Origin of the sequence: Varibaculum cambriense DSM 15806, from assembly GCF_000420065.1 — a bacterium.
GTDB lineage: Bacteria > Actinomycetota > Actinomycetes > Actinomycetales > Actinomycetaceae > Varibaculum > Varibaculum cambriense.
Genome location: NZ_ATUF01000002.1, coordinates 863223 through 920648, shown reverse-complemented (window position 1 = coordinate 920648; position 57426 = coordinate 863223). Strand labels below are relative to the sequence as shown.

At 54.6% G+C, this 57426-nt stretch carries 57 protein-coding genes and 3 tRNA genes (2 of these 60 running past the window's edge); 36 read left to right on the top strand and 24 right to left on the bottom strand.

The window, feature by feature from the left end:
- The 6 genes from F605_RS0104130 to F605_RS09820 form a co-directional block, all read right to left on the bottom strand.
- On the bottom strand, positions 1-326 hold the 5' portion of the coding sequence (locus F605_RS0104130; protein ID WP_081639143.1) for an NADH-quinone oxidoreductase subunit C. The gene continues 325 nt to the left of window position 1, outside the view; only the first 326 of its 651 coding nucleotides appear in the window; the start codon lies at positions 324-326; the stop codon falls past the left edge of the window.
- Between the two features lie 98 nt (positions 327-424).
- Complete coding sequence (locus tag F605_RS0104125; RefSeq protein ID WP_022864643.1) at positions 425-985, bottom strand: NADH-quinone oxidoreductase subunit B; 561 nt, start codon at positions 983-985, stop codon at positions 425-427.
- 21 nt (positions 986-1006) lie between these two features.
- A complete protein-coding gene (gene ndhC, locus F605_RS0104120) occupies positions 1007-1375 on the bottom strand; it encodes an NADH-quinone oxidoreductase subunit A (protein WP_022864642.1) in 369 nt (122 codons plus the stop codon).
- 103 nt (positions 1376-1478) lie between these two features.
- Positions 1479-2768 (bottom strand): geranylgeranyl reductase family protein, encoded by a 1290-nt coding sequence (locus F605_RS0104110; protein ID WP_022864640.1) that lies wholly within the window; start codon positions 2766-2768, stop codon positions 1479-1481.
- Between the two features lie 291 nt (positions 2769-3059).
- Positions 3060-3773 (bottom strand): class I SAM-dependent methyltransferase, encoded by a 714-nt coding sequence (locus tag F605_RS0104105; RefSeq protein WP_022864639.1) that lies wholly within the window; start codon positions 3771-3773, stop codon positions 3060-3062.
- Positions 3774-3808: 35 nt separating this feature from the next.
- Positions 3809-4564, bottom strand: coding sequence for an HAD family hydrolase (locus F605_RS09820; RefSeq protein WP_022864638.1), 756 nt, complete (start codon positions 4562-4564; stop codon positions 3809-3811).
- Positions 4565-4636: 72 nt separating this feature from the next.
- On the opposite strand from F605_RS09820, the gene F605_RS0104095 reads away from it, so the two are divergent.
- Positions 4637-5356 carry a histidine phosphatase family protein gene (locus F605_RS0104095; RefSeq protein ID WP_022864637.1) on the top strand — a complete coding sequence of 240 codons (720 nt, stop codon included), beginning with the start codon at positions 4637-4639 and terminating at the stop codon, positions 5354-5356.
- A gap of 81 nt (positions 5357-5437) precedes the next feature.
- Here F605_RS0104095 and F605_RS09815 read toward each other — a convergent pair whose 3' ends face one another.
- From F605_RS09815 to F605_RS0104075, 4 genes are all read right to left on the bottom strand, one after another.
- Complete coding sequence (locus F605_RS09815) at positions 5438-5956, bottom strand: PLD nuclease N-terminal domain-containing protein (protein ID WP_022864636.1); 519 nt, start codon at positions 5954-5956, stop codon at positions 5438-5440.
- 36 nt (positions 5957-5992) lie between these two features.
- On the bottom strand, positions 5993-6883 hold the full coding sequence (locus F605_RS0104085; RefSeq protein ID WP_022864635.1) for a 1,4-dihydroxy-2-naphthoate polyprenyltransferase: 891 nt from the start codon (positions 6881-6883) through the stop codon (positions 5993-5995).
- Between the two features lie 83 nt (positions 6884-6966).
- On the bottom strand, positions 6967-8694 hold the full coding sequence (locus F605_RS0104080; protein WP_022864634.1) for an AMP-binding enzyme: 1728 nt from the start codon (positions 8692-8694) through the stop codon (positions 6967-6969).
- Between the two features lie 474 nt (positions 8695-9168).
- Positions 9169-10014 (bottom strand): SIR2 family NAD-dependent protein deacylase, encoded by an 846-nt coding sequence (locus F605_RS0104075; protein WP_022864633.1) that lies wholly within the window; start codon positions 10012-10014, stop codon positions 9169-9171.
- A gap of 218 nt (positions 10015-10232) precedes the next feature.
- On the opposite strand from F605_RS0104075, the gene tatA reads away from it, so the two are divergent.
- From tatA to F605_RS0104050, 5 genes are all read left to right on the top strand, one after another.
- Entirely contained in the window at positions 10233-10523 is a 291-nt protein-coding gene (gene tatA / locus F605_RS0104070) for a Sec-independent protein translocase subunit TatA (protein WP_022864632.1), read from the top strand.
- A 47-nt stretch (positions 10524-10570) separates the two neighbouring features.
- Entirely contained in the window at positions 10571-11356 is a 786-nt protein-coding gene (gene tatC / locus F605_RS09810; RefSeq protein WP_081639142.1) for a twin-arginine translocase subunit TatC, read from the top strand.
- A 145-nt stretch (positions 11357-11501) separates the two neighbouring features.
- Positions 11502-11774: a DUF6457 domain-containing protein gene (locus F605_RS0104060; protein WP_022864630.1), complete on the top strand. Its 273-nt coding sequence runs from the start codon at positions 11502-11504 to the stop codon at positions 11772-11774.
- 35 nt (positions 11775-11809) lie between these two features.
- Complete coding sequence (gene moaA / locus F605_RS0104055; RefSeq protein WP_022864629.1) at positions 11810-12844, top strand: GTP 3',8-cyclase MoaA; 1035 nt, start codon at positions 11810-11812, stop codon at positions 12842-12844.
- 3 nt (positions 12845-12847) lie between these two features.
- Complete coding sequence (locus F605_RS0104050) at positions 12848-13093, top strand: ubiquitin family protein (RefSeq protein WP_022864628.1); 246 nt, start codon at positions 12848-12850, stop codon at positions 13091-13093.
- A 123-nt stretch (positions 13094-13216) separates the two neighbouring features.
- Here the strand turns inward: F605_RS0104050 and F605_RS0104045 are convergent, their stop codons facing one another.
- Positions 13217-13693: a molybdenum cofactor biosynthesis protein MoaE gene (locus tag F605_RS0104045; protein WP_022864627.1), complete on the bottom strand. Its 477-nt coding sequence runs from the start codon at positions 13691-13693 to the stop codon at positions 13217-13219.
- Positions 13694-13757: 64 nt separating this feature from the next.
- Here F605_RS0104045 and F605_RS09805 point away from each other — a divergent pair, with 64 nt between their 5' ends.
- The 4 genes from F605_RS09805 to mobA are packed head-to-tail and all read left to right on the top strand — an operon-like array spanning position 13758 to position 17059.
- Positions 13758-14495, top strand: coding sequence for a HesA/MoeB/ThiF family protein (locus tag F605_RS09805; RefSeq protein ID WP_022864626.1), 738 nt, complete (start codon positions 13758-13760; stop codon positions 14493-14495).
- Positions 14496-14497: 2 nt separating this feature from the next.
- The gene (locus tag F605_RS0104035) at positions 14498-15862 is read left to right on the top strand and encodes a molybdopterin molybdotransferase MoeA (RefSeq protein WP_022864625.1); all 1365 of its coding nucleotides are present in this window, start codon (positions 14498-14500) and stop codon (positions 15860-15862) included.
- Between the two features lie 56 nt (positions 15863-15918).
- Positions 15919-16446 carry a cyclic pyranopterin monophosphate synthase MoaC gene (gene moaC / locus F605_RS0104030; RefSeq protein ID WP_022864624.1) on the top strand — a complete coding sequence of 176 codons (528 nt, stop codon included), beginning with the start codon at positions 15919-15921 and terminating at the stop codon, positions 16444-16446.
- On the top strand, positions 16439-17059 hold the full coding sequence (gene mobA / locus F605_RS09800) for a molybdenum cofactor guanylyltransferase (protein ID WP_022864623.1): 621 nt from the start codon (positions 16439-16441) through the stop codon (positions 17057-17059). Before moaC ends, mobA begins: the two co-directional genes overlap by 8 nt.
- Here mobA and F605_RS0104020 read toward each other — a convergent pair whose 3' ends face one another.
- Entirely contained in the window at positions 17060-17539 is a 480-nt protein-coding gene (locus tag F605_RS0104020) for a MogA/MoaB family molybdenum cofactor biosynthesis protein (protein ID WP_399328640.1), read from the bottom strand.
- A gap of 267 nt (positions 17540-17806) precedes the next feature.
- Here F605_RS0104020 and F605_RS0104015 point away from each other — a divergent pair, with 267 nt between their 5' ends.
- The 9 genes from F605_RS0104015 (at position 17807) to thiL (ending at position 30190) form a co-directional block, all read left to right on the top strand.
- The gene (locus tag F605_RS0104015; RefSeq protein ID WP_022864621.1) at positions 17807-19126 is read left to right on the top strand and encodes a nitrate/nitrite transporter; all 1320 of its coding nucleotides are present in this window, start codon (positions 17807-17809) and stop codon (positions 19124-19126) included.
- Between the two features lie 76 nt (positions 19127-19202).
- A complete protein-coding gene (locus tag F605_RS0104010; protein WP_022864620.1) occupies positions 19203-22904 on the top strand; it encodes a nitrate reductase subunit alpha in 3702 nt (1233 codons plus the stop codon).
- A 41-nt stretch (positions 22905-22945) separates the two neighbouring features.
- The gene (gene narH, locus F605_RS09795) at positions 22946-24439 is read left to right on the top strand and encodes a nitrate reductase subunit beta (RefSeq protein WP_022864619.1); all 1494 of its coding nucleotides are present in this window, start codon (positions 22946-22948) and stop codon (positions 24437-24439) included.
- Positions 24436-25161 carry a nitrate reductase molybdenum cofactor assembly chaperone gene (gene narJ, locus F605_RS09790; RefSeq protein WP_022864618.1) on the top strand — a complete coding sequence of 242 codons (726 nt, stop codon included), beginning with the start codon at positions 24436-24438 and terminating at the stop codon, positions 25159-25161. Before narH ends, narJ begins: the two co-directional genes overlap by 4 nt.
- A gap of 4 nt (positions 25162-25165) precedes the next feature.
- On the top strand, positions 25166-25942 hold the full coding sequence (gene narI, locus F605_RS0103995; RefSeq protein WP_022864617.1) for a respiratory nitrate reductase subunit gamma: 777 nt from the start codon (positions 25166-25168) through the stop codon (positions 25940-25942).
- 211 nt (positions 25943-26153) lie between these two features.
- Positions 26154-26558, top strand: a complete 405-nt coding sequence (locus F605_RS0103990) for a TOBE domain-containing protein (protein WP_022864616.1) — start codon at positions 26154-26156, stop codon at positions 26556-26558.
- A complete protein-coding gene (gene modA / locus F605_RS0103985) occupies positions 26555-27352 on the top strand; it encodes a molybdate ABC transporter substrate-binding protein (protein ID WP_022864615.1) in 798 nt (265 codons plus the stop codon). Before F605_RS0103990 ends, modA begins: the two co-directional genes overlap by 4 nt.
- A gap of 8 nt (positions 27353-27360) precedes the next feature.
- Entirely contained in the window at positions 27361-28950 is a 1590-nt protein-coding gene (locus F605_RS09785) for an ABC transporter permease (RefSeq protein ID WP_022864614.1), read from the top strand.
- Positions 28951-29047: 97 nt separating this feature from the next.
- Positions 29048-30190, top strand: coding sequence for a thiamine-phosphate kinase (thiL, locus tag F605_RS09780; protein WP_022864613.1), 1143 nt, complete (start codon positions 29048-29050; stop codon positions 30188-30190).
- 37 nt (positions 30191-30227) lie between these two features.
- Here the strand turns inward: thiL and F605_RS0103970 are convergent.
- The 3 genes from F605_RS0103970 to F605_RS0103960 form a co-directional block, all read right to left on the bottom strand.
- Positions 30228-30303: transfer RNA gene (locus tag F605_RS0103970), tRNA-Phe, on the bottom strand.
- Positions 30304-30323: 20 nt separating this feature from the next.
- Positions 30324-30397 (bottom strand) — tRNA-Asp (locus F605_RS0103965).
- Positions 30398-30430: 33 nt separating this feature from the next.
- Positions 30431-30503, bottom strand: a tRNA-Glu gene (locus tag F605_RS0103960).
- Positions 30504-30669: 166 nt separating this feature from the next.
- Here F605_RS0103960 and F605_RS09775 point away from each other — a divergent pair.
- Genes F605_RS09775 through F605_RS0103935 form a run of 6 tightly spaced genes read left to right on the top strand, consistent with a single transcriptional unit; the run spans position 30670 to position 34273 of the window.
- Positions 30670-31854: a mechanosensitive ion channel family protein gene (locus F605_RS09775; protein ID WP_022864612.1), complete on the top strand. Its 1185-nt coding sequence runs from the start codon at positions 30670-30672 to the stop codon at positions 31852-31854.
- Between the two features lie 3 nt (positions 31855-31857).
- Entirely contained in the window at positions 31858-32259 is a 402-nt protein-coding gene (msrB, locus tag F605_RS0103950) for a peptide-methionine (R)-S-oxide reductase MsrB (protein ID WP_022864611.1), read from the top strand.
- A gap of 1 nt (position 32260) precedes the next feature.
- A complete protein-coding gene (locus tag F605_RS0103945) occupies positions 32261-33094 on the top strand; it encodes an endonuclease/exonuclease/phosphatase family protein (RefSeq protein ID WP_022864610.1) in 834 nt (277 codons plus the stop codon).
- Between the two features lie 12 nt (positions 33095-33106).
- Positions 33107-33652 carry an EamA family transporter gene (locus F605_RS10990; protein ID WP_051132087.1) on the top strand — a complete coding sequence of 182 codons (546 nt, stop codon included), beginning with the start codon at positions 33107-33109 and terminating at the stop codon, positions 33650-33652.
- Positions 33653-33684: 32 nt separating this feature from the next.
- The gene (locus tag F605_RS11600; RefSeq protein ID WP_419184826.1) at positions 33685-34002 is read left to right on the top strand and encodes an EamA family transporter; all 318 of its coding nucleotides are present in this window, start codon (positions 33685-33687) and stop codon (positions 34000-34002) included.
- Positions 34003-34021: 19 nt separating this feature from the next.
- Positions 34022-34273 carry a hypothetical protein gene (locus F605_RS0103935; protein ID WP_022864609.1) on the top strand — a complete coding sequence of 84 codons (252 nt, stop codon included), beginning with the start codon at positions 34022-34024 and terminating at the stop codon, positions 34271-34273.
- Positions 34274-34814: 541 nt separating this feature from the next.
- On the opposite strand, the gene F605_RS0103930 is transcribed toward F605_RS0103935, so the two are convergent.
- Positions 34815-35726, bottom strand: coding sequence for a phosphoribosylaminoimidazolesuccinocarboxamide synthase (locus F605_RS0103930; RefSeq protein ID WP_051132115.1), 912 nt, complete (start codon positions 35724-35726; stop codon positions 34815-34817).
- A 126-nt stretch (positions 35727-35852) separates the two neighbouring features.
- Here F605_RS0103930 and F605_RS0103925 point away from each other — a divergent pair, with 126 nt between their 5' ends.
- Positions 35853-36758: a cation diffusion facilitator family transporter gene (locus F605_RS0103925; protein WP_022864607.1), complete on the top strand. Its 906-nt coding sequence runs from the start codon at positions 35853-35855 to the stop codon at positions 36756-36758.
- A gap of 258 nt (positions 36759-37016) precedes the next feature.
- Here F605_RS0103925 and F605_RS0103920 read toward each other — a convergent pair whose 3' ends face one another.
- Positions 37017-38846: a phosphoenolpyruvate carboxykinase (GTP) gene (locus F605_RS0103920; RefSeq protein WP_022864606.1), complete on the bottom strand. Its 1830-nt coding sequence runs from the start codon at positions 38844-38846 to the stop codon at positions 37017-37019.
- A gap of 292 nt (positions 38847-39138) precedes the next feature.
- Between F605_RS0103920 and F605_RS0103915 the strand changes: the two genes are divergently transcribed.
- From F605_RS0103915 to F605_RS0103895, 5 genes are all read left to right on the top strand, one after another.
- Positions 39139-39903 carry an LppM family (lipo)protein gene (locus F605_RS0103915; RefSeq protein ID WP_022864605.1) on the top strand — a complete coding sequence of 255 codons (765 nt, stop codon included), beginning with the start codon at positions 39139-39141 and terminating at the stop codon, positions 39901-39903.
- 256 nt (positions 39904-40159) lie between these two features.
- A complete protein-coding gene (locus F605_RS0103910) occupies positions 40160-41197 on the top strand; it encodes a hypothetical protein (protein WP_156005250.1) in 1038 nt (345 codons plus the stop codon).
- Entirely contained in the window at positions 41194-42417 is a 1224-nt protein-coding gene (locus tag F605_RS0103905; protein ID WP_022864603.1) for a TadA family conjugal transfer-associated ATPase, read from the top strand. Before F605_RS0103910 ends, F605_RS0103905 begins: the two co-directional genes overlap by 4 nt.
- Before the next feature lie 20 nt (positions 42418-42437).
- A complete protein-coding gene (locus F605_RS0103900) occupies positions 42438-43088 on the top strand; it encodes a type II secretion system F family protein (RefSeq protein WP_022864602.1) in 651 nt (216 codons plus the stop codon).
- 2 nt (positions 43089-43090) lie between these two features.
- Positions 43091-43618 (top strand): hypothetical protein, encoded by a 528-nt coding sequence (locus F605_RS0103895; protein WP_040765060.1) that lies wholly within the window; start codon positions 43091-43093, stop codon positions 43616-43618.
- Here the strand turns inward: F605_RS0103895 and brnQ are convergent.
- Complete coding sequence (gene brnQ, locus F605_RS09765) at positions 43615-45057, bottom strand: branched-chain amino acid transport system II carrier protein (protein ID WP_022864600.1); 1443 nt, start codon at positions 45055-45057, stop codon at positions 43615-43617. The two genes, F605_RS0103895 and brnQ, sit on opposite strands and share 4 nt — an antisense overlap.
- Before the next feature lie 168 nt (positions 45058-45225).
- On the opposite strand from brnQ, the gene F605_RS0103885 reads away from it, so the two are divergent.
- On the top strand, positions 45226-45918 hold the full coding sequence (locus F605_RS0103885) for a hypothetical protein (RefSeq protein ID WP_022864599.1): 693 nt from the start codon (positions 45226-45228) through the stop codon (positions 45916-45918).
- Positions 45919-46029: 111 nt separating this feature from the next.
- On the opposite strand, the gene rlmB is transcribed toward F605_RS0103885, so the two are convergent.
- Positions 46030-47019: a 23S rRNA (guanosine(2251)-2'-O)-methyltransferase RlmB gene (gene rlmB, locus F605_RS0103880; RefSeq protein WP_022864598.1), complete on the bottom strand. Its 990-nt coding sequence runs from the start codon at positions 47017-47019 to the stop codon at positions 46030-46032.
- An 8-nt stretch (positions 47020-47027) separates the two neighbouring features.
- Positions 47028-48473, bottom strand: coding sequence for a cysteine--tRNA ligase (gene cysS, locus F605_RS0103875; RefSeq protein ID WP_022864597.1), 1446 nt, complete (start codon positions 48471-48473; stop codon positions 47028-47030).
- A gap of 215 nt (positions 48474-48688) precedes the next feature.
- On the opposite strand from cysS, the gene F605_RS0103865 reads away from it, so the two are divergent.
- Positions 48689-49975, top strand: coding sequence for an adenylosuccinate synthase (locus F605_RS0103865; protein ID WP_022864595.1), 1287 nt, complete (start codon positions 48689-48691; stop codon positions 49973-49975).
- Positions 49976-50107: 132 nt separating this feature from the next.
- Entirely contained in the window at positions 50108-51262 is a 1155-nt protein-coding gene (locus F605_RS10980) for a cytochrome b/b6 domain-containing protein (protein ID WP_022864594.1), read from the top strand.
- 216 nt (positions 51263-51478) lie between these two features.
- Here the strand turns inward: F605_RS10980 and F605_RS0103855 are convergent, their stop codons facing one another.
- The 4 genes from F605_RS0103855 to F605_RS0103840 form a co-directional block, all read right to left on the bottom strand.
- Complete coding sequence (locus F605_RS0103855; protein ID WP_081639108.1) at positions 51479-52096, bottom strand: Crp/Fnr family transcriptional regulator; 618 nt, start codon at positions 52094-52096, stop codon at positions 51479-51481.
- 250 nt (positions 52097-52346) lie between these two features.
- Positions 52347-53087, bottom strand: a complete 741-nt coding sequence (hemQ, locus tag F605_RS0103850) for a hydrogen peroxide-dependent heme synthase (RefSeq protein ID WP_022864592.1) — start codon at positions 53085-53087, stop codon at positions 52347-52349.
- 19 nt (positions 53088-53106) lie between these two features.
- Positions 53107-54222, bottom strand: a complete 1116-nt coding sequence (locus tag F605_RS09755; RefSeq protein ID WP_022864591.1) for a ferrochelatase — start codon at positions 54220-54222, stop codon at positions 53107-53109.
- Positions 54219-55658, bottom strand: a complete 1440-nt coding sequence (locus F605_RS0103840) for a glutamyl-tRNA reductase (protein ID WP_022864590.1) — start codon at positions 55656-55658, stop codon at positions 54219-54221. Before F605_RS0103840 ends, F605_RS09755 begins: the two co-directional genes overlap by 4 nt.
- Positions 55659-55811: 153 nt before the next feature.
- On the opposite strand from F605_RS0103840, the gene hemE reads away from it, so the two are divergent.
- Together hemE and F605_RS11575 are read left to right on the top strand one after the other, a co-directional pair.
- Positions 55812-56846 carry a uroporphyrinogen decarboxylase gene (gene hemE, locus F605_RS0103835; protein ID WP_022864589.1) on the top strand — a complete coding sequence of 345 codons (1035 nt, stop codon included), beginning with the start codon at positions 55812-55814 and terminating at the stop codon, positions 56844-56846.
- A 71-nt stretch (positions 56847-56917) separates the two neighbouring features.
- Positions 56918-57426: the beginning of an FAD-dependent oxidoreductase gene (locus F605_RS11575; protein ID WP_336433109.1), read on the top strand. Its footprint extends 2047 nt past the window's final position; the window shows 509 of its 2556 coding nt (coding positions 1-509); the start codon lies at positions 56918-56920; its stop codon lies beyond the right edge, outside the window.

The window sequence follows — 57426 nt, the reverse complement described above, 5'->3', positions numbered from 1 at the left end:
TGCGGGTAATGCACGCCGTTGACCCCGAAGCAGATCTCAAAACGTAGATCTTGATCATCGCGGAGCCACCTGGCCACCTGGGGCAGGTGCTCACGAGCAATGAAAATAGTTAGTTCATCATTATCGACCACTACCCGCTCGATTACCTGCGATATTTCCAGGTCAGACTGTTCAATTAGCTCTTCTAGGATATCCACGACTTCGTCGAACCAAGAGCCATAGGGACGTCCACTTTCGCCCGGCATCTGCCGATGCTGTTGCATCTGCGTAAAACCGGTGGTGTCACCATCATCATGTACCCCGAACAGCCCGTGGCGAGTACCCATATCTGATCCGCCCGTAAAACCGCGCGGAGCGGTTACCTCGACTGCTACAGGCCCGTCCTCTACATCGGAATGGAGGACTACCGTCTTGTCGTCTTCGCTCACGCCAACAGTCCTTTCATCTGGGAGGTAGGAGTCGCTTCCAAAGCCGCTTTTTCGGCTTTACGGGCGATCTCCAGCCGTTCTTTTTGAGTGATCGGAGTGCGGTAGTGGATTTGATCCCACAGCACCATAATCGCGTGGATCAGGGCTTCGGGCCGCGGGGGACATCCGGGCAGATACACATCTACCGGCACCACGTGGTCGCAGCCTTGCACCACCGCATAGTTATTAAATACCCCTCCGGAGGAAGCGCAGGCTCCCATGGAGATAACCCATTTTGGTTCCGGCATGGCGTCGTAGGCATTACGAATAATCGGCGCCATCTTCCAAGAAACCCTTCCGGATACGATCATCAGATCTGCGTGCCGCGGAGAGGCGCGGAAAACTTCCATCCCGAAACGGGAAATATCGAAGCGCGGGGTGCCGGTGGCCATCATTTCGATAGCGCAGCAGGCTAGCCCCATAGTCACCGGCCAGACACTAGCTTTACGGTTCAGCCCCATAAACTTATCTAGGCTGGTGAGGGCGACTCCTGCCGGCAGCTCATTATCAAAAGACATGCTGTACCTCCTGTACCTCTCTTAATAGTCCAGTCCGCCGCGGCGCCACTCATAAATATAGGGCACCAGCACCAACACAATGAACAGTAGGATGTCAATCAATACCGGAATGGCCATCACCTGACCAAAGTGCCCGATTGATACCGCAAACGGGTATAAGAACACCATTTCCACGTCGAAGACAATGAACGTCATCGCAATCAAGTAGTACTTAATCGGAAAACGCCCGCGCGCGTCCTCGTGAACATTGGGATCAAGCCCGCATTCATAAGTCCCCAGTTTGGTACGGGTCTTGCGACCCGGCCCGAGAACTGCGGACAGCACCAGACCGCCGACGGCCAGCACAATCGCGACCGCACCCATGATTAACAGTGATGCCGATGGACTCATTTGGCCTCCACATCCTTTTCATCCACTCCGCCAACGATGGCGAAGCTACTACTGTAGTTTCCGGTTAGATTCCGGTTCGGTTGTTCTTTCTGACCTATATTCTTCATGACGGTATTACCACCTTAGTCAGAATTCGCAGCACCCTATCGGAGGCTACTCCACCGCGGCGTTCATAACCATCAGAAAGCATTTTATGGACAAAGCGCATCAGCGCCGGCTTATCCAAGCCGTACTTGGTACAGGCGTGCATAATCTGGGGATTTTCGATTAGGCGCACAAACACGCGCCCCAAACTGTAGTAGCCCCCATATTGATCTTGCAGGTCACGAGGATACTCATGGAGGGCGAGTTCAGATTGTGCACGCGAGGTACGTCCCAGCGCTTGGATTAAAGCATCAGCGGCCCGCCGTCCGGCGAACATTCCCGGAGCTATTCCTTCCCCATTGAAAGGAGACACCATTCCGGCGGAGTCACCGACCAAAAGCAACCCATTTTCGTAAGCCGGTTTGCGATTAAATGCCATCGGCAAGGGGGCAGACCGGAGCGAACCCACCATATTTTCTTCAGTCAGTCCCCATTCTTCGGGCAGATTGGCCACCCAGCGGTGGAAGATTTCTTTATAGGGCAACTTAGTGGATTGGGCTCCGGAGGATACTGACCCTAGTCCCACATTGACCAATCCGTCACCCATCGGGAACAGCCAACCGTATCCGGGAAGCAGATTTGATTTGCCAGGCTTGCCATCCCACAGTTCCAAGTGAGATTCCATCATGGTTTCGTTGCCGCGGGGGGAACGGAAATAGGCTCGCGCCGCTACCGCCATCGGACGATTCTTGAGGGGGCTGCGCCCTTGCCGCGAAGCTAGGCGGGCATTCGCCCCGGAACAATCCACCACATATTGCGCACGGAAACTGACTTCCTGTTTTTTCCGCGTCTCGGGGTCACGCTTAATCGCGCTGACCCCGCTAGCATATCCGTCGCCATCGGTGAGTAAGTCCTGAACCACAGTATTTTCCACCAGCCGGGCACCCGCGGCTACTGCCTGGTCAATTAGCCGGTGATCTAGCTGGATGCGTTGACGGGTAAGTCCATAGGCGGGCAAGGAGCCAGTTTTCGGCCAGGGCAAAGTAATCCGATGCCCGCCCCCGATTACACTCAATCCGTAATTAGGCTGCCAACCTTCTGTCAGGGGATTAATCCCCATCGCCAAAATTTCTTTAACCGCTGCCGGGGTTAAGCCGTCACCACAAATTTTGTCACGCGGGAAATCAGATTTTTCTAGCACGAGCACGTCAATGCCCGCTTTAGCTAGGTGATAGGCGGTGGCAGCCCCGGCCGGGCCGGCACCCACAACCAGCACCTGACAGTGATCGCCTGCAAGCTGATCCGCCATGCCTGAACGTCCCTCCCATGCCATCTTTATCGTTCTTGCCTCTACCTTGGTGTAGTTAAGCAAACCGAGGATTCTAGGCAGCCTCCTCACGCCTGTCCTAGGCTAACCTGCTTTTTTATTTGCCTAAAGCCACAGAGGTTTACGCTGGCAAACCTAATTTCCCAGGGACCTTAGTCCACGACATATTCTAAGTGATTAAGTAAGGGATTTATTACTTAATTAGCTCCGACTTTCAGGAAATCTCCATATTTCCCGGTCATAGCCATTCACAGTTAGCCCCTCAATCAGCTATTAGCTCTCTTTGAAAGCACGATGAATCGCTACTGTTCCTAAGGTGAGGTTGCGATAGGAGACCTCACCCCAGCCATTTTCCTGGATTAGGTGCCCCAAAGTCTCTTGATCTGGCCAATCTAAAATGGAATCAAACAGGTAGGTGTAGGCATCCGAATCGGAGGAGACCAGACGACCGGCGGTGGGCAATACGTTGCGCATATATAGCTCATAGAGCCGGGCAATCAGCGGGGAGGGCGGAGTCGAAAACTCCATAATCGCCAACTTACCCCCCGGCTTAGTTACTCGCGCCAGCTCCCGCAACGCCTTCGCCGGATCGTGCATATTCCTAAACCCGAAGGAGCAGGTAACGGTATCGAAAGCCTCATCAGCGAACGGCAAATCATGAGCATCACCGACCACGAAGTTAAGTTCGTGATGCCGTTTTTTCCCTTCAGCAACCATGCCTGCCGAAAAATCACAACAGGTAACTTCGGCGCCCGCCCGGTGAAAACTCAGGGAAGAGGTACCGGTACCAGCGGCGATATCTAGAATCTTTTGTCCTGGTTGCGGCGCTACCACTTGCCGCAGACAGCGCCGCCAAATCCGGTGCTGCCCGAAAGTCATCACATCATTAGTCAGATCATAACGGGCCGCCACCTGGTCAAACATTCCCGAAACTTCTTCCGGTTGCTTATCTAAACCAGCGGCTGCCGGCGGATTTTTTTCGCTCAAAATGGCTCCTTCTAAGTAGGCATTTGCCAGGTTACTCAGAAACGGTGCCCCAATCCAACCAAGTTAAAACCGCGCCGCCTAGCCTTGGCTTTTTGTAGGGCTTTACTGATCCGGGAGCGACGCCGAAAATCAATCACCGGCCACCCGCGCTGCAAGGCGCGCACCCGCAACCAAATATCGGGATTGATCGCGGAAGGCTTACCCACCAGGGTCAGCAGCGGCATATCGTTATCAGAATCCGAATAGGCGAAACAGGAAGCAAGATCATAGCCCCGCGCGGCCGCCAGCGCCACTACCCGATCCCGCTTGCCTTGGGCGTGCATAAGTTCGGAGGCTAAACGCGCCTCATAAATCCCGTTTTTCACCGCCACTTCAGTGCCAATGCCGCCAGTTAACCCCAAGCGCTCCGCCAGCATTTGGGGAAGTTCTGAGGGCGCGGCGGAGATCAACCAAATATCATGCTCAGCTGCTTGATGGCGTTTTATCAGTCCTTGCGCCTGCGGGAAGAGTTTTTCCTCTAACAGGTCACACACTCGCTGCGAGATCGCCATAATCTCTTCGCAAGAATGCCCGGCCATCACCTGCAACGCCCGCATTTTTACCTGCTCGATGCGCTTTTGATCCTCTCCCAGCACCACGTAGAGGAAGGCATGCCGCGCCGCAAAGAACAGGTCGCGAATCCCAAAAAATCCGTGTCGAAAAAGCTCCCGCGTGAGTACCCAGGAACTAGCTCCCCGAATTACGGTTTCATCAAGATCGAAGAAGGCTGCTACCTTCGGTTCTCCGCTCACGCCTCTAGCCTAACGGTCTAGTTAGGTTTTACGCACGCCGGTTAGCAAAAACGGTTTGCTAGGGTGGAGACCATGCAGAATCTAACCACTATTCACCTGATGCGCCATGGGGAAGTTGATAACCCGGATGGGGTCTTATACGGGCGCCTCCCCGGCTATCACCTAACCGATCTCGGCCGGCAAATGGCGCAGATGAGCGCGGAATACCTTTTTGAAAAGGGTGCCCATTTAGAGGCCATCGTTTCTTCTCCGCTAGAGCGCGCAGTGGAGTCTGCAACTCCGGCCTCCGAGCTGTTCGATTTGCCGATTCACACTGACAAGCGGCTTTTAGAGTCGATGAATATGTTCGAGGGCGAAGTGGTTAATGGTAATCGCGCCGCCCTGTTCCACCCGCGCAATTGGCCGCGTTACCGCAATGTTTTCCGTCCTTCCTGGTGTGAACCTTATGCAGTGCAAGCCAGCCGGGTTACCGAGGCAGTGCGTTCTGCTCTCCACCTGCCGATCACTGATCCTTCCCGCCTGGGTCGCTCCGCCGATGGCGCTACGATTCGCGAGATTTTAGTGGTGTCTCACCAGCTGCCCATCTGGTCTTTCCGCCTGTTTGTGGAAGGTCGCCCGCTAGCGCATATTCCTACTCGGCGCCAATGCGCTTTAGCGTCGCTGACTTCTCTTACTTTCTTAGGTAACACCCTGATTAGCTTGGATTATTGCGAACCGGCAGCTCCGCTGCTAGCTCAGGCTTCCGATATGGTGCCGGGAACTTCCGCCGCCGCTTTAAATCAAGGACAATAAACGCGCCCCAGCGTAAAACACTCGGATTACTGACCTAAACAGGCTGCCTCCAGCGCGGTTACGTTGAACGGGCGTAGCGCGTTAATCTTCAGCGGAAGGTTTTTCCGGAGGGTTCGTGTCTGGATCGGCTTCGTCCTCACCACCGTCCTCTACTGCGGAATCTTTCCCACCACCAGTAGCGTCCGGACCGTTATCAGCGTGCTGCTGATTTTTTGCGGCTCGCCGCCGCGCCTCTTCTTCAGCTTCCCGCGCCAGCTTTTCCCGTCGCATCTTTGCCTCTAAAGAGAACAGGAAATCCGGGTTATCGTCGGGCGCCTCTGGTATCTCTACTTCCTGCGAGCGAGGACGCTCCCCGCTTCCTCGGAAAACCTCCAGCGGATTGCGGGGAATCTCTATCCTACCGTCAGCGCTTTCGGCTTTAGTCGCCCAAGAAATCACGATCCACGCCAGGGGGCCAAAAAGCGGTAACACAATGATGATCAACAACCAAAATGCCCGCGGAAGACGCCCGGGAAGATCCGATTTATCCGTGCGCAAGCAATCCACTAGCGCGTATACCGCTAGCAGAATCTGTACGAGGGCAATAACTACCGCAGCCATGTTCCCAGCCTAACAACTATAAATTTTTTGGCCTGCCTATAGACCTTGGAAAGCCCATCCAACTGCGATAGCCAGGCCATAAAACAACGTGATTTGTCCCACCTGTTTCAGAATTTTTATCAACTCTTTCCCGCGGGCGTCCTGCAGCACTTTCATCAGCGGATAACTCACCCAAATCGCCAGGGCAAGGCCAAATAGTAACGCCCCCCAACGGAAATTAAAGGAGAGTACTCCTAGCACCAACGCCGCATAAAGATAACAGGCAAACAGATAGCGCGAACCTTTATCCCCTAGCTTCACCGCTAGCGTATTTTTTCCGCTCTGACGATCTCCGGGGATATCGCGCAGATTGTTTACTAACAATAGGGCGCAAGAAAGCAGTCCGATGCCACTGGCCGCTACCCAGGTTCGCCACGGCAACATATGGGCATGCACCCAGATAGTTCCCTGCACCGCCAAGAGACCGAAAAAGGCGAACACCATCACTTCGGATATCCCTGGCAGATAACCGTAAGGATGCTTTCCTCCGGTATAGAACCAGGCCGCCAGAGCGGCCAGTACCCCCAGGCCAATCAAACCGTAGCTACCTGCCCAGACGCAAAGGGCAATTCCGCAGATCCCTCCGAAGGTGTAGCAACTCAAGGCCGCCAGTAACACCGTGCGGGGGGCGGCTAATCCCGCACCTGTCAGGCGCTGGGGACCCACCCGTTTCCCAGTCGCGTCGGTGCCGCGAATTCCATCGGAATAATCATTGGAAAAATTCACGCCTACCTGGAAGGATAACGCCACTAACAGGGCTAAGACTGATTTTCCTACCGAGGCATGCCCCAGGCCAATCGCCCCGCCAATCCCCATAATCACCGGCGCCAGGGAGGCGGGTAAAGTTTTCGGCCGGGCGGCTTCAATCCATTGTGAACCAGTTGCCATTACGGCGCAGATTCCTTTCTATTAGCTATTAATAAATACTTTTCTGGTTTTCCAGTAACCAAACTGCTTTGATAGTAGCCAGGCTATCTAATCCAGGCTTCCCCAGCGGCTACTCGGCGCATAGCCAGTTGTCGGCAAGCACCGCGATCAACTTTCCCTTGCAGATCGGTAGGGATTTCATCTACGAGGACGAGGGCGCGGGGGGCGTGCGCCCGATCTAGTTGTCCGGTCACCAGAGACCGCACCAGCATCGCCAAATCGGTGGACGGTTCGGATTCATCCTCGGTAGGAACCGTGGCACTATGGGGACGATCCCCCGCTTCAGGCCGGTTGCGGCTCCCCGTGATCTCCGTTGCCGCGATTTCCATTTGCTCTAAATCGCCGTCCAGGTCTTCTGGTAAAGATACTGGCTGCAGCGGGGAAGCATCCAGAGCCGAGAGGACAATGTCGCCCTCTTCGCTGGGGTTAGCGGTTCCCCGCGCCACCTCATAGATTCCAGCCGGCAGTTCCCCGGTTTCGGCGGCGGCAACCACATCTACTTTGGCGCCGCGAATCTTCGCCGCCATCGCGGCCATCGCGGCTTCCAAGGGAGTTAGCTGCGGTTCTGCTTCCTCTTGCGCAGGCAGCCCGGCAAGTTCCCGTACCCGCTCCGGATCAACTTTTACCGGCTTTAACTCAGGAAATAGCGGCTTATCCTCGGTTTTAACCTCTAGGTTATGCCGGGGGTTAAGCAGCTCTTTGGCGACGTCGGGTGCCGGCTTGATGACTGCAGTAACCAAGGACCCCCACTTGGGATCTGGCACCCCTACCACTACCACCTGTGCTACCTGCGGTAGATCCTGGATTACCCGTTCCACCAGAGAGGCTTGAATGTGCACTCCCGCAGTGGAAATTACATCGCGCATTTTCCCGTCTACGACTAAACGCGGCCCGCGCATATGACCCGCATCTTTGCTGCGCAGCCAACGCCGCCGTCCTCGCGATACCCATTCCACCTGTCCGGGTTTACCCAGGTAACCGGTCATCATACAGATCCCAGATAGCCAAATCCGATCTCCGATAGTGGCCACGTGAACTCCGGCAACTGGTTTACCATCCAGCACGCACAGTCCACACGATTCGGGGATCCCGTAGCCGGGAATAATCTCAAGTCCAGCTTCTGGCGCGGCGCGCAACAGACGATCATGACTAGTCAAACCGGTAACTATCAGCACCGACACCTGGTTAAGGGCAACGCGTTGAGCAGGAGGAATTTCCAGGAGCTCGGTGAGTTGCTCCTTGGTGATCTGCATATAGATAGGAGCCTGATCTTTTTCGCTGCGATCTTTCGCCCTTTCCACCGCCCGCACTATCTCGAGGGCGCTGGCCGGGGTAGTTTTAGCGGCAATTATGGGCGGAATATTTACCGCGATGGCTCGCGCCAGGGTCATAATACCGTCAATCTCGGTGACCGGAGCGGTAAGAATCCAGCGTCCCGGCCGTCCTACCGCGGAATTAACTGCTTCCGCCATAGTTTTGATGGTGAGTTGCGAGTAACAAATAACGGCGCCACCTGCGGGAGCTGGCAAGGCTAAAATCGCTGATTCTGGCACCTTCCGCTTGCGGGTTTCATAGTCTGCCAGTCCCCCGGGGCGGCCTGCGTCTTTGGGGAAGGGGAAAAGCACACCAGGTTTCTTCAGGCGAGCGCGATTGAGGCTGGGGGATAAGCCTGCGTCCCCTCCAATTTGTTTAGCTAGCGCAGAAAGCAAAGTGGATACGTCTGCCGCCGAATCAGCTAGCGGCAGGTAGTGAAAAGGAGAAAAGATTTCCATCGCGACTTCCTGAATGTTAAGTAATGTCGAATGCTATTCTAGCCTGTCATTAGCTTGGAGTTCTTAAAACTTCGTAACCCAAGATACGGATAAAGCTACAGCCTGTGGCACTTTATTACCTGTAGCACATAAAAAAGATTAGGCTTCTTCCATCTTTTTGCTATACTTAAAGGAGCCGGTCGCTCCGGCTATTTTAGGGGAACGTGTGTCAAGATAACCCCTAAACTACAACCTAGAGTCGGTTCCGCATTAGCGCAGGAGGGAGCGCGTGGAACCGGCTCTAGGCATTTAAAAACTCTTTCATCCCCGAGTCGTAGTTTCCGGTTTTTCGTCTTGTCTTTTGATATACCCCTGGACGTGCGCAAATAGATATGAAACAATGCGTTTGCCGTTAACCCCGCGCTAAAGACTTAGCCCTTTTTACTGGCGCGGCTATTCCCCGCCTGCGACGAACTTTCGATAATGGCTCGGATTTTAATCCAGTAAGATCTCTGCTACTTGGGTTAATACTTGGGAAGCACCGCCAGACACCCGCACGTCCGCAAGCGAATCGGCGGCAGTCGGCCCCCGGTTAATCACGGCTACTTTAGCGCCGGTTCCCCAGGCTTCCCGCAACACCCACAGCCCGGTTAGCACCGCCAGGGAGGTTCCTACCGCCAGCACCACCTCGGCTTCTCGCGCCGCCGCGAAAGAACGATCCATGGCTTCACCTGGCAAGGCTTCTCCAAAAAACACGATTCCCGGTTTAATAACCCCACTGCAGCGCGGACAAGACAGCAGGTTGAAATGGCAAGCGCGCGCTGCCTGCTCATCGGCTGCCGCCAGCACTGCCACGTTTTTAGGATCAGGATCGTCTTTTACGTCCGGATTAAGTTTACGTAGCTCCTGGTCAATATGTTCGCGCGAAAACACCGCTCCACAGCCTAGGCATTGGACTTCCTCGAAAGTACCGTGCAGTAGCTGTACATTCTTACAACCCGCTTTGCGGTCTAAGCCGTCTACGTTTTGGGTGGCGATGCAGTTAATCAGCCCCGCCTCCTCTAGCCGCGCTAATGCGTAGTGCCCCGGGGTGGGCTGCAGCCGCGCCACGGTTTTCCAGGTTTCTTGATTACGCCGCCACACCCATTTTTGCCAATAAAGCTCGCCCAAGAACTGATCCATATCGACAGTGGGAATCCCGGAAGAACCGGTGCCGCGATAATCCGGAATCCCCGCATCGGTGGACATCCCGGCTCCCGCGACCACAATCGTTTTCTTCCCCGCCATCAAATCCGCTATGGCCTGGGCGCCCGCTTTTTCTTCCTCAATGAACTCGCTCACGTTTTGCCTCCCACTTTCAGACTACCCAGTTTAGAGGGCGAATACTGAGGATGCGCGCCGCCTTAACAAGTTCCGCGTTCTTAGTATTTCCCAGCATTTGGTAGTTAAGCCGACAAGTTTTAGCTATCCTCGATAGGAGTAAGCTATTAGCCTGCTAACCCCGCTACAATTGGGGAAAACTATCTAGATGCCGTCTGTAAGAAAGGAAGGGCACCACCGTGAGGCCAGTACATATTCTCATTCTGCTCCTGGTGTTAATCATTGTTTTTGGAGCCTCCAAACTGCCCGACATTGCCCGTAACATCGGAAAATCTGCGAAAGTCCTCAAGTCTGAACTTTCGGACCTCAGCGAAGATGGCAGCAATAAGCAGGTGACGGCCGGACCCCAAAATCCCCAAATTCCAGCTACTCCGTCTTCCCCGGCACCGACGCAGAATAACGTCCAGAATTCATCTCCGCAAGTGGCTAGCGGGCAGTCCGATACCGCTGATCCGCCGGAAAATAATTAACCCCCCGCCCCATGCCGGGACAAAAAAAGACTAACCCGCAAGCCCGTATGCGGGTGACTGAACATCTGCTGGAACTGCGCAAACGCCTACTATTGGCGTTGGCAGGTATTTTCGTAGCCGCGATTGGCGGCTGGTTCTTGGTTACCCCTACCCTGAATTGGATGCAAGAACCGCTGCGAAAGGTTAGTGGTCAAGCCCCGCAATTAAACTTCCAGACCATTGGCGCCGCCTTTGATATGCGGATTCAGGTGTCCCTCTGGTTAGGGGTACTGATTTCTGCCCCCTGGTGGATTTTCCAGATTGGAGCTTTTATTGCTCCCGGTTTAAAACGTAAAGAAAAAATCTATATCACCACTTTTGGTTTAGTCGGGATCGTGCTGTTCAGTGGAGGTGCCCTCTCCGGGATGTGGGTAATCCCCAAAGCGGTTTCGATTTTGAATTCTTTCACCCCGGACGGATCCGCAATGCTGCTGAGAGCGGATTCCTATATCACCTTCTTTATGCGCCTGGTGCTGGCGTTCGGGCTTTCCTGCCTAGCTCCCGAAATCTTGGTGGTGCTCAACTTTGCGGGAGTAATGAAAGCTAAAACCATGCTGAAAGGTTGGCGGTGGGCAGTGGTACTTGCCGCTGTGTTCTCGGCGGTGGCAAATCCCCTCCCCACCGCCTGGCCAATGATCGTCCAGATGGCGGCGCTGATTGGACTTTACCTTTTGGCGGTAGGAATTTCCGCTATCAACGACTGGATCAAAGCCGGAGGAAGCTTGCGTCCTCGCTTCGGCAAGAATAGGAGAAAACGGAAACATTCGGAAGCTTCTTCCGCTTCTGAGCAATAATATTCGCTTAATTTCTATATCGATTTTCCCTTCCTACGCCCTCGGAAAACAAAACTCCAGCAAAGGCTATCTTCCCTGGTATCGTTGTGGTTTAGGATAGAAAAGCGACCCTAAACCGGGCGCGCGCAATCGAAAGGGGAATCTGATGGCCGCTAATAATAAGAAAGACGACCCAGAAAAGATGGCGCAGATGCATCGCTGGCTAACCGATGTGCGCGAGCAACTGCAATTAGAGGATAATCCGCTGGAAACGGTGGAATCAGAGCTGCTTTCTTTGATTGGAACGGTGGCACATGGTCCTTCTCGTCCGGGTGCCCCCTTGACTGCTTTTCTCACCGGATATGCCTGCGGCCAGGGTGCCGATGCCAAAGAAATTATTTCGCAGCTACAGGATTTAGCAGAGAACTGGCAAGCCTAGACATTTGCAAGCAACACCTAGCCGCAGGAGGGGTAATGCGCGCTGAATCCGTAGCCACAGCACCCTCGCGTCAGCTACTTGACCGTTGGGGTCGGGTCGCTAAAGACCTGCGTCTATCGGTTACCGACCGCTGTAATTTACGCTGCAGTTACTGCCTACCCGAAGATGCCGACACCTGGATTCCTCGCCAGGATCTACTAACCCCTAGTGAGTTCGGGCGCCTGACGCAAGTGGCACTGTCTCTAGGGATTCGTAAAGTCCGTTTAACCGGAGGCGAACCCCTTTTACGTCCCGATTTAGCGGAAATTATTCGCCAGATTCACCAGGCATTTAGGCAGGCTGATTTGCCTGCCGATATTGCCTTAACTACCAACGCTATCGGTTTAGCTCCCCGGTTAGATTCTCTGGTAAACGCGGGTTTAGGGCGCATCAATATTTCTTTAGACACCTTGGATCCCGACCGCTATTTTGCGCTTGCTAAACGCGATCGTTTTTCCGAGGTGGCAGCGGCTCTGGAAAAACTACCAGGTAGCGGCTTAGAACCCATAAAACTTAACTCGGTGATTTTAGATCAGCAGTCCTTAGAGGAAATACCAGATCTAGTTCGCTTTGCACTGCGGCGCGGCTTCCAATGGCGGGCAATCGAGTTCATGCCGATCGGCCCCTTAGGGGATTCAGCTGCTGTACGCCCCCACGCCCGCGACATTCTCGCGCGGCTACAGGAAAGTTTTTCGCTCACCCCAATTGAAACTGACCCGGCGGCTCCGGCGCGGCGCTGGAACGTAGCGGCCGGCAGCGACCATCCTGCCGGGATTATCGGAGTTATCGCCTCCGAATCCGCGCCCTTCTGCGCCACCTGTGACCGCACGCGGCTGTCTGCTGATGGCAAAGTGTACTCTTGCCTCTTTTCTTTAGCTTTTGTCGATTTACTTGCTCCTATGCGTCAAGGTGCCTCTAACGACGAGCTGACTCAGCTTTGGCTTGCCGCTCAAGCAGCTAAGCCTGCTGGTCACCGCGAAATATCGGCGGCAGGACGCAGAACCTATTCCCTTTCTCAGATCGGAGGCTAAAGCGTGTTTACCGTACGTTTTTTCGCCGGCGCTGCCCAGGCAGCAGGAGTTGACAGCGCACAGGTTAAGCCGGCTGCTGACCAAACTCTGCGAGAAATTGCCCAAGCTGCCAGCAACAACGACCTGTCCCCGATCTTGAAGGTCAGTTCGTTCTTAGTGGACGGCGCCCTCGCCGATGGCGACACTCCCCTCGGTGAATCCGCTGCTAACGGGCAACTAGATGTACTTCCCCCTTTTGCGGGTGGTTAAATACTGGCCAACCTGTCCCCACATTAAGGTCGCGGCCGGTAAAAGATACGAGAGGGGCTTGAGCTGAGCCCTGCGAAGCTCATGGGGTCCCCGGAGTGCTTTTACCGTGCCAGACCTGGAACTTTAGGGACAGTTCGACCAGTGGTTACTTCCATCGGAGAAGTATTGATCCTTCCAGATCGGCACCTGTGCCTTGATCTGGTCAACGATTTCAGTGCTCACTTTGAAGGCGGCAACGCGATGCGGGGCATCTACTACCACTAGCAGCGCGGTTTCTCCGATCTCTAGCCGCCCGATCCGGTGACGTACAAAAACTGCATCTAAACTTTCAGCGTTATCCCCCGCTACCTCCGGGGAAAGCGCGCCCTCTCCCTCGGGAAGGGAAAACTGTATGGCGTCCCGGACGGCCTTAATCAGAAATTTTTCGGCCTCCGGATGGGCGGAATAAATCAGGTGGGTTACTCCTTGACCACCGTCGTGGTTACGGACGCAGCCGTTGAACACCACGCGTGCGCCACTAGTGGCCGGAATATCCGCTATCCCCGGGGACGAACTGGGATCTGCCAGGGGTTTTTCTGTAATTTTTACATCGAATATCATCTGTCACCCTCCTGAAGCGCTCTACCGGTATTGTATAAGGGAGTAGCTAGAGGAAAGGACGCGCATGGTTTTTGAACGTGATCGCCTCACCGCCACTGTCGACGGGATCGGTGAGCGTGGGATTGATTCTTTGCAGGCCGCGCGGATTTTGGTGGTAGGTGCGGGCGGTTTGGGCTCGCCTGCCCTGGCCTATTTGAGTGCTGCCGGGGTCGGCACCTTGGGTATTTCTGATCCCGATCGGGTCGAACAATCGAATCTACAGCGCCAAGTAATCCATCCCGCCTCTAGCTTGGGGCAGGTGAAATCGGTGTCAGCCGCGGCCACCGTCCATGCTTTGAACCCGAATGTGCGGGTGCAACTGGAACCGAAGATCACTGCTGATAATGCCCGCAGCATTATCGCTGCCTATGACTTAGTGGTTGATGCGACCGACAATTTTTCCGCGAAATATTTGCTTGCGGATACTTGCGCCGAAGTGGGGTGTCCGCACCTGTGGGGAACTTTAGTGGCGATGAATTTTCAGATTTCAGTATTCGCCGGGGGGCTTACTTTACGGGATCTGTATCCGGCGCCGCCGCCGGCTGGCACTACCCCTACTTCTCGGGTAAATGGCGTGTTGGGAGCGGTTTGCGGGCAGGCAGGTTCAATTCTGGCAACTGAAGCTATCAAAATGATCGTGGGAGTAGGCGAGCCGCTGATCGGAAAACTTTTAATCGTAGATGCGGGCAGCGGAAAATGGAATGTGGTGCATTTTGGGAACGGATCCCCAAAGCCAGTAACGGTATCCGGAAAGGATAAATAATTATGAAAGCGGTAGATGAATACCTGAACCAGGTATTAACCCAGGTAAATTCGCTTCCTCCCACAGTAATGCCAGTGGCGGAGGCTTTGGGCGCCACTTTGGCAGAAGATGTTTTTGCCCGCTTCCCGGTGCCGCCTTTTACTAATTCCGCGATGGATGGGTTTGCGGTGCGTTCCTGCGACCTGCCCAACGTCCTCGAAAATACGTCCACCCCGGCGGCTACCGGCGCAGAAAAAAGCGCAACGACGGTGCCTGCTGCTACGCCCAGCCAAAGCGAATTGCCGAGCGCCCCGGGGGATGATGGAGCCAAAAAAACTCTGCCTTTAACTTTGCCAGTCGAAGCCGATATTGCCGCTGGGGATAACGAGGATTATCAGCTCAGTCCCGGGCATGCTATCCGAATTATGACTGGCGCGCGGATGCCGGCTGGCGCCGATACCGTGATTAAAGTAGAGGACACTACCCTGCCGGCTGGCCCCCTTGACCTACCTAAAGAGGTCACGATTGAGCGTTGCCCGCGCGCAGGAGCCAATGTGCGTAAGGCAGGCGAGGACGCCGCCGTGGGTGACCTGGTGTTAGCGGCAGGAACAGTCCTCACCCCCGCGGCACTTTCTTCGGCGGTTTCGATTGGCTATTCAGAGCTACCGGTTTATCGCCGTCCGCGAGTAGCAGTAATCTCTACCGGATTGGAGCTACGTCCGGCAGGCGCCAGCCTAAAGGGAGCGCAAATCCCGGACTCGAATTCGGTGCTGCTAGAGGCCTTGCTGCGCCGCCAAGACGTAATCGTGTCGGGGGTTTACAGTTCCGATGATGAACCGGAAGTGTTTGCGAAAACTCTGGAGCAGGCCGCCCAGGGAGCGGATTTGATTGTCACCACTGGCGGAGTGAGTGCGGGCGCCTATGACGTGGTTAAACAAGTTGGTTTATCCGGAGGTTTAGCGTTTACCAAAGTTGCGATGCAGCCGGGTAAACCGCAGGGGTTTGGCAGCATTGCCGCCCCCGATGGCGCCGATGTTTATGTGGCAACTTTGCCGGGCAATCCGGTCAGCGTGTTTGTGTCTTTCCACGTATTTGTACGTCCGGTTTTGGCCGCTCTATCTGGTAAAGAGGGACGTGCGGCGCTGCAGACTCGCGCCGCCACTACTACGGTGGCCTGGAAGTCCCCTGCCGGTAAACGCCAGTTCGTGCCGGTACATTTGACCGAGGCAGAGCGGGTAGGCGATACCCCCACGGTTACTCCGACTCACCGTTTAGGGGCGCGATCGCACTTTGTGGCTTCCCTACATCAAGCGAATGCACTGGCAATCGTGCCGGAGGAGGTTACCGAAGTGGAGCAATGGAGTCTGGTCGATGTGTTGCCCTGCTAGGGGCGCATTAACCCGCGCAATATAGCGAGCTGGTCATTAAGAGACAAGGAGCAGTAATGAAAAACGAGGACGCGCAACCTTTACCCCACTTAAATACGTCTGGGCAGGCACATATGGTGGATATTACCGGCAAGCAACCCACGGTGCGCCAGGCACGGGCGCGCGCCTTTGTGCAGTGCTCACCGAAGATCATGGCGGCTTTGCAGGCTGGCGAAGTCCCGAAAGGGGATGCCTTAGCGGTGGCGCGTATCGGCGGAATCGCGGCCTCTAAACGTACCCCCCTGCTGTTGCCTTTGGCGCACCCAATTGGGGTGCATTATTGCGCGGTGGATATCCGCCTGGCTGAGGACGGGGTCGAGATCCTCGCTACCTGCCGCACTGCTGACCGCACCGGAATCGAGATGGAGGCACTCACCGCTGCCTCCGTCGCCGCCCTAAACCTGATTGACATGGTGAAAGGGGTAGACAAAATGGTTTCTATCCGTGAATGCTATGTTTTGGAAAAACGAGGCGGACGCTCGGGAACTTGGGTGCGTCCGGGAAGCGAGCAGGAAGCGGAAGCTAAGGAAGTTGATCATGGCTAGTTCCCCGCAGTACCTAAATGGAGTGATTGTACTGGCAGGGGGAACTGGCGAACGTCTAGGCGGGCGCAGTAAACCTAATCTCCTGATTGCTGGAGATCGCCTGATCAGCTGGACGTTGTCTTTTTTGCCGCCAGTTCCCACTGTAGTGGTGGCTCCCGAGGAGGTGGAGGTTCCCGAGAAAGTTTTCCTCACTATGGAGGAACCTCCGGGCTCGGGACCAGCAGCCGGGATAGTTGCGGGCTGGCACCGTTTAGCTGCCTCGTTCGTGTTTTCGCCCTCCGACATTATCGGGGTTTGCCCCGTGGACGCTCCCCTATCAGGGTTTGCTTTGCGGCAACTGGCACGGCAGCTACAGGAAACTAATGAGGAAGCAGTCGAAAAAGAAAAAATACTCTTAGGCCAGGTCGGAGAGGTTACCCAATATGTGCTGGGGGCATTTACCGTGCGGGCGCTGATGGAGATGGCGCGGGCGAATCCTTTAAATCGTTCGGTACGCGGAGTGCTAGGTGAGATCGGGTTTGCCACCCGCGAGATTTCCCCTGATTATGCCCACGACGTGGATACTCCGGCAGATATCGCCCCGGTAACCGAGTTACTACGCATCTCCCGCTAGCTAATCTAAGGGGAAGGCTACCGGATCTAGCTGCTCTAATAGGTGGGGCAAGAGGGGGCCGAGGACGCTCAGGGTGTCGCGCACTCCGCCTCGCGAGCCGGGCGCATTGGCCACGATGGCACCCGCGGCGCCACGCGCAGTAATCCCCACCAGACCCCGCGAAAGCGAAGATAGCGGGGTAGCTTTTAGACCCTGCTGACAGATTTGCCACGCAATCCCGTCCAGGCGTGCCTCCAGCAGCGGGGCGGTCGCCTCGGGTGTGAGGTCACGTTCGGTAATTCCGGTGCCTCCGGTTGTTAGCACCACCCGCGCCCCTTCGGCAATGGCAGCGCGAATTTCGTTTTGGACGGATTCGATTCCGTCAGCCACCACCCTTACCCGATCTACATCGATTCCGTACCCAGCCAAGAGTTCCTGAGCCAAAGGACCTGACTTATCAGGGCGTTCGCCGCTTTTACAACGATCTGACACAGTTATCACCGCACCTGCAGCACGACCGCGCAATTTTTGTAGTTTTTTCTCTTTTAAGTGCGCGTGCGGGTCCGTTGACAAGGCGAAATCCTCCTACCAATTACGCAAACACCAGCTTGCGATTACCGGGATACTGTCCCTCAGGTTGGACTAGTATCGTTATAAACGATATCGCTGTAACCTGCAGATATTGTCCTCATTTATCTTAACACGGAAAAGATAAGGAAAATCTGACAGGCTGAGGGCGTTACCCGGCATAAAGAAAGCATTGGAGCTATGGAAGCTACTAAGAAATCTAAATACGTACTGACTGACTGGGAACCGAATAACCCGGATAAATGGGACTCTGGACTTGCCTGGCGCACCCTGGCGATCTCCACCTATTCCTTGATTCTGGCGTTCACCGTATGGTTCCTAGTATCCGCAATCGCCCCTAAACTTAACGAGATCGGATTCGACCTCACCAAAGCGCAACTTTACTGGCTGACCTCGATGCCCGGTCTGTCCTGCGGGTTTTTGCGTTTGATTTACACTTTCTTGCCACCCATCGTGGGTACCCGCAAACTGGTGGGCTGGTCTTCAATCCTTTATATGATCCCCATGCTGGGTTGGTTCTTCGCGGTGCAAAACCCGAACACCCCCTATTGGTGGCTACTAGCTTTAGCCTTCATGTGTGGAATCGGGGGCGGTTCCTTCTCTGGCTATATGCCCTCTACCGGCTATTTCTTCCCCAAGCGGCTTTCGGGAACTGCTTTGGGACTGCAAGCCGGGATCGGCAACCTGGGGATGTCGATCATTCAGCTAGTCGGCCCGCTGCTAATGGGATTCTCGCTATTCGGTCTCACCTGGATGAGCCCCCAACAGACCGCGGACGGGGTAAATATTTGGGTGTCTAACGCCGCAATCTTCTTCGTGCCTTGGTGCCTCGTGGCCGCGATCTTGTCTTTCACCCTGCTACGTGATGTACCGATTAAAGCCAATATTCGCCAGCAGCTCGACATCTTCAGCAACGCCAACACCTGGTACATGACGGTGCTGTATGTGATGACCTTCGGACTATTTTCGGGGCTATCGGCAGTATTCGGTCTGCTGATTAACGACAACTACGGTGCCGAATCTCCCCTGAAACTAGCGGTCGTCGGTGCTTCCTTCGCCTTCCTCGGACCGCTGATTGGTTCAGTGGTCCGCATGGCCTGGGGTCCTTTCTGCGACAAAATGGGCGGGGCTATCTGGACCTTCATTTCCGGAGTGGGGATGGCGGTTACCTTGGCCATTGCCGGCTTCTACCTAAATAATCCCCGCGGCATGAGCGACTTTTACGGTTTCCTGATTGCCATGCTGGTAATGTTCTTCTTCTCTGGCCTGGGCAATGCTGGCACCTTCAAACAGATGCCGATGATTATGCCCGCCCGCCAAGCAGGCGGCGCCATCGGGTTCACCGCTGCGGTCGCTTCCTTTGGTCCCTTCGTGGTGTCGGTGGCGCTGACTGCCATCTCCCCGACTACCTTCTTCTACGGCTGCACCGTCTTTTGCATCATCGGTTCGGCGCTGTGTTGGTGGCAGTACGCCCGCAAGAACGCTCCCTTCCCCGGATAAGAAACTATTCCCGAGGACGCCGCTAGCGTCCTCGGAACACAAAACTTGGTAAGCACAAAACTTAAAGGAAAATAAAATGGCTGTTTCTTCGTTATTAAAACTAGGTGCGAAGCTTAGGCGCGGGCAGGTAAGCCAGGATGCTCGCCAAATGTTCCTGGTCGGAGGACGCGAAGCGGATGCGTTCTACCGGCAACGTTTCAGCCATGACAAGGTGGTGCGCTCCACTCACGGGGTGAACTGCACCGGTTCTTGCTCCTGGCGGGTGTTCGTGAAGGACGGATTGATCACCTGGGAGGCACAAGCGGTTGATTATCCTTCGACCGGTCCAGATATGCCCGACTACGAGCCGCGCGGCTGCCCGCGAGGCGCCGCGTTTTCCTGGTACGAGTATTCTCCCACCCGGATCCGGCACCCCTATGTGCGCTCAGTGCTGCTAGATGCCTATCGCAAAGCTAAACAAACTCACCCCGATCCAGTCGATGCCTTCCGGGCGGTCGCTTCCGATCCGGTAGCCTCCGCCGCCTATAAGTCCGCGCGCGGTAAAGGGGGCATGGTGCGTACCAGCTGGGAGGAAGCCCTAGAAATCGTAGCCGCCGCCAATGTTGCCACCATTAAAGACTACGGTCCGGACCGGATCGCCGGTTTCTCGGTGCTCCCCGCCATGTCGATGGTTTCTTTCGGTGCCGGTGCCCGTTACCTGCAGCTGATTGGCGGGGTAAACCTATCTTTCTATGACTGGTATGCAGACCTTCCGGTCGCCAGCCCCCAGGTATTCGGGGATCAAACCGATGTTCCCGAGGCCGGAGACTGGTTTAACTCCTCCTACCTGCTAGTTTGGGGTTCTAACCTGCCGCTCACCCGCACCCCGGATGCGCATTTCATGACCGAGGCGCGTTACCACGGGCAAAAGATGGTATCCATCAACCCCGACTATTCCGATAACACCAAGTTTGCGGATGAATGGTTGCGGGTTAACCCCGGTACCGATGGGGCGCTAGCTACGGCGATGGGGCACGTGATTCTAAACGAGTTCCATGTGGGCAAACAGTCTCCCTATTTCTTGGACTATATGCGTAGCTATACCGACTCGCCCTTCCTAGTAAAGCTAGAAGAAACCCCCGAAGGACTGGTGCCGGGCAAATTCTTAAGCGCCGCTGATGTGTCTAGCCTGCCGGCAGAAGTTAAAGAAAAGCCAAAGCCGGAATTCCGTTTCCTGGTGATGGATGCCGACGGTAGCGTGAAGGATCCGGGTGGTACTTTGGCTGACCGGTTCACTCCGGAAGGTAAAGGTCATTGGAACCTAAAGATGGAGGGGGTAAACGCCCAGCTCAGCCTCTATCAAGAAGGCGGAGAAAGCGCTGAAATTACCCTGCCCCGCTTTGACCTGGTAGCCGGGGAAAACAAAGGTAGCTCCGTGGGTGCTGGCACCATTAACCGGGGGGTACCAGTACGCAAGGTTGACGGGCACCTGGTGACCACGGTTTACGATATTTTGCTGGCTCAGTATGGGGTAAAACGTGCTGGTCTCCCGGGCATTTGGGGCGAGGATTACCAGGATTCCTCCAATCCGGGGACTCCCGCATGGGCGGAAGAAATCACCGGGGTGCCGGCTAATGCCACTATCCGGATTGCCCGCGAGTTCGCGCAAAACGCCCTCGATTCTAAAGGACGCAGCCAGATTATCTTGGGTGCGGGCACGAACCACTATTTCCACTCTGACCAGATCTATCGCACTATCTTGGCACTGACTTCGATGTGCGGCACCCAGGGGGTTAACGGTGGCGGCTGGGCGCACTACGTGGGTCAGGAGAAGGTACGCCCGATTACCGGTTGGACCCAATATTCATTCGCCCTGGACTGGCAGCGTCCCGCCCGGCAAATGATCTCCACCGGTTTCTGGTATTTAACCACTGATCAGTGGCGTTACGATTCGCTGACCACCGACCGCTTAACTTCGCCTGCGTCTGTGGCCTCAGTGCCCAAGCAAAACATTGCAGATTCTTTACTGGAAGCTACTGAACGCGGCTGGATGCCCGCATATCCCCAGTTCAATCGGTCTTCTTTGGAGCTGGGGCGGCAAGCGCAAGAATCCGGGCAAAAACCCGCGGACTACGTAGCCGAAGAGCTCGCTGCCGGAAAGCTAGAGTTCGCGGCGAAAGATCCGGACAATCCGGTGAACTACCCGCGTGTCCTCTTTAACTGGCGTACTAACCTTTTGGGGTCCTCTGCCAAGGGTACCGAGTTCTTCTTGCGCCATATGATCGGGGCCGATAACGATGTCCAGGCCGAGGAAGTACCGGAAGACCAGCGTCCTCGTAACGTGCGTTGGCGCGAGCAGGCCGCGAAAGGCAAGCTGGATTTGGTGGTGACTGCGGACTTCCGCAACACTTCTACCACTTTGCATTCTGACGTTTTGCTGCCAGCTGCCACCTGGTACGAGAAACATGACCTGTCCAGCACCGATATGCACCCCTATGTGCATACCTTCAACGCCGCGATCTTGCCGCCCTGGCAGGCACGCACTGATTTCCAGTTGTTCCAAGATTTAGCGCAGCTGGTCTCCAAGATGGCAGGCAATCACCTGGGTACCCAACTGGACCTCCTGGCGGCTCCTTTGAACCACGACAGCCCGGATGAGCTAGCTAATCCCGCGGGGGTAGTGATTCCCCGCGAGGAATGCGGCTGGGTGCCGGGAGTCAATATGCCAAAGATTATCCCCATCGAGCGCGACTACACCAAGATTGGGGAGAAATTTAACTCCCTGGGTCCGGTTATCGAAAAAATGGGGATGGGCACCAAAGGCGTACCTTTCACCCCGGATAAAGAGCTGCGGGAAATGCGCGAACAGTTCGGAGAAATTGAGACTGCGATTGGCCCGCGTCCGCGCCTAGACACCGACCAGATTGCTGCCGAGTTCATTTTGAAGTTCTCGGGCACCACCAATGGACGCCTCGCCACCCAGGGCTTTAAGACCCTCACCGAAAAGGTGGACGCCGCCGGAGATATGACCGAAATGTCGCGCGGACACGCTGATTACCAGATCACTCTGGCCGATGTGCAACAGGCTCCCAAGACCGTGGTTACTTCCCCCGAATGGTCCGGCAGTGAACATGGAGGCCGGCGTTACACTGCGTTTAGCCAAAACGTAGAGTACCTCAAACCCTGGCACACCCTCACTGGCCGGATGCACTACTACCTGGATCACGACTGGATGTGTGCCTACGGGGAATCCCTGCCCACCTATCGCCCCCCACTGGATTTACACCACCTCTTTGGGGAACCCGCTCCCGGCATGGTGCGCGGGGATGGCACCCCCAGCGCCGAGGTGGCAGTCCGCTACCTCACTCCCCATAACAAGTGGGCGATCCACTCCCAGTATTTCGATAACCTCTATATGTTGACCCTGGGTCGGGGCGGACAAACCGTGTGGATGTCTCCGCAGGATGCCGCCAAGATTGGGGTGCGCGATAACGAATGGATTGAGGCCCATAACCGCAACGGAGTGGTTAGCGCCCGCGCAATTGTGTCCCACCGCATCCCGGAAGGCACCGTGTTTATGTACCACGCACAAGAACGGATTACCCACACTCCGCTTAACCAGTCAACCGGTAAACGGGGCGGCACCCATAACTCTCTGACCCGCATCTTTATTAAACCAACTCATTTGTTGGGCGGCTATGGGCAGTTCTCGTATGCCTTCAACTACACCGGTCCTACCGGTAACCAGCGCGACGAAGTCACCTATATTCGGCGCCGCAGCCAGGAGGTGGAGTTCTAAATGTCAGTGGCAGTTTGCATTTTCTCTAAAGGAGACCAGTCATGAAAGTAATGAGCCAAGTGGTCATGGTAATGAACCTGGACAAGTGCATTGGTTGCCACACCTGCTCGGTGACCTGCAAACAGGCCTGGACTAACCGTACCGGCACTGAATATATGTGGTTCAACAATGTGGAGACTCGCCCCGGACTCGGTTATCCGCGCACCTGGGAAGACCAGGAAAAGTGGAAGGGCGGCTGGCGGCGCACGGCCTCCGGCAAGCTGGTTCCGCGTTCTGGGGGGAAACTAGCACAGCTGACTAAAATTTTCGCCAACCCCCATATGCCACAGATAGACGACTATTACGAGCCCTGGACTTATGACTATGACAAGTTGTTGTCGGCTCCGGCGGGTTCCAAAGCGCTACCGGTGGCGCAGGCGCGCTCCCAAATGAGCGGAAAGCCCTTAAAGAACATTGAGTGGGGGCCGAACTGGGATGACAACCTGGCCGGATCTACCGAAACCATGCAGGACGATCCCACCCTCAAAAAGATGAATCAGCAGGTAAAAACGGATATTGAAAATTCGTTTATGTTCTACCTGCCGCGGATTTGTAACCACTGTTTGAACCCCACCTGCGTAGCCGCCTGCCCGTCGGGAGCAATGTATAAACGCACCGAGGACGGGATTGTCCTAGTTGACCAGGATGCTTGTCGCGGCTGGCGAATGTGTGTTTCGGGTTGTCCTTATAAGAAGGTTTACTTCAACCATAAGAGCGGCAAAGCCGAAAAATGCACCCTCTGCTACCCCCGGATCGAGGCCGGTGACCCCACGGTTTGCTCCGAAACCTGCGTGGGCAGGCTGCGCTACCTGGGGGTTATCCTCTATGACGCAGATCGGGTCAGCCAAGCGGCGGCAGTCAAGGAGGAAACCGATCTCTACCAGGCGCAGCGCGATGTAATGTTGGATCCCTCCGATCCGCAAGTGATTGCGGCTGCGCGGCAAAGCGGGATTCCGGAGTCTTTCATCGAGGCGGCACAAAATTCTCCCGTTTATAAGTTGATCGTGGAATATTCTCTGGCGCTGCCTCTGCATCCGGAGTTCCGCACCCTGCCGATGGTTTGGTACATTCCCCCACTATCACCGGTAGTAGAGGCAGTAACCGCTTCGGGAGCCGATGGGGAGAACCATAAGATCCTGCTAACTGCGCTCGCTACTATGCGTATTCCTCTAGAGTACCTAGCAGACCTATTTGCTGCTGGGGATCCGCGACCGGTGGAGCGCTCCTTGCGGCGCTTAGCGGCTATGCGGTCTTATATGCGCGATATTAATCTGGGCGATAAGCCTAATCCGGAAATCCCGGCTGCGGTAGGCATGAGCGAAGACCAAGTAAAAGCCATGTACCGCTTGCTATCGGTCGCTAAATATAAAGATCGCTACGTCATTCCCACCACTCATCCGGAAACTGCGCGCACCCCCAGTGAATATATTTGTCCGGTGGGTCAGGGCGCGCCCTCGGGTAAAGTTCCGGTGGAAATCGGGAGGGCACCGCGGTGAGCGCTAAGGTTTCTTTTATTCCTACCCGGCAAGAGGCGCCCCCGGTAAACGCGGTGGCTCTGGAGCCAGAACAGCGCTCGGCTGCCCTCATGGCTTGCGCGCTGCTCTTGGATTACCCCGGTGACAACCTGGAGGAAGTCCTTTCCCAGGTGAAGACAGAATCTGAGCTGCTACCCGAGGCTATCGGTCGGGAACTTGGAGAGTTTTCTTCCTGGGCACGCATGCGCGGAGTACGCGGAGTCCAAGAGGACTACGTGGAGACTTTTGACCGCAAACGCCGCTGCGCCCTGGAGCTAACCTATTACGCCACTGGAGATACCCGGCAACGCGGGATCGCGCTGACGGTGTTTTCGGATTTATTTAGCGCCGTAGGTTTCGAGCCTCCCCACCGCGAATCCCTACCTGACTATCTACCGCGGGTTTTAGAGTTAGCCGCCCGCTGTGAGGGCGAAGATTTAGCCCTAGTCTTAGGCGCAATCGCGGCTAGCCGCGAGGGGATCGAAGTGCTGCACGCTGCGCTGTGCTCGCTAGATTCTCCCTGGCAGAAAGTGGTCGCTGCCCTGCGCATGGTGTTGGGGGAAGCCGATAGGGAAACCACTGAGCGTATGGAGCGCCTCATCTGTCAAGGTCCGCCTACCGAATTGGTGGGCTTGGATGACAGTAATAACTTGCCGTGGCCGCAGTTAGCCCCGGTTCAAGCAGACACCGCGAGCGAAGGGTGAAGTCATGGACGTGTTGTTTTGGGGAGTATTTCCCTATATTTGCATTACGCTACTAGTTGCCGGTCTTATCTGGCGTTACCGCTCTGATCAGTATGGATGGACTTCCGAGTCCTCACAGCTACGTGAAGCTAAAATCCTGCGATTAGCTTCCCCGCTATTCCATTTCGGGATCCTGTTCGTGCTGGTGGGACACTTTATGGGGCTATTCATCCCCGACTGGATGACCGAAGCCATGGGGGTTACTCAACACCAATATCACCTGCTAGCCACCTTTGGGGGCACCGCGGCAGGGATTGCGGCGGTGGTGGGCTTTATCGGCTTGCTGTGGCGGCGTTTCGTTAACCATTCGGTACGTTTCGCTACTACCGCTCGTGACCTGGTTGCCTATATTTTCTTGGCGATTCCCCTGGCGTTGGGAGCAATAGCAACCGCCGCCAACCAGATCTTTGGGGCTGATGGCGGCTATAACTACCGCAAAACGATTTCGGTGTGGCTGCGTTCCCTGTTCATGCTGCAACCTCAGGTGGATCTGATGGCGAATGTGCCGCTCAGTTTCAAACTGCATATCATTGCCGGTTTACTGCTGTTGGCGGTATGGCCCTTCACCCGCCTAGTGCACGTACTTTCGGCTCCGGTGGGTTACGTTACCCGTCCACCAATCGTTTACCGCTCGCGGCGCCCCGCGACCGCCGCTAGCCCGGAAAAGCCGGGTTGGACCCCAGTTCGGGCTACTGTCGCCGGCGGAGAGGATGCTGGAGGAGCTCCCGCCCAGGGGGCTTAAAACAGGTCGCTTTTCCGAGGGTGCCGGTTCGCTTTTAAAGCAAGCCGGCGCCCTCAGCGTTCTATCTTTAAAGATTTCCAACTTCGCCAACCGGTTTTATCTAACCTTTAATACCTGAATCTATTTTTTGTTATTAGTACTTTTATTAGCACTATTTCCGTATTAAGCTCATTTTCCAGATATTTTTTCGTATCTGCGATACCCTAATTCTATGCCAAATTATCGTATATCTACTATCGCCAACCTGCTGGGGGTCAGTGATGACACCATCCGCCGTTGGCTCGATGAAAATCTAATCAAAACTGTTGCTGGATCCGGTCCCAAGCGGGTGGACGGAGCCTCAGTAGCTCGTTTCCTGCAGGAGCGTCCCGCTGGGACCCTACTGGGGGAAGAACCTAATGAATCAATCCGTAACCACTTCCAAGGGCTAGTGGTTGCCCTGAAAAAAGGCCAGGTAATGAGCCAGGTAGATCTGCAATGCGGACCCTACCGGGTGGTTTCCCTAGTCTCTACCGAAGCAGTAGAGGAACTGAACTTAGAGGTTGGTTCCGTAGCTACCGCCCAGGTCAAAGCGACTAATGTTTCGGTACAGCTTCCTGAAGGAGAAAAACTGTGAAAAAATTCCGTCTCGTTGCTCTAGCAGCCGGGCTTGCCCTGGCGCTAGGAGCTTGCTCGTCCTCCGGTGGCACTAAGGCCGAAGAGAGCAAAGCTCCGGCAGAAAAAACCCAGCTAACGGTATTCGCGGCCGCCTCGTTAAATAAGGCTTTCCCGGAAATTGTTGAGAAGGTACTGAAAAAGTCAGATCCTAATATCGAGGTGAAGTTCTCCTTTGAGGGTTCATCTACCCTGGTAGATCAGCTAAAAAACGGTGCGGCAGCAGATGTTTTTGCTTCCGCTGACGAAAAGAACATGAAAAAAGCAACCGCTGCGGATCTGGTTAGCGAGGTCAAACCCTTCGCCTCTAACACTTTGGCACTAATCGTCCCCAAGGGGAACCCCGCCAAGATCACCGGGCTAGACGCCTCCTTGGACGGCAAGAAACTAGTGGTTTGTGCCGAGGGGGTGCCCTGCGGTAACGCTACGAAAGAACTGCAGCAAAAATTGGGCGTCACCCTCAAACCCGCATCTGAGGAACAAAAGGTTACCGATGTGCGCGGCAAAGTTGAAAGCGGAGAAGCCGATGCGGGACTGGTTTACCAGACTGACGCAAAGGCCGCTGGAGACAAGGTCGAGATCATTGAAGTTAAGGGCATCGACCAGGTGGTTAACGCCTACCCGATATCTTTGGTGAAAGCCTCTAAGAACCAAGAGGCCGCGAAGAAGTTTATCGACGCTATTCTGTCTGATGAGGGGATGAAGATCCTAGAAAGCTATGGTTTCTCGGCTCCCCTGTCACAAGATAAGAACTAAAGCTCCCCTTGCGTAAGTCTTTCGGAGCTAATCAAGCGGCGGGGTCCCCAGCTTGGCTGTGGGGCCCCGCCGCCTTAGCGCTACTTTTCTTACTGATTCCCTTTGCCGCCTTGGTACTGCGGGTACATTGGGGACAAATCCCGCAGCTGCTGGCCACTACCCAAAGCCAAGACGCTCTGTGGCTGTCTTTAAAAACCTGCCTGATTTCCACCGGGCTGTGTATCGTTTTCGGGGTGCCGCTGGCGTTGTGGCTTTCCCAGGCACGCAACAGTTTCTTTCCCCGCCTGGTGCGTACGTTCGTCACCCTCCCCATGGTGTTACCTCCGGTAGTTGCCGGTTTGGTGTTGCTAATTACCTGGGGACGCATGGGGATTTTGGGATCAAAACTGGATCTTTTAGGGATTCAGATTGGTTTTACCACCTTAGCGGTGGTTATCGCTCAAACTTTCGTGGCGATGCCCTTCCTGATTACTTCCCTCGAGGGCGCGCTACGCACTCGCGGTTTCCAATACGAGGCCGCGGCCCGGGGTTTAGGAGCTTCTCGCACCCGTACCCTGCTGCAAGTAACTTTGCCGCTATCCGCCCCGGCGATCGTTTCGGCAACCGCTTTAGCGTTTTCCCGTTGCCTGGGCGAGTTTGGGGCCACGATTACTTTTGCCGGCTCCCTGCAAGGTATTTCGCGCACCCTTCCCCTCGAGGTATATCTGCAACGAGAAACCGATACTGACCTGGCACTTTCCCTATCTTTAGTGATTATTGCGCTGGCGATTTTGATAGTAGGCGGCACCCAGGTACTTTCCGACTATTGGTATTCGCGTCTGATGGGAAGGCAAAAGCAAAGCGCTGCTCCCGGCACGGCCGGGGCGATTAGCGGTCTTTCCAAGAAAGTACCACGAAAAAAACAGGCCGGTCCGGGGGTGCATCTGGAGGCGAAAATCGCCGTGCGTAACTTAGATGTGGATTTAGATTTTACCCCCGGCTCCGCCACTGCCCTGCTGGGTCCGAATGGGGCGGGAAAATCTACGATCATTTCCCTGCTGGCCGGAACGCTGGTTCCTGATTCTGGCTCTATTAAGTGGAGCGTAGACCAGCCCCGAATAGTGCTTCTCGCCCAAGATCCTGCCTTATTTCCGCATATGTCCGTGCTGCGTAACGTGGTATTTGGCTTGCGTTGCTTAGGGATAGATAAAGATCGCGCCCAGGAATTGGCGCGCAGCCAACTAGCCGCGGTAGGAATACAGAACCTAGAGCGGCGCCGTCCCAATCAGCTTTCCGGCGGTCAAAAGCAACGCGTCGCTATTGCCCGGGCGATGGCGATTGAACCGGATGTGGTGTTACTAGATGAACCGATGGCCTCCCTGGATGTAGAGGTAGCCGACCAGCTGCGAGTGCTGCTGCGGGAACGCATCGGGGGAGCCACCACTATCCAAGTCACCCACGACCTAACCGATGTAATTGCCCTAGATTGCCAGGTGATAGTGCTAAAACAAGGGAAAGTCATCCGGCGTGGCTATTGGCGCGATCTCTTCGGAGAAACCCAGGATCGTTTCCTGCAGCAGCTAACCCGCAAAGCCCAGCTAGATAACGCCATTAAATAGGATCGCTAATAGCCGCTGTAAGGCTAGCGGTTACGTAAATGCGGCGCCTAAACCGGCTTTGGTGAACTGGCACCAGTAAGTAGGTAGGCTTACTACTATGACTACTTCTCCTCCTGGCGAGTCCGCCCAGGTAGAACCTTCTTCTCCGCATTCTTTACCGTCTTTTCAGGGGGCGGTACCTACCCCCATTACGGCCGAAGATCGCTTGATTGCCGACTTTACTGCCGGCCTGCATGCGCACAAGCGAGTACTGGTGGGGTCGGGAGATGATTGTGCGGTTTTGGCTCATCCGGATTCTCGCTCCGTGATTTCCACTGATGTGCTGGTAGAAGGAGTCCATTTTCGTCGTGACTGGATGAGCCTAGAACAGATCGGCAGGCGCGCCGCCGCCCAAAACGCCGCCGATATTGCGGCCATGGGGGCAAGTGCTCATAGCGCAGTCGCGGCGGTAACTATTCCTAAAGACATGGGCAATAACGAGATTACCGCCCTCGCTACCGGGCTAGCAAAAGGCTTAGAAAGCTACGGGTATGCACTGGTAGGTGGGGATCTATCTTCCGGGCCATGCCTGCAGATAGCAGTCACGGTTATCGGGGATTTAGCGGGCCGACCTCCCCTATTACGTTGTGGTGCGCAAGTAGGCGACCAGGTGTATTTCGCGGGGAATCTCGGTGATTCCGCTGCCGGGTTAGCCCTGCTGGAACGCTTCCAGAGTCCGCAAGCTGCCCTAGATGATCCCACCCTACCGGGATCCTTGCGCGGCCTCGTCAACAAAGTTATTTCTCGCTATCAGGTTCCAGAGGTTCCCGCTTCCCTCGCCTCCCGACTAGCCCTGGCCGGGGCCCACGCCTTGATGGATGTTTCTGATGGGCTGAGCCGGGACGGGGCAAAAATAGCAGCCGCTTCCGGGGTAGTAATTGATTTGCACCCCGTCCTCTTAGAAAAATATGCCCAGCGCCTTGCAGATCTGGCTAGTTTCTTGGGTACCAGTAGCTGGGATTGGATTCTCGGGGGAGGAGAAGATCATGGCCTGCTATGTACAGCTCCCGCAGGATTTGCGATTCCCGGTTTTACGCTTATTGGCGAGGTTTTATCGGCGAGCACCCAAGCGGCCAATATCACCAATAAACCCGAAGTTACGTTCAGTAATGAAGATGATTCATCATCTTCGTTTAACGCCTACCTGCTAGTTGAGGGACAACCGTATGCGCAACACGGGTGGGATCATTTTGCCTCTTAAAGGCGGGAGTAAAAAATAAAACGCTAAAAGTAACCAGTGGTGGCTCCGACCGGCATCGATCCGGTGACCTTTCGATTTTCAGTCGAACGCTCTCCCAACTGAGCTACAGAGCCTAGGGGTCTAATAAGACCTGCGACCCAGACGGGACTCGAACCCGCGACCTCCGCCGTGACAGGGCGGCGCGCTAACCAACTGCGCCACTGGGCCTTATTCATTTGTGCTCCACCTTTCGGCAGATCGTACCCCCAACGGGATTCGAACCCGTGCCGTCGCCGTGAAAGGGCGGTGTCCTAGGCCTCTAGACGATGGGGGCCTTGCGGCCTGGCCTCAAGGCCTCGGCTCAGACTTGAATAAGCTTACCGGCATTGAGCAACTAAAGGCAAAGCGATCCCCTATGAAGCCTCTCACAACTGGGGTTTACCGCGTCTTTTAATGGTTCAATACCTGCATTTTTTGTCGGTGAAACGTAGTCTAGTTATATGCAGCTGCAACCTTTAGGCACATCCTCATCAGATCAAACCGTTGAGCAAGTATTTGACTGGCTAACCAGCCTCGCCGGTATGGGCGTAGGGGCGCTAGCCGGGATCATCCTTGCCTCAATCGCTACCGCGATTTTAAAGCTGGTAGCTAAACGCGAGCCGCTCACCAAACTGATCTTAAAACGGGCCACCCGTAGCTTCTTCTTCGCCATGCTGATTCTGGGAGCCTATCTAGGCTGGAAGTACACCACTTCCGGACTGGAAATCGCCGCTTCTACCGGGATTGGGAGGTTTAGCCAAGGATTACTGATCGTGGTGATTTTAGCGGTTACTTTCCTAATCACCCGCATTTGCTACGTGATCGAAGACGTGGCGGTAAAAGCTAACCGCGAGAATCCTTCCCGGAGCCGTTCGAAAATGCTGACTCAGGCACAGGTTATCCGGCGGTTATTACAAGCGGTAGTAGTGGTTGTGGGGATTTCTAGCGCGATTTTAACTTTCCCGTCTGCCCAAGTAGCGATGAGTTCCATGCTGGCCTCGGCTGGCGTGGCTTCTATCGTGGCAACTTTAGCTGCCCAATCGACTCTGGCAAACGTTTTTGCGGGAGTGCAAATGGCGCTTTCAGATGCTCTCCGGGTCGGCGACAAAGTGCAGGTTCCGGGCTTAGATGGCAAGAAAGAGCTGGGCACGGTAGAAGAGATTACCCTCACCTACGTGGTGCTTAATCTCTACGATGAACGCCGCATGATTGTGCCTTCCACCCACTTCACCCAACAAAAGTTCGAGAACTGGACCCGCAAGCACACCCAACAAGTGGGAATGGTGGAACTTTATCTTGACTATTCCGCACCTATCGATTCCATCCGCGCCCAAGTGGACCTGCTGCTGTCAGGCACGGAACTGTGGGATGGGCGCAGCGCCAGCGTAGATGTCTCCGATATGAGCGATGATTGCCAGACTGTGCGCATTTCGGTGTCTGCCGCCGATAGCAATGATTTATGGGTACTGCGTTGTTACCTGCGAGAACAACTAATTCAATGGCTGGTAAAAGAAGTTCCCTGGGCGCTGGTTTCCCGCCGGATTCAACCGCAAGAAGTCCGCTACCTCAGCCGTGACCGCTCTGACGAGGAAGTTCACCGGCTGGCGCGCAAATTGGTAGGCGAAAATAACCCCCAGAAAGGTTAAGCGATGAGTGATTTTGACCCCCGCAGCGCCACTGAGATTGATTGGCGAAACCGCCTGGATGCCAGCGAATACTACGTTTTGCGCGAAGCGGGTACCGAACGCCCCGGCACTGGAAAATACCTGCATGAAAACCGGCAAGGGATTTACCATTGCCGCGCCTGCGGAGCAGAACTGTTCCGCTCTGATACCAAGTTTGATTCCCACTGCGGTTGGCCCGCATTTTTCCGACCCGAGGACGCCGCGGTCACCTACCACCAGGACTCTTCCCATGGCATGGAAAGAACCGAGGTACGCTGCGCCAACTGTCAGAGCCATCTGGGGCATGTTTTTGAGGACGCACCTAACATGCCTACGGGCCAACGCTATTGCATTAATTCTATCTGCCTAGATTTTCAGGCCGAATAATATGCAGATTATCAGTGCAAATCTGCAGCATGGCACCCCCGCATCGGGAGCAGCTAAATTTCAAGATTGCTGGCAAGTAATAGCCCAACAGTTTCTCGATTACCATCCCGACGCCATTTGCCTGCAAGAAGTTGATTTCTATCAGGCACGTTCCGGTTTTGTCGATCAAGCCCGCGCGCTGGCCGCTGCGCTAACCCAGATTTCGGGGCAAACTTGGCAATACCGATTCTTAAGTTTCTTCGCTGGTCAAACGCTTTTAGGGTTGCGGCTTCCCGTATCCTTGCCCAGCGACATCCTCGGAAAAAGCCGGAATCCTTTTCGCGCTGATCGCCCGCTGCTTGGAGGATATGGAGTGGGAGTGCTAACCCCCCATCCGGTGCGGCGCTGGGTAAGTGCCAAACTCGGTTCGGCAGCCCCCCGGATAAAGATTTCCAGCCCAGATCCGCGTGCCTGGAAGTTTTATGGCGGGCAAACTCGCAGTGTGCTCGGGGCAGAAATTGTTACCTCGCAGGGGCGATTCCTAGTCGGCAGCACCCATCTAGAACTCGGGGTAGACACCGCCAAACGGCAGTTAATCCGCTCCTGGCAAGGATTATCCTTACTTGCTGGCAAGGCGACCCCCCTGTTAGTCGGGGATATGAATCTGCGTCCAGAAGTCTCCTGCTCCCTCTACCCCTATTTATCTTTTGCGAGCGCCCCCACTTTCCCCGCGGATCAGCCCCGATCCTGTATCGACCAGCTATTTACCCCGCCTACCTGCCAGGTTTCCCAGGTGGACACTATCGAGATGCCAATCTCTGATCATCGCGCGTTATTTGTTGCAGTGCAGGCATAAGCCGGAGTGAAAATGACCCAAACGAGCAATATTGCGGATCGTATTCCTGCGCCATTGATCTTCGTAGGCTCTGGTTTATCACAATATTCGGGCGCGGCGATTGCGACTTTATGGTTGTTTACGGCCATGACTCCCACCGTGGTCGCTTGGTGGCGGGTGGCGGTAGCAGCAATTATTTTGATCCTGATTCGCCGTCCTTTTCGCCGCGACCTATCTTGGCGAACGTTAGCGGCAGCGACAGTTATGGGACTGTTCATTACCACCATGAATATGACCTTCTACCATGGAATATCCCGGATTCCTTTAGGTACCTGCGTTTCTATAGAGTTTGTGGGACCCGTGATGGTGGCACTTTTCAGAGGACGTGGATGGCGTACCCGGATAGCGGCGCTACTGGCGGGCATCGGGGTGGCAGCTATTTCCGGGATCGGCCTAGATATCGCTAACCTTCAGGCACAGATTGGTTTGGCTTTTTCAATAGCCGCGGGCATTTGCTGGGCAGGCTACATTGTGGTGGGACAAAAACTAGCCGCGCAGGCCACGGCCAAGATTCTTTAGCGATTGGTCTGTTGGTCGCGGCGATTTTAACTGTGCCCTTAGTCGGGCCGTTCGCGATTGCTGCCGGTTGGCAAAGCACTTGGGTTTTACTTTGTTGTATTGCCGTGGGGGTACTGTCTACCGCGCTGCCTTTCCCCTTAGAACAAGTGGCGCTACGCCGTCTGGGTCCCGATATATTTTCGCTGTTAGCTTGCTTAATGCCGGCGATAAGTGAGGTGGTTAGCATGATTGCCCTGCACCACCTGCCAAATGTAGGAGAAATAGCGGGTTTGCTGTGCATTTCTCTGGCGGTAGCTCTTGCGCAGTACCGTCCAGGCATGTTAGACAGGAAGCGTAAGCATAATAACTAGTAAGGATATAACGAGAAAAATGGGTGTAATTGGTTCGATCATCGGTGGCGGTATTATTGGGGCACTAGCGCGCTTCTTTATGAAGGGCAAACAGAACATGGGGATGATCATCACCATTATCATCGGTATGGTTTCTGCTGGCCTGTCTGATTGGCTCTTAGCCAAGGTTATTGGCGAGGGTCACGGTTTTATCAGCTTCATTGTGGCAATCGTGATCGCAGTCGGTTTGATTAGCGTGTACTTGGGAATCACCAACAAGAAAGCAAACTAGCTGCTAGCTATTTGGATGTTTTAGTAGTTTAGACTTCCAAAGTCTTTAACTCTAGGCTGCTGCTCGACAACACGATTTGTCGGGCAGCAGCCTTTTCTATTTGATCCGTAACGTTCGGTTTTTCGCTAACCACGCTAGCCCTTAAACCGGGGACAAATTTAAACCTTCAAGTAGTCACTTGAAGGTTATATTAAGCCCCCTGCTCAAAGCTATAGCTTCGGACGCTTACCAAAAATATTCGCTGTTGAAAACCCGTCAATGGACACTTAGTTTTCCTGCTTTTTAGGAGTTTAGTCACTGGTTATCCCCAACCTGCCAGCAGATTTCACTATTCCTGCAGCTAATAGCCTCAATACTATTTCTACCAGTCCAAACCCTCCATACCCTCAAGGTTTACCTGAGGTTAACCAAGAAAAATTTGACATTTCAGGTTATCTAGCTAGCGAAAAAATGAATATCCACAGGTAATATCCACAGGGTTGTTAACTGGTGCAAAACCGCAGCAATAGCTGTGGATAACACCTGTGGAAAATCCGCCGGCCTACTCGTTGAGAGTACGTCCCGTAAGCGTCTCGTATATTTCTTGATAACGATCAGAGGTCTGTTTTACCACATCTGCGGGAATCTGCGGGGGTACCTGACGCTTATAGGGCTCCCACTGACACGCGTCAGAATCGACCCAATCCCGCAATATCTGGGTATCTAGCCGGGGATTACGCTTGCCCACTTCATAGCTATCGGCATTCCAAAAACGTGAAGAGTCGGGGGTCAGTACCTCATCTCCTAATACCACGGCCTCACCCCCGTAGGGTAGCGCGGAACCAAACTCGAACTTAGTAGATCCCAAGATAATCCCCCGATCCCAAGCAATCTTGGCCGCCCGCTGGTACAGATCAAGCGAGTACTCGATGATTTGATCCACACGTCCACTGCCGACTAAAGACTGTAGCGCCTCCCAAGAAACGTTAGTGTCGTGCCGTCCCATCTGGGTCTTAGCTACCGGATTAAAGACTGGCTCCGCTAGCTTCTGCTCCTGTTGCAACCCCTCGGGCATCCGCGCACCCCCGATAGTGCCCTTAGCTTGATATTCCCGCCAGGCTTCACCCGCCAGGTAACCCGACACGTGACATTCCAAGGGGTACATATCCAGGCGACGACAAATCATCGCTCTACCCGCTGCCATCTCTGGTACCGAGGAAGTAGAGAGAAAATGATTAGGGACCGCATCCCCGAGCTGCTCCAACCACCAGGTAGTTAGCTGGGTAAGGGCAACACCTTTACCGGGAATTTCCGTAGGAAATACCTGACCATAGGCACTGAAACGGTCAGTAGCCACAATCATCACCGTGTCAGAATCATGAGCCGACTGTCCCGCCGGATAGTACACTTCTCGTTCTTTACCAGAGAATAAATGGCGCCATCCGCGCAGCGCCGGGGTATCACTTGACGACATATTCATCATTCTTCCATTTTTTATTTCGATTTGGGAGGGCTGTTGACAAATCTTATTGGAATTGGTGAGGTTAAGGTAGCAAAATGTTACTTATTTAGGTATCCCTTATTAAGAGGTGGTTTCACCGTGCATCAACATGCTTCTACCAGCGAATCTACCCGTACGCGACTGCTAATTGCCGCGGGGATCACCTTGGCAGTGCTGGTTGCCCAATTGATTGGATCTATCGTTTCCGGTTCGCTAGCTTTAGCCGCAGATACCGGACACGTCGCAATTGATTCGATCGGACTATTCTTAGCGGCCTTCACCGCTACTTTGATGACTCGTCCTGCCAGCGGCGAACTCACCTACGGGTATGCGCGCCTAGAAGCGATCGCGGGCGGCATCCAGGCCGGGATGATTATGATCATTTGTACGATCATCGGCTACCAAGCAGTTATCCGGCTGCTTACCCCCACTCCGGTTGATGGCACCCAAATGGCCGCCTGGGCGGTGGCCGGTTTACTGGGTAACTTGGCATCGCTGCTGGTAATGCTAGGACGCCATCGTGACAATTTAAATATTAGAGCCGCATTTCTGGAAGTTTCCGTAGATGCGATTTCCTCCGTGGGAGTAATCGCTGGCGGAATTATTACCCGTCTTACCGGCATCAACCGGATCGACGCGGTAATTTCTTTGCTAATTGCGGGCGCGATGCTGCCACGCGGCTACAAACTGTTAAGGGAAGCGGGCTCGATCCTGCTTGACCGCACTCCGAGCGATTTGAAGATCGCCGAGATCAGGGAACATATTATGCAGGTAGAACACGTAACTGGAATTCATGACCTGCACGTGTGGCCGCTTAACTCACAAACCGTGCTTTTATCAGCGCACATCATTATCGCTAAGGAATGTTATCGCGACGGTCATGCCCTGGAAGTGCTACACCAGGTAGAAGAATGTATGAAAGCCCATTTCCCACGAAAAATCGAACATTGCACCCTGCAGATTGAGCCCGAAGGCCACGCTGCGCACGAAACCTTAAAACACTAACTGCGGAACCCCTACAGCTCGGCAATCCCTGTTTTGTCTCTACCAAAACAAAAACACCAACATAATGTCCCACAAACTGGACATTGCAATGAGCTCTAGTGCCTACACCCCAACGTTTCCTCGCAGGAGGAGGGACGGAGGCTGCCCCCTAAATAAAACCCAAGAATACAAAAGTATGAAAAGGCGGCCGGAGACTCTGGTCTCCGGCCGCCTTCCTCTTATTTTTAAAAAGGAAAGAGGTAACTTTTAGTTAGGTGATTACTTAAGTGCCTGTAGACGCTCACGCAGTTTCGCGAGTTCGTCAGAGATGGCCTTAGGAAGCTTGTCACCGAACTGCGAGAAGTACTTCTCGGTGTCTTCGGTTTCGGCCAACCAAGCATCGGGATCGATGGCGAACATCTTGTCCCATTCTTCCCGACCCAGATCGGTGCCTTCCAGGTTGAAGTCCTCGAACTTGGGGTAGTAGCCGGTCGGGCCTTCAATGGCGTCAACCTTGCCGGAGGCGCGGCGCACAATCCAGTCCAGAACGCGAGCGTTATCGCCGTAGCCCGGCCAAATGAAGCTGCCGTCCTCATCCTTACGGAACCAGTTAACCTGGTAAATCCGCGGGAACTTGTCGCCCACCTTCTCTTGCATTTCTAGCCAGTGACCCCAGTAGTCAGCCATGTTGTAGCCGCAGAAGGGCAGCATAGCGAAGGGATCGTGACGTAGCGAGCCCACAGCGCCTTCAGCAGCAGCAGTCTGCTCCGAGGCTACGGACGCACCAATGAACACCCCGTGTGCCGGGGAGTACTGCTCGGCTACCAAGGGAACGTTGGTTGCGCGACGTCCACCAAACAGGATCGCGGTGACCGGAACACCCTCGGGAGCTTCCCAATCGGGGCAAACAATCGGGCACTGCGCAGCCGGAGTGGTGAAACGGGAGTTCGGGTGAGCGGCCTTTTCGCCAGATTCCGGAGTCCAGTCTTTACCATGCCAATCGATCAGGTGATCGGGGGTGTCTCCGTCGATGCCTTCCCACCAGACATCGCCATCGTCAGTCAAAGCTACATTGGTGAAGATGGAGTTTTCCTTCATGGTCTCCATCGCCATCGGGTTGGTATCGTAAGAGGTTCCCGGGGCAACTCCGAAGAATCCGGCCTCGGGGTTAATGGCGCGCAAGGTGCCGTCCTCTCCCGGACGCATCCAGGCAATGTCGTCGCCAACGGTTTCGACTTTGTAGCCGGGGATGGTCGGCTGCAGCATCGCCAGGTTGGTCTTGCCACAGGCAGACGGGAAGGCGGCGGTCACGTGGTACTGCTCACCGGACTTTTCGTCGGTTAGCCGCAGAATCAGCATGTGCTCTGCCATCCAGCCATCGCGGCGAGCCATGGTGGAGGCGATACGCAGGGCGTAGCACTTCTTGCCCAGGAGGGCGTTCCCGCCGTAACCGGAACCGAAGGACCAGATTTCGTTGGTTTCGGGGAAGTGGGTGATGTACTTTTCGTCATTGCAGGGCCAGGCTTCGTCAGTCTCGCCCTCAGCCAGGGGCTTGCCCACGGAGTGAACCGCCGGAACCCAAGGACGTCCCTCGTTAATGAGATCCATCGCCTTGGCACCCATACGGGTCATGATCCGCATATTGCAGACCACGTAGGGAGAGTCGCTCAACTCGATACCCAGCTGAGAAATCGGGCCACCCAGCGGCCCCATGGAGAAGGGGATCACGTACATGGTGCGGCCGGCCATCGCGCCGTCAAACTTTCCATGCAGGGTTTCGCGCATCTGCTTAGGATCTGCCCAGTTGTTGGTGGGGCCAGCGTCCTCTTCTTTTTCGCAGCAAATGAAAGTACGCGATTCTACGCGCGCCACATCGGAGGGTAGCGAGCGAGCCAGGAAGGAATTAGGGCGTTTCTCGGGATTCAAACGAGTGAACATCCCGGTTTCTACCATGAGATCGGTTAGGCGAGTCCATTCTTCTTCGGAACCATCGCAAAACTCAATTGCTTTCGGCTTCGCTAGTTCTGCAACTTTAATTACCCAATCAACGACCTCTTTCGGGGCGTTCTTCGGGGCGGCAGCTAGCACATCTTTCTCGGTCACTGTCATTTATCTCTTGCCTCCTGCGGCACTCGACACGGCAACACACAGTTGCTCTTGCCTTTCTATTGTCCGTCATCCCTGCTACTTTCTCTACCGCGAGGGTCTAAAAGTTCCCATAAATAACTATGACCTGGCTCATATTAAGCGAAACTTTAGGCCGTAGGACACCTTCATGATTGGCTTTTCGGATGGGAAGTAAACTTTGTACCGTCGGTGTAGCCAGTTCTTTACAGTATGATTAAAAGTAGCGGTAAAGCGATATCCGGGTTTACGGCCGCCACTCAAGGAGGTAGCGAGGGTGAAAGGCAAGCGACTTTTAGCTCTGATTCTCCTTCCCTGTGCGCTGCTGCTTTCCGGGTGTGAAGCTCGCACTCAAATGCAGATTTACGAGAACGATACTTATTCGTTTAGTACTCATTTAACGCAGCCTCGAACCGCGCAAGATATTAAATGTAAAGACCAGATTCCAGGGATAGAGGACTACCTAAAAACTGCGCAGGTCGCGATTAAGGATCAATCCACCGATCGGGTTTCAGACTGTACGATTACGGTGAAAGCACAGCATATTTCGCAGGCTAAGAAACCGTTTGTGACCATTAAACATATTGGTGACAGCTACGTGGTTAAACTCGCCCCGGTGCAGAGCCTAGATTTTTTGGATGCCCAAACCGACCAATTTCGTCTGACCATTACGTTCCCCGGTCCGGTGTTGAAAACCGATGCCTATTCCGGGGCAAAAGCTGACGGCAATACCGTCACCTGGACGACTCCCCAAACTCTCGTCAAAGGTTTTGAAGTTCGCGGACAAGACCATCCGGGGATAACTATGAACCAAAAATGGGGAATCGGGTTTTTAGTTATCGTGGTAGCCCTGATAGTGGCGTTGGTGGTCTTCCGTAAACATCCGCGTATCGCCCCCATTTGGGGCAAGCTAGCGCAGGCTGGGAAGATCATCGCTGGTTCCTGCCGCAATTTGTTCCTCCGTATTTTGAGCTACTTGGATTTGGGAGGCTCTTCTTCCGGACGCCGTTCCAAACATTCGCGTAAGCGCCGCGGTAAATAGGCTCTTATTCGCACACTTTTCCCTGTCTTTTCAAAACCGAAAAGACCTGGTCTGCTTTCCCGGTGTAACCATCAGGATGCCAACTTTCAGGAAAATGCTACTTCCTATGACGCGATTCTCTCCCCTCCCCTCCAGGTTTGTCCCCAAGAGTAGCTAGCGTCCCACTATCCTAGGCAAGCAGCTTTTGTATTTGTTTCCCCTGCTCCCTATCACTAAATCTAGGTTTGATTTCGCCAACAAACTGCAGGAGCCGGTCGTGCCAAAAGTTCTACAAATACCTGTGCCCACTAGACAAATACCTGCCCACACAGATTCCACCTGCCTGCTGTGGGAATTTATCCCCGGACAGCTGCAATTTCTGTCCCAGGTACTCGGAGTTGCTGGTATTCGTTTCACCACTCACCTGCCACCTTCTGCCGCTAGCTTAAGTACGATTATTTGCCCTCCTAGCGCCGATTTAAATTGGTTGCCCTTCCCGCTTCCCGTAGTTCACGCAGATTTTTCACCCAACCCGGCTCCTCCGTCTGTAGGTGGCATCTCCCTTCCCGGAGTTGCCCGGCAATCTCCCGGGATTTTTCAGCTTCCTTCCCAGGTAATAGCTTTTCTCTCGCAGGTCGACCAGTACTGTTATCCCGAGCGAGGACGCATCCTCAATGTTTTCGGATTACAGCCAAAAAGCGGCACCTCCACCATTGCTTTCGGATTGGCAAACGGTGCTAAGAACTCCGTTTTTGTGGATGCCAGCTGTTCCCTCCCCGACTCGTTTTCGCGTCGACATTCACCGGAGATGCGCAAACTCGGATTTCCCGCTATTTGTAACTTTTCCTCTCGCGATCTGGAGGCAGACCTGCTGGTTTCTCGCTTACGCGAGATCCTCCCCGTGGTACAAAATACGCGTTTTCTTCAGCTTTACCGCACTAATCCCGACCATATTTCCCATATTTTTTCTTTGTTGGTTCGTGCATTTGCGCTGGTGGTCATCGATTGGGGGCTGCTCGATTCTGTGGAACGCCTAAACGATTTATCTGGGCAAACACTGGTAGTCAGGAATTACCCACAGACAGCGGTTAATCGGCAACTGCTGCTACAACTGCACCGCCAGCGCATACCGATAATAAATAATCGGGTCCCAGCCAGAATTGTTTCCGCTACCAGCGTCAATCAAAGTTTTTCCGTGCCGCATTGTCGGGAACTAAAACGGCTGCAAGATCAAGGCTTGGGTACTTTGTGGCCGAAAAGTTTGCAAATAAACCTGGCACAGCTCCTGCGAAATATTTTGGCGGCTGCGGCATGAACGCTTTTAAAAAATGGCGTCTAGCCCTAACTAGAGGGACAGTCTCGCAGCCGCCAGATTCCCAAATTAACCGGGATCCCCGCCTGCTGGTGGCCTCGGGTACAGCTCCGGCAGAGGTAATCCGCCGGGAAAGCGCGCCGACGGCAGGGACGGCGCAGCTACTGGGAAACTTGGCAGCTATGAACTCTCAATTGAGCGGATTTGGCCCCCATCTTGCTGCCCTATTACAAGATCCACAGGTCACCGATGTTTTGATCAATGGACCGCAGCAAGTGTGGGTCGATAGCGGTCGCGGTCTTTGCAAGACCAAACTAAATTTTGGTTCCCCTGCTAACCTGCGATCCCTAGCAGTCCGGCTCGCTGGAGCTGCGGGAAAACGTCTCGATGATGCGGCACCAATCGCGGATGGAACTCTCCCTGGCGGGATCCGCCTGCACGCGGTATTGCCTCCTTTAGCTAGTCCCTATCCGGTTATTTCTTTGCGATGCCCGCGAGCTAAAGGTCTAAACTTTACCCAATTGGTGGAATCGGGAACCGTATCTACGGCGTTAGCGCCGGTAGTGACGGCGTTAATTTCCCGACGAGCTTCCTGTTTTATTTCCGGGTCAACCGGTTCAGGGAAAACCACACTGCTATCTGCCCTTTTGGAATTGGTGCCCCCAAATCAGCGGATTGTTTGTATCGAGGAAGTCTCCGAGCTTTTCCCTTCCCACCCCCACCTAGTTCATTTGCAAGAACGCAGCGCTAATGTGCAAGGGGTAGGCGCGGTTCCGATGTCTACCCTGGTGCGAGCGGCTATGAGGATGCGTCCAGATCGGATTGTACTGGGAGAATGCCGTGGCTCGGAGGTGCGCGAAGTGCTTTCCGCTATGAACACGGGGCACGAAGGTACCTGGGCTACAGTACACGCCAATGCGGTTACCGAGGTTCCCGCCCGTTTAGTGGCACTGGGAGCGTTGGCATTAATGCCGGAATCTACCGTAGGGGCACAGGTGATAGCCGGGGTAGATGCCTTTTTACAGATTCGCCGTTTAACGGAACAGGGAAGCACGCGACGCTATATCTCCGAGGTCGGGGTGCCTATTTGGGATCATTCCCACCTGGCAGCGCAGCTAGCGCTCAAAGTTACTTCTGCCGGACAGTTACTGCGGGGTGCGGGATACCGAAAACTATCAGAACTGGTAGATATGGATTTGGATCATCTTGCGGAGGTATCTTGAGCTGGAAAACTGCGACCTTAATGGGACTTTTTCTAACATTTGGAGGGCTGCCTTGGCATCTACCTGATCCTCGTCCACTGGAAAACCGCCGCCTGCCTCTGCCGAAAATGGCTGGTTACATCAGGAAATTTGCCGGGTTTTTAAGGCGACGTTTCAAACCTAAACCTCAACTAGCAGCGGCAGTCGTCGAGGTCGCGAGTCGCCTAAATGCCGGTGCTGATCCTGAGTCTGCCTGGGTAAAAAGTTTGCCGCGTAACGGGTTTTCACCTCCGAAAACTGCCAGTTCCACAGACATTCAAGCTGCGATCGAACCATATTTAACATCTTGGGAGCAGGCTGCTTTGACCGGTCTCCTGGCGGCAATCCGTTTTTCCGAGGCAGTCGGTGCGCCCTTATCGGAAGTGTTAACTGGTTGTGCTGATTCCCTTACTGAAGCGGCTAATGCCGCACGCGCCCGGAAACTGGCATTGACAGCCCCGAAGGCTTCCGCCACTATTTTGGGGATCTTACCTTTGGGAGGAATCGCGCTGGGATCCCTGCTAGGAGCCAATCCGCTAAATGCAATATTCGCAGGCGGGTTAGGAACTATCAGCGCCTTTGCCGGCTTGATCGCGCTGTTGACCGGGATGTTTTGGATGTTTCGTTTAGTAGCGCAAGCTGAAAAGGCGTGAAAATGTTTATCTTGGGAATCTGGGTTTTTTGGGGCGCCCTACCCTGGTTTTTGCCCGCGGTTCCCCCACGCAAATCTGGCCGTGAAAATACTGAAGGTAAGGCTATTGATCCGGCAGTAATTCTGGACTTGGCAAGTGCCGGGCTGGCAGGGGGCGCCGCCATTCCGCGAGTCTTAAGCGCTCTGGCAACTGCCACTGGAGAACCTCGTCTGGCAGCGGTTTCGCGCGCGTTGATCTTGGGAGTCGAATGGAACTCCGCTTGGAGTTTGTTGCAACGTGGGGATACCTGTCCCGAGTGGGCGCAGTATCTATCTGCGGCACTCGAACCTGCTTGGAAAGATGGAGTGGCGCCAGAAACACTGTTGAAAGGAGCCGGAGGGCGGGTACGCGCCAGTAAAGACCAACGCGCCCGCCAGGCTGCCCAAAAACTCTCGGTACGGTTAGTTATTCCCTTAGGTATCTGTCAGTTACCGGCATTTATCCTCCTGGGAATAGTGCCGGTAATATTGGCAGGCCTAGAAAACCTTTAGTTGTCCGAATCGGATTTTTCGGTCGCGTTTTCCTGCGGCGCGGCGACTTCATCTAGTTCATCTTCATTGAACGCTAAGCCAGCACTTACCAAAGATTGGTTGCGTTCGCGCGCCACCGCGTCATAATCATAAGCCTGCTTCATTCGGCCTTGGGCGATATCGATAATCAGTCCGAGGACCAGCATAACCAGGGAGGGGATTAGCCAACCCAACCCTAGCGACGCCAACGGAATGGTGGTGTCAATCCAATTCTCCAATACCCCAGCAGCCTTCAAGCCATCAAAGAGACCGAAGATACCTGCTACCCAGACCGATAAACGGTAAGCCCAGAACATGTGACCAGGAATGAAAATATCCAGGATACAGGTAACTACCAGCATGATGGTGATGGGGTAGCAGAACATCATTACCGGAACAATCACGTTCACCAATGCCTCTAACCCTAGGTTAGCGATCGCTAAAGAAATAATCACGTGTAGCACTACCCATACTGGACGCGAAATCTGCGGGAACAATCCCCTAAAGAACTGAGTGGAAGCCTCGACTAGACCAATGGCGGTAGTTAGGCAAGCCAAGATAGCGATGGCGCCCAATACTACCCTGCCGGCAGGTCCAAACAAGTGCTGCGCTGCGAATGCTAGGCCTTCTCCACCGTCCTTAACGTCGGGGTTTAGGCGTCCCACACGTGAACCCACCATCGACAGTCCAAAATAGACCAGCCCGAGGAAGAAAGCGGCGATCACTCCCGAAAGGGCGGTAACTCCGAATAGCTGCCTGCCGGGTTGGAAGCCTTTTTGCCGCAGCGCACGAATAATCACTACCCCGAATACGAAGGAGGCGATGGCATCCAAAGTGCCGTAACCGTCAAAGATACCCTTCAAAGTGGGGGTGGAAGCGTATTTTTCAATCGGATCTGCCTCCGAAGGCGACATAGTAGCCACCGCAGTAATAATGATCACTGCCAACAAGATCAGCAGCGCTGGGGTCAAGATTCCTCCGATGCGATCCAAGACGTTACGCGGATTTAAACACAGGTAACCGGCGATGCCGAAAAATACCAGAGTGTAAATAAATAGTGCCAGGTGCGAGTCCCCCGTGGAGGCCTGGAATGACATCGAAAAAGAAGCGGCAGCGGTACGCGGAATCGCGTATAGCATCCCGGTCGACAAAAAGATCAACCAGCAAAACACTAGCCCTGGGTAGTGGGACATGCGTTCAATAATCCCCAGCACTCCGGAAGAAGAGGTAGCGGCAGCAATCATGCCAGCCATGGGCAGCAGCACGCCGGTAAGCATAAAGCCAATAGTGGCGGGAACTTGTTCAACTCCCGATTCCACCCCAATCATTACCGGAAAAATCAGGTTGCCAGCCCCGAAAAACATGGCGAACAGCGCCAATCCCGTAACCAGCACATTGAGAACACGTGTCTTGCTATTCATTGTGTGAAATCCCCACTCTTATTTTTTTAACTGTTCCAGTTTCGCAAAGACCAGCTGCTATTCAAAAAGAATCTTTCATTCTGGGATACTGGGTTAACATATTTTCAGCAACATGTTTACAATTGCGCCTACTTGGCGTGTTTTTCTGAAGCAGGTGAGGTGAGATGCTTGCAGACCCAAGCGCAACTTTCCCCACTTGATCAGTATTTTCAGACCTTAGCATCCCTACTTTCCCTCACCCCGATCCTGCGTCGGAACCAAATAATTGGGGCAGTTCGGCTGGCGGTAACGGAAATGGAGGATAACGCTTCCTTACCCGCGCCCTATACCTTAGAGCAGCTTTATACCTATCTGGGAGATCCTCAACAGGTGGTAGCTATCGCCGATGCGGATATGACAGTGATTAAAGCTGGAAATGGGGCACAAGTGATTCAAGCGGCAGCAGCTGCCGAAAATACCGCAGCCCCCTGGGGAAAGGCCGCCGCCCGGGTTCGCCTGGAGGACGCTCGCCTGCTGCGTAAATATGGTGAATTGGTGGGATGGGGAGAAACTGTGCCTGCTGCGCCCGTAAGATCAGATTTTTTGGACAGTAAAATCGAGTCGCTAATCAGCTCCGAACGCATCCGGCATAACTTCCTGTCCTATTTCTTACCGATTGCGTTTGGGATAGCGTGCAGCTCTACTGCCCTGCTGATTCCTCTCGGGTTCTTCCTGGGAATCTTCGCTTTAGTACTGCTGTTTTATCTTTGGCGCAAGAAAGTTACTCCCCTCTGGCCCCGCATATTCTGCGCTTTAGCGAGCTTATTTGCGATTGTCTGTACCGTGGTCGCCACCCTCCGGCTGCTGGGTTACAACTCTTAAGCAAGCGCGGCCTCCGCAAGTTTGGGTTGGTACCGGGCAAGCGACAATAAAACTCTTAGTTACGAGGACGCACTAGCGGCACCACCTCGTTGAAGCCGCTAAGATTGATCGCTAGTTTTCTGCGGCTTTTTCCCGCCGCACTGCTGCTACTTCGAATAGGGCAATCCCCGTGGCGACCGCGGCATTTAAAGATTCCACCTCGGAGGAAATCTCGATTCGAGTAAGCAGATCACAGTTTTCCTTCACCAAGCGGGAGATACCCTCGCCCTCAGCTCCGGTAACTAGCGCTAAAGGACCATCTGCCAAACCGGATTCGCGCACCGAGGAGGTACCGCCGCCGTCTAGTCCCAGCACGAAACAGCCTTGTTCTTTGCACTGCTTAATCGCGTTTACCAGATTAGACACTCGGGCAATCGGCAGGCGCGCGGCAGCTCCCGCAGAAGCTTTCCAGGCAGTTACATTCATCGAGGCGCTACGCCTACCGGGAATCACTACCCCGCTAGCCCCAAAGGCAGCGGAACTGCGCACAATCGCCCCCAGATTATGGGGGTCGGTTACCCCATCTAGCATCACGATCAGTGGCTTGGTGTTATTTTTTTCGGCATTTTCAAATAGCTCAGCGAGATCGGTGTACTCAAACTCAGGCACCTCCAGGGCGACGCCTTGATGGACTGCACCCTCGGTAGCTAAATCTAGGTCGGAGCGCGGGACTTCCACTATGGGGGCCCCTTGCGCACTGGCTTTGCTCAGCAGCAGGGAAAGTTTCTTATTAGCCGCCAGGTTACCTGCCACGAACACCCGGGTAACCGGGATATCAGATTGCAGGGCCTCCAATACCGGGTTACGTCCGGCAATCAGTTGATGCCCGCGCCGCACCTGGATCAGGGAACGTTTGGCACGCGCTTTGCGTTGGGCTGCTTGGGTTTCTTCCCGCCGCTCTTTCTGAATCCGAGCGCGATAAGCTGCGTGATAGGGACGATTTTCCGCTTTCGGGGTCGGTCCTTTCGCCCGCAAGCCGCGTTTATTGCCCCCACTACCCTTAGGAGCACCCTTCTTATCGGTACGCTTCATTCTGCCGTGGTGATCTCCGCGAACTGCCATCTCAACCCCTAACCTAAATGCCAAGTGGAGCCGCTGGCTCCATCCTCAATAACTATCCCGGCCGCGCTTAAGCGGTCGCGTATCCCGTCCGCGCGCGCCCAATCCTTTTCTTTACGTGCTTGAACCCGCTGTTCCAGCTGGTCAGCAACCAGCTTTTCCAAGGCAGCGGCGGCGGCAGAATCGTTACCAATGTCCGCTTCCCGCCATTGCGCCGAGAGAGGGTCAAGCCCCAATATCTCTAGCATGGCACGAATCTGGATCGCTACCTGCGCGCCCTCGTCATTTTTTCCGCTTTCAAAAGCGGTATTTGCCTGCTTGATTTTCTCGTGTACCACCGCTTGAGCGGCCGCGATATTAAGATCGTCATCCATGGCTTCACAAAAAGCTTCCGGCAGGGAGACCTCTGCTAGCTCCTGGGCGCTGGCCTGAGCGATCTCGGGAGCCGCCTGGGCAAAACGCGCCAGGGAACTGGAAAATTTATTCCAAGTTTCGCCGGCCTGCTCCAGGGTTTCCGGGGAATATTCCACGGTCGAACGGTAGTGGGTAGTTCCCAGCGCCAGCCGTAACACCGCTGCCGGGGTAGTTTTCAAAATTTCGGAAACCACCAGGGAGTTGCCGAGCGATTTCGACATTTTTTCACCCTTAATAGTTACCCAGGCGTTATGCATCCAGTATTTAGCGAAGGGCCAACCAGCACCATGGGATTGCGCCTGTTCATTTTCGTGATGCGGGAATCGCAGATCGATTCCGCCACCGTGAATATCAAAGGCCTCGCCCAGGTAGCGCCGGGACATTGCCGAACACTCTAGATGCCAGCCGGGACGCCCTTTACCCCAGGGCGAATCCCACTTGGCGGTTTCGGGTTCGCTTTCTTTTGCGGCTTTCCAGAGGGCGAAGTCGCGCGGGTCGCGTTTGCCCGCCTCAATCTGGCTATCGATTTGGCTTTCGTCCTCGGTCGTGCGCATATCAGAAAGCTTTTGCCGGGTCAGCGAGCCATAATCCTTTAGCGATTTAACATCGAAATAGACATTACCGTTACCGTCACTATAGGCGTGACCAGCATCTATTAGCCGCTGAGTGAGGGCGATTTGTTCGGGAATTTGCCCGGTGGCGCGCGGTTCATAGGTGGGAGGCAACACTCCCAGAGCGCGATAGGCGGCGGCAAACTCTTGCTCGAAACGATAGGCCCAAGCCCACCAGTCCCAGCCGGCCTCCGCGGATTTATTCAAGATCTTGTCGTCAATATCGGTCACGTTACGCACATAGGTAACCTGATAACCACTGCGGCGCAGCCACCGGATCAGCACATCAAAAGCGATTGCCGAACGCACATGTCCAATGTGGGGAGACCCTTGCACGGTAGCTCCACATAGGTAAATCCCTACGTGTCCGGCTTTCACCGGCTCAAAGTCCACGATGCAGTGACGGGCAGAATCATAAATGCCAAGGCTCATGTTCCCATGCTATCGGCAAGCACCCTTTTGCCCGAAGTTTCCGCAGTTTTAGACTCCCGCGTCTGCTTTTTGAGGACAGTGGAATTTTTCAGGAAAAGCTGCGCAGCTACCGCCGAGAGCGCAAGACGGATAAACTCAGATAGTAAGAGTGCAAACGCTGCCGAGTAAATCTCGCCGGCGGCCTTGCAAAAATCCTTATTCGAGAGGAATAGTTCATGCCCGCACTGATTGTTGTCGGAGCCCAATGGGGAGACGAAGGAAAGGGTAAAGTCACCGACCTAGTTGGCCAGAGCGTTGACTGGGTGGTGAAGTTTAATGGCGGCAATAATGCTGGTCACACCATTGTAGTGGGCGATCAAAAGTTTGGTTTGCACCTGATTCCTGCCGGCATCCTCTCCCCCACGGTAACTCCAGTCATCGGTAACGGAGTGGTTGTTGACCTGGAAGTCATGTTCGCGGAAATCCAGATGCTCGAGGAAGCTGGGGTCGACTGTTCCCGACTAAAGGTTTCCCTCAACGCTCATATCATTCCGCCCTATAACAAGGTGATGGATGGACTGGCAGAGCGGTCTTTGGGCGAACGCAAGATTGGTACTACCGGTCGCGGGATTGGACCTACCTATGCGGATAAGATGAACCGGATTGGCCTGCGCATCCAGGATCTCTTTGACGAATCAATCTTGCGGCAGAAAGTTCGCTCCGCTCTGTCGGGTAAGAACTTTGTGATTGAAAAACAGTTCTCCGAAGAACCTATTGACCCGGAGACTATTTCTGATCAGTTGCTTTCTTATGCCGATAAAGTACGCCCCATGGTTTTTGACTGCACCACCGAGCTGAACCTGGCCTTAGATCGTGGAGAAACCATCCTCTTAGAGGGCGGTCAGGCCACTATGCTCGATATTGACCATGGGACCTATCCCTTCGTGACCTCCTCGTCTTGTACCGCAGGAGGCGCCTGCTCCGGATCCGGAATCGGACCGACTCGTATCGACCGAGTTATCGGGATTGCGAAGGCTTACACCACTCGCGTAGGGGAAGGCCCCTTCCCCACCGAACTTTTTGGTAAAGAGGGCGAGGACTTGCGTCAGGCGGGTGGAGAGTTCGGAGTAACTACCGGACGTCCGCGGCGTACCGGCTGGTTTGATTCCGTAGTTGCTCGTTACGCCGCTCGGGTCAATGGCCTCACCGATTTGGTGATTACCAAGCTGGACGTACTTTCGAAATACGATGAAATTCCGGTTTGCGTCGCCTATGACGTTGATGGTCAGCGTTTCGAGGAGCTCCCTGCCGATCAGACTGCTTTCCATCATGCCCAGCCGATTTACGAGATGCTACCTGGTTGGAAAGAAGATATCACCGGCTGTGAGACCTTCGCAGATCTACCGACCAAGGCACAGGAATACATTCACCGCCTAGAGGAACTTTCCGGCCGCCGCATTAGTGTAGTGGGAGTGGGAGCGGATCGCGCCGCTACTATCGTGCGTCATCAGCTACTGGACTAGCATTTCTGCCACTAACTTAACTGCTTACCACGCGCCACTATTTTTTAGTTGCGCGGCGCGGTCTCCCGCGAAATCTGCTCTCATAATCTATCGTGGCTGTTGTATAGACTACGCGATTTCGTTGGAGGTCAGATGAGCAAGAACGAGCCGGATAACGACTTCACCACCCGAACTTGGTTCGTAGGAGAAGAAGGCGAAGAAGAGCAGGCTCCCGAAGATACTTTGATCCCCGGCGAGCATCACGCTGCTTCCCACTCTGGTAACGACTCCCTGATAGCGGGGGACGGCCTCAGCTCGGAGACAGCTTCAGCAAACCAAGAAAATCTGCCTGCACAGCAGCTAGAGCATACCGATAGCATGATTGCGGGTACCGCGGAAAGCCAGGAAGCGGACGCTATTGACGAGGACGAGTCAGCAGAAATACTTCCGTCTTCGACAGCTGCGGAAGACGCTATTGACTCCCCTTCCCCAGCTCCCGAACGTAAGTCACTGATCGCACGTAATCGCGAGGTCGACGATGATAATTCCGAGGTGGAGCCTGTTCCTCCTAGCGAAGTGGAAAGCACCGCTGACCGGCGTTATTCTTTGCTGAACAGCTCCGACGAGCCAACCGAGCCAGTCGCAGAGGAGGCGCCCCACTGGGATTCGGTAGAGGAAACCGAACCGGAGGAATTGTTAACCACTGCTGAGCGGCAAAAGAGTTTTGAAGATACTATTTTTGACGGCGCCACGGTCAAGCCTACAGTTCCCTCGCGGGCAGCAGCGCATATCTGGTCGCTATTGCTGTTTTTAGTGCTGGTTCCGATTACCTGGTACCTAATTCTGGATGTCGCCACCCGTTTGCGTACCCGCGGTGGAGATGTTTTGCTACCCGCCTCCAGTTTGAATGCCGGTCAATGGGTTGAAGTTGTAGTGGCGATCATCATGGTCTTCCTACTGGCGCTGATAGCCCGGTTCTCTTCTTTGGGTGCTTTCATTACTGGCTTGGCCTTGACAGTAGGGGGAGCGTTCTTCTTGGCAGTTCCGGAACAAACTGCCAACGGTTTGCAGCCGTTACTAACCGCCCTGGATAATGCTGGCCAGCAAAATCACTTCTATCAGGCACTTCCTTCCAATATCGCGCATCACTTGGCTTGGTCAGGCGGATCGGGAATGCTGCTAATGGCGGGTTTGATCCTGCTGGCAATGGCCTTCCTGTCACACAGTGCGCGCCGCGCGGGACGCAAAGATTATCTGATTGAGCGCAAGGTGAAAGCAGCGGAAGATAGCAGTTCGCAGCAAGACTAGAGTTTCACCTTGGCGCCACCTTGGTTTCCCTCAAGATCAGCGCTGGCTAAGCAATCCCGGGGAAGACAACCATATCTAGGTGTCAAAACTGGTTCTGGTTTTAAAGATTAACCCTGGTTCCCTTCATGTTTTACCAAACGTTGGGGGCGGCAACCATAAAGATTGCCGCCCCCAAAACCTTGTTAAGCGTCAGTTTTTAGGTATTTTTCCCCAATCCTAGCGGGCGCGTCGCGCCAAACGATCAATATCAATCAAGGTGACTGCGCGTCCCTCCAGACGAATCCAATTGCGGTTCACAAACTCGGCCAAGGACTTGTTCACAGTTTCCCGCGATGCCCCCACCAGCTGAGCTAACTCTTCTTGAGTGAGGTCGTGAGGAACGTGAATCCCGTCCTCGGTGCGAATCCCGAAACGGTCTGCCAGATCCAGGAGCGCCTTGGCTACCCTGCCGGGCACATCCGAGAACACCAGGTCAGCTAGAGCCTCATTGGTGCGACGCAGGCGCTTTGCCAGCGCTTTGAGCATATGTTTCGCTAACGAGGGGTTGTCCTCTAGGAAAACCATCAGGTCACTATGGTTTAGGAACACCAAGCGAGCGGGAGAAACCGCGGTAGCAGTAGTAGAACGCTGCCCGGGGTCAAACAAGGTTAGCTCTCCCAGGATTTCCCCGGGTCCTAACACCGCCAGCAGGTTCTCGCGGCCATCTACGGACTGATGCGATAGTTTTATTTTGCCCTCGGCCACGATATACAAGCGGTCACCATCATCGCCCTCTTCAAATAGGTTTTCCCCGCGGCGCAAGGTGGTTTGCCCCATCATTGAGAACAGGCGCATCTGCGCTTCCTGATCGAGTCCCTCAAACAGGGGGACTCTAGCTAAAAAGGACGAATCCAAGCTAATCACTCCTTACAAAAATCTAGACAGACGGCGAACCATAGACACCGATTCCACATTACTCGTTTGTTGTGACTTATGCCACCCGAGAGTCTGAGTGTGGTAACTACTTTACTCCGCTAGCAATGAGCTGGCTTAGAACTGGGACTTCTGTCCGGAAGTAACCAGCTTTTAAGCAAGGCGAAACTAACTATTTTTCAGTAGCTTGCCGCTGGATCCATTCCGCTAGTTCCATCCGCTTGCCGGTATAGAAGGGCGTATCCTGGCGAACATGCAGGCGTGCTTCACAATCGCGCTGCTGACGCAGCACTCCCATTACCCGGTTAATATCATCGGACTCTAGGGTCACTGACCACTCGTAATCATTAAGCGCGAAAGTAGCCAAGGTCGAAACCGCTACATCCAGGTAGCCGGCCCCATTGCGTCCATGCTCGGCAAGCATGGCGCTGCGCTTAGCCTTCGGCAGGTAATACCACTCGAGGGAACGCACGAAGGGGTAAACCGCCGCATAAGCGCGCGGCGCCCAACCCCCGAAACAGGCCGGCAGGTGGGGCTTATTGAATTCGGCGGTCATATGAGCGCTCATAATGGACCACACCGGTACCAGGTGGGCTCCTAGCCGCGAGTTCAATACCGCATGGTAGGCATCTTGCAGCTTGTCATTGGATTCATCCAGGAACCAGAACATCAGGTCAGCGTCGGCGCGGTAGCCAGCAACGTCATACCAGCCGCGTACAGTTACCCCCAATTCGGAGATGGTTTCCTCTAGTTCGCGCGCCATGGCGGCTCGCTCGGCTTCTTCGGCAGGTAGCGGCAAGGCTAGTTCGAAAACCGCGTGCATAGAAAAGTTGTTGCGGGCATTTACTTCGTCAGGATCCACCTTATGATCGCGAGGATCGGGGGACACATCATTGGGCATCGGGTGAGCCATTATTTTCTCCTTTGGCTTGCTAATTTTGTTTTATTTCAAACTCAACGGGTAGGTCAGCTCCGTGCTTGCTGACCCGGGAATCTCCTGGCGGAGCCCAAGCCGGCCACCCGGGCTCCAGGGCATCTGGGGTATAGACCACCTCGTCTCCTGCCTTTTCCTGGGCGCGCTCGGTCACCAAATCTGCGAGCGTCCCTATAAAATCGGGATCAGTGCCGACCGTAGGCACGCGTAAATAGTTAAGCCCCAGCTGGGCTGCGGTTTCCTTGGCCTCGGTATCCAGGTCATAAACCACTTCCATATGATCACAGATAAACCCGATAGGTACGCAGACTACGTCCGTTACCCCCTCAGCTTTTAGCTGCGTCAGCCGGTCATTAATATCCGGCTCTAGCCAGGGCATTTGGGGCGGCCCCGAGCGGGAGCAAAAGGACAAATCCCAAGGTAGCTCGCGCCCTAGTTCTTTACTGGCTCGCGCTGCCACCTCGGCACATACTTGCTGGTGCTGCCTTTGATAATCAGGGCGAGAGTGATCGGCAGGGCCGGAGCATTCCTGCATGGCGCGAGGAATCGAGTGGGTCACAAACGCTACGTAAGGAATCCGTCCAGTATTTTCTTCCATGGTGCGCACTGCTTTTACCAGGCGTTTCGTATAGGCGCTCACGAAACCTTCGGTAGTGTAGTAGGCCCGCACTTTGTCCAGTTCCAGCGATAAGTCCTGGACTTGTAGCTGGGCTTTTGCAGCTGCTAAGTCTTCCCGATACTGTCGGCATCCCGAATAGCAAACATAGGCGGAGGTAAAAATACACAGCACCCGGGTAAGTCCCCGCATCGCCAGGTCACAGAGGGTGTCGTGAATAAAGGGATGCCAATTGCGGTTCCCGATTACGACTTCGATTTCGTCTCCGCGCCGGCTGAGTTCTAGCTCGAGGGCGCGACGGATTTCCAGGTTACGCGCATTTATGGGGCTGATTCCGTGGAAACGTCCGTAGTGGGTGGAGACCTGTTTTAGGCGTTCGTCGGGAACTCCCCGCCCAGAGGTCGCGTTGCGCATAAACGGCAACACATCCTCCATTTGTCGCGGCCCGCCATAACTGACCAGCATCACCGCATCGTATTGGGAAAGAACCTGACTCACTGTCCCTCCTCGTCGGGGGTTTCCTGTTTTAAATCATCTACGCTCAAGCCGGTTACCGGGCAAACTTGCGATTTATCTGGTTGAGCTTGCGGCGCATCCAGATCCAATCCCCACACCTGCTGGAGGGCGTTTACGTATTGCCGCCCCATCCCCTCGCGGCCGGCGCGGTGGGCATTGATAGTAGGGATATGTGCCAGGCGCGCCGCCAGGTGACGCAGCGCGTATTCAACGTCTTCGCGAGGAATGGTCTCCCCCTTCGGTAGATGCGCAACTTCATCGGCTAATACTTCGCGGAAGGTGTCGCGCAACGCTACCACTACCGAATCCATTTGGCGGTCGGCTAGCAGGGCTTCGGCTTCTTCTACACCCTCGGCCACAATTTCTTCTGCTCGCTTAACCTGCGCTTTTCCTGCTTCCGGTACCTGGGCGCTGATTTCTTCTAGGTTGATTACTCGTACCCGTTCTAATTCGGCGACCCCGTCCTCAATATCGGTTTGCAACGCTAGATCGAGAATAGTTTTTTCACCACTAGAGAGCGCTAAAGCCCGCTGCACTTCCTCTTTAGTGAGCACCGGAGACCCCATGCCCCGACAGGTAACAATCAAAGTGGCAGCTTCTAACGCCGCCACCAGCTGATCCTTGGCTACCGGTTGCAAGTCGTGGCCGTAAGCGAAACGTTCAGCCCGTCCAGAAGTGGAATAAACCGCGATATCTTGGACGCCTTTGGCACGCAGCGCCGCCACTGCTGCTCCCGCATAGGAACCGGTACCAATCAAAAGCGTGGGGGTGCCCGCCAGCGGATTTATTCTTTCCGTCACTATTTCGAGGCCGCAGGCCACTACTGAACGCCCCTGGGAGGCAATCCCGGTTAGCTGCGCGATCCGGCGGGAGGTAGTGAGCGCACCTTGACAAGCGCGGGTAATGGTGGCGGAGGCTATCCGCTCTTGGGTGGCCACCCGCAGGGCGCGGCGCAGCTGCCCGGAGATTTCCCGCTCCCCCACCACCATAGAGTCCAGCCCGCAGGCCACTCGAAATAGGTGTTCCAATACCTGGCGGTCACGGCGAATTTCGCAGACAGTGCCCAGCCGGGATTGAATATAACCATCTACCGCGGTTAGCTGCTCCTCGGAAATTGCCGGGGCAGTTTCAATAACGATCTCTACCCGGTTACAGGTTGAAAGCGGAAGCACTCCCAATACTTCGGGCAAACGTTGTAAGAGATCTTCAGGCAGGCCCTCGGTGGTACTAGCAGCTGCCGCCACAGCGCTAAGCCCGTGCCGGAGATGATGTACTGAATAGGAGGAAAGACCCACGGCCTCATTAGACCATTTTTTTATTTTTTGAAAAGCATCCGCCGGTTTTTCTCTTATCCGCGCCCCAATTTTTTCTATTCTCCCATTACAGAGCGTTGCCAAAGAAAAATAATCTGCCAACATGTCACCAAGAATCCCGGTATTAGACAACAGACAGATGCGGAAAATGTGTCAGAAAAATATTTACGCTGGTTTCTTGCCTGCGAGAGGTAGCCTGTCATCCGCTCTTCGCTGCACTTGCTTGCGCCTGCCAAAAATGCCGGCGATGATGGAAATATGTCTGAGCAAAATTCTTTTCTAAAAGCTGTTCGCGGGCTGCGCCCTGATAAGACTCCGGTTTGGTTTATGCGCCAAGCAGGGCGCTCCCTCCCGGAGTATCGCCGCCTGCGCGCCGATAAAGATATGCTCACTGCCTGCACCACCCCTGACCTGGCTGCCGAAATCACCTTGCAGCCGGTTCGCCGCTACGGAGTGGATGCCGCGATTTTCTTTTCCGATATTGTCACCCCGCTGTATCTGGCGGGCTTAGAGGTAGAGATTGTTCCCGGTAAAGGTCCAGTTTTTGCCGATCCCATCCTGGAGCCTCAGGATGTTGACCGCCTCACCAGCCATCAGGGTTTTGATCCGGATTGTATTACCGAGGCCGCCCAGATTGCCTGCGGTGAGCTGGGCGAAACCCCTCTAATTGCTTTTGCGGCCGCGCCTTTTACCTTGGCGTCCTATCTAATTGGGAAAACCCGCTCGAAAAATCACCTGGAGGCGCGGGCTTTTATGCATTCCTATCCGGATGCCTGGAACCGGCTCGCCCGCTGGTGCGCCGATATGTCGGCGGCTTTCCTGGCTGCGCAGATTGCCGGTGGGGCGCGCACTGCCCAAGTTTTCGATTCTTGGGTGGGCGATCTGTCACGCGCGGATTATCAAACCTACTGCTGGGAGCATTCTCGGGTGGTGATTGATTCCGCCCATGCCCACGGGGTACCGGTGATTCACTTCGGGGTGGGGGCTGCCTCCTTGCTGGATTTAATGCGCGACGCGGGTGCCGAATGTATCGGGGTGGACTGGCGACTACCCCTAGGTGAGGCTGTAAAAATAATCGAACATGGCCCGGGAGACCGCTTCGCGGTGCAGGGAAATATCGATCCTGCGATTTTGTTTGCCTCTAGCCAGGTGCGCCGCGACCACGTAGACCAGGTTTTAGCGGAAGGCAAGAAAGCCGCCGCCCATATCGTCAACCTGGGACATGGGGTACCACCAAACGCCGATCCGGCGGTTTTACAAGAAATCGTCGACCAGGTACACGAATCCCGCTAAACGCGACAGGCTATGCTGAAGGATTACCCGGGGCGCACGGCCTCGAAAACCGCTTGGGGCAAGGAGATGCAATGCACGACCTAGCTGGATTAACCGATTATGATGTTCTGGTTATTGGAGGGGGGCTGGCCGGATTAACCAGCGCCTATACTCTACAAAAACAGGGCGCGCGGGTGGCGGTGATCGAGGAACGAGGACGCCCCGGCGGCCTAATCTGCTCGGGACGTTTTGGGGACTTTACTTTCGATATTGGTGCGGAGGCTTTCGCGGCCGGAGCTACCGAAGTCAAAGATTTATGCGGCGAACTAGGTTTACCGGTGGTGGCTCCCCGGGGTAAATCTTGGATTTTCCACCATAAACGTGCAGGTATTCCCGAGGGCGCCCTCCCGATTCCCCATGGAATGCTCGGGATTCCCGCCAGCCTGGATGACCCCGGGATTGTGCAGACACTCAGTGAAGCAGAAATGGAGCGCGCCCGCCAGGACTTAACTATGGGTCTGGAAGTGGGGGCAGAAGAAGCCACTGTCTCCGATCTGGTAACTGCCCGCCTCGGAAAAGCAGTTTTAGAGAAAGTAGTGGC

Coding starts and splice junctions, on each gene's coding strand:
- narI (WP_022864617.1), top strand. CDS start 25,166: ATGGACGTGTTGTTTTGGGGAGTATTTCCCTATATTTGCATTACGCTA.
- narH (WP_022864619.1), top strand. CDS start 22,946: ATGAAAGTAATGAGCCAAGTGGTCATGGTAATGAACCTGGACAAGTGC.
- F605_RS0103900 (WP_022864602.1), top strand. CDS start 42,438: ATGGGACTTTTTCTAACATTTGGAGGGCTGCCTTGGCATCTACCTGAT.
- hemE (WP_022864589.1), top strand. CDS start 55,812: ATGTCTGAGCAAAATTCTTTTCTAAAAGCTGTTCGCGGGCTGCGCCCT.
- brnQ (WP_022864600.1), bottom strand. CDS start 45,057: ATGAATAGCAAGACACGTGTTCTCAATGTGCTGGTTACGGGATTGGCG.
- F605_RS0103990 (WP_022864616.1), top strand. CDS start 26,154: ATGCCAAATTATCGTATATCTACTATCGCCAACCTGCTGGGGGTCAGT.
- F605_RS09775 (WP_022864612.1), top strand. CDS start 30,670: ATGCAGCTGCAACCTTTAGGCACATCCTCATCAGATCAAACCGTTGAG.
- F605_RS0103945 (WP_022864610.1), top strand. CDS start 32,261: ATGCAGATTATCAGTGCAAATCTGCAGCATGGCACCCCCGCATCGGGA.
- F605_RS0104015 (WP_022864621.1), top strand. CDS start 17,807: ATGGAAGCTACTAAGAAATCTAAATACGTACTGACTGACTGGGAACCG.
- F605_RS0104060 (WP_022864630.1), top strand. CDS start 11,502: ATGGCCGCTAATAATAAGAAAGACGACCCAGAAAAGATGGCGCAGATG.
- msrB (WP_022864611.1), top strand. CDS start 31,858: ATGAGTGATTTTGACCCCCGCAGCGCCACTGAGATTGATTGGCGAAAC.
- F605_RS0103935 (WP_022864609.1), top strand. CDS start 34,022: ATGGGTGTAATTGGTTCGATCATCGGTGGCGGTATTATTGGGGCACTA.
- F605_RS0103855 (WP_081639108.1), bottom strand. CDS start 52,096: ATGCGCCTGTTCTCAATGATGGGGCAAACCACCTTGCGCCGCGGGGAA.
- F605_RS0103840 (WP_022864590.1), bottom strand. CDS start 55,658: ATGTTGGCAGATTATTTTTCTTTGGCAACGCTCTGTAATGGGAGAATA.
- F605_RS0104125 (WP_022864643.1), bottom strand. CDS start 985: ATGTCTTTTGATAATGAGCTGCCGGCAGGAGTCGCCCTCACCAGCCTA.
- F605_RS0104080 (WP_022864634.1), bottom strand. CDS start 8,694: ATGGAAATCTTTTCTCCTTTTCACTACCTGCCGCTAGCTGATTCGGCG.
- F605_RS0103895 (WP_040765060.1), top strand. CDS start 43,091: ATGTTTATCTTGGGAATCTGGGTTTTTTGGGGCGCCCTACCCTGGTTT.
- F605_RS0104045 (WP_022864627.1), bottom strand. CDS start 13,693: ATGATATTCGATGTAAAAATTACAGAAAAACCCCTGGCAGATCCCAGT.
- F605_RS0104010 (WP_022864620.1), top strand. CDS start 19,203: ATGGCTGTTTCTTCGTTATTAAAACTAGGTGCGAAGCTTAGGCGCGGG.
- F605_RS0103930 (WP_051132115.1), bottom strand. CDS start 35,726: ATGTCGTCAAGTGATACCCCGGCGCTGCGCGGATGGCGCCATTTATTC.
- cysS (WP_022864597.1), bottom strand. CDS start 48,473: ATGAGCCTTGGCATTTATGATTCTGCCCGTCACTGCATCGTGGACTTT.
- hemQ (WP_022864592.1), bottom strand. CDS start 53,087: ATGGCTCACCCGATGCCCAATGATGTGTCCCCCGATCCTCGCGATCAT.
- thiL (WP_022864613.1), top strand. CDS start 29,048: ATGACTACTTCTCCTCCTGGCGAGTCCGCCCAGGTAGAACCTTCTTCT.
- ndhC (WP_022864642.1), bottom strand. CDS start 1,375: ATGAGTCCATCGGCATCACTGTTAATCATGGGTGCGGTCGCGATTGTG.
- tatC (WP_081639142.1), top strand. CDS start 10,571: ATGCGGGTGACTGAACATCTGCTGGAACTGCGCAAACGCCTACTATTG.
- moaC (WP_022864624.1), top strand. CDS start 15,919: ATGAAAAACGAGGACGCGCAACCTTTACCCCACTTAAATACGTCTGGG.
- F605_RS10980 (WP_022864594.1), top strand. CDS start 50,108: ATGAGCAAGAACGAGCCGGATAACGACTTCACCACCCGAACTTGGTTC.
- rlmB (WP_022864598.1), bottom strand. CDS start 47,019: ATGGCAGTTCGCGGAGATCACCACGGCAGAATGAAGCGTACCGATAAG.
- mobA (WP_022864623.1), top strand. CDS start 16,439: ATGGCTAGTTCCCCGCAGTACCTAAATGGAGTGATTGTACTGGCAGGG.
- F605_RS09815 (WP_022864636.1), bottom strand. CDS start 5,956: ATGGCTGCGGTAGTTATTGCCCTCGTACAGATTCTGCTAGCGGTATAC.
- F605_RS09805 (WP_022864626.1), top strand. CDS start 13,758: ATGGTTTTTGAACGTGATCGCCTCACCGCCACTGTCGACGGGATCGGT.
- F605_RS0103865 (WP_022864595.1), top strand. CDS start 48,689: ATGCCCGCACTGATTGTTGTCGGAGCCCAATGGGGAGACGAAGGAAAG.
- moaA (WP_022864629.1), top strand. CDS start 11,810: ATGCGCGCTGAATCCGTAGCCACAGCACCCTCGCGTCAGCTACTTGAC.
- F605_RS0103920 (WP_022864606.1), bottom strand. CDS start 38,846: ATGACAGTGACCGAGAAAGATGTGCTAGCTGCCGCCCCGAAGAACGCC.
- F605_RS0104095 (WP_022864637.1), top strand. CDS start 4,637: ATGCAGAATCTAACCACTATTCACCTGATGCGCCATGGGGAAGTTGAT.
- F605_RS0104110 (WP_022864640.1), bottom strand. CDS start 2,768: ATGGCGGATCAGCTTGCAGGCGATCACTGTCAGGTGCTGGTTGTGGGT.
- F605_RS0103905 (WP_022864603.1), top strand. CDS start 41,194: ATGAACGCTTTTAAAAAATGGCGTCTAGCCCTAACTAGAGGGACAGTC.
- F605_RS0104035 (WP_022864625.1), top strand. CDS start 14,498: ATGAAAGCGGTAGATGAATACCTGAACCAGGTATTAACCCAGGTAAAT.
- F605_RS0104085 (WP_022864635.1), bottom strand. CDS start 6,883: ATGGCAACTGGTTCACAATGGATTGAAGCCGCCCGGCCGAAAACTTTA.
- F605_RS10990 (WP_051132087.1), top strand. CDS start 33,107: ATGACCCAAACGAGCAATATTGCGGATCGTATTCCTGCGCCATTGATC.